We start from the raw sequence: 55,795 nt of genomic DNA on the forward strand, positions 1-55,795 counted from the left end.
ACGACACCCCCATGAAGCTCCTCGGCTACAAAACGCCCAACGAGGTATGGGACGAGGAGATGGCCAAGCTACAATCAAAACAAACCGACCCGAAACCAGCCGTTGCACTTACAAGTTGAATCCGGGGGCGATGCGACGTCGCATCTGCGTATGATAGGGACATGGCTGATTTTTCACATATCCTTGCAACGCGCCCCGACTTCGACGACGAGGACCGCGAGTGGCTGCATCATCTTGTCGCCGATTGGCAGGTGATCGCCGATTTGAGCTTCGCCGATCTGCTGCTGCTGGTACAGAATGGCGATGGTAAATACGTGGTGGCCGAGCAATGCCGTCCATCCACCGTGATGACGCTGCGGGCGGAAGACGTGGTGGGAAACGTCATGCCGGACGACATGGTCGGCGAATTGGACGCCGCCATGCTCTCCAGCGTGGTGTTCCGCTCCACGGTATTGAGAACCGTGGGCAAGGCGACTGTCTGCAACGTGTACGCGCCGGTTCGGCACAATGGCAAGACCTTGGGCTTGGTCGTGCGTGAGACCAATATGGCCACACGAGAATCCAACGGCCGATATGAGTCGGAAAGCATCAATGCCGGCAAGCAGCTGTACGAGATGATTCCGCGAGGCCAATTCCCCTACAAGGATTCGGTGATGAGCCAACGCCATATCGCTCGCGTGGCGGACGGCTTCATCATCCTGACCATGGACGGCGTGGTTCGATACGCAGCCCCGAACGCCATCAGCTGCTTTAGGCGTCTCGGTCTGCTGACCACCATGCCTGGCCATTACCTCAGCGAACTTGGCACACAGCTGCTGAAGGAGAACGACCCCGTTCCGGAAACCCTGCCGTTGGTGCTGACCGGCAAGGCCGCGGTGGACTCCGAACTTGACGCCAACCGTTCCGCCGTTTCGATGCGCTCGCTGCCCTTGTATGACAACAACGGCCGTATCGGAGCGATTCTGCTATGCCGTGACGTCACCGAGCTGCGCCGCCGAGAGCAGGAGCTGCAGACCAAGGACGCCACGATTTCCGAGATTCACCATCGTGTCAAGAACAACCTGCAGGCCGTCTCTGCGCTACTGAGGCTTCAGGCTCGTAAGACCAAGTCGGATGAGGTCAAGAAGGAATTGCAGGAGGCGCAACGCCGCGTGCAGACCATCGCCATGGTGCATGAGGGATTGAGCCAGACCGCTGACGAAGTCGTCGACTTCGACAAGGTAATCGCCAACCTGCTGCGCATGGCCGTGGACTTGGCCACGATGAAAGACCAGCATATCGATATCAACTACATGGGCAAGTTCGGCATGATGCCCGCTCAGGATGCCACGCCGCTGTCCCTCGTGCTGACCGAGCTCATCACCAATTCGGTGGAGCATGGGTTCGAAGGCCGCAAGGATGGCCATATCACGATTTCCGTGGGCCGCTCCGGCCCGAACCTCAATGTGGTGGTTGAAGATGACGGTTCCGGTCTCGGCTCCGAAGAGCAGGGTGGATTGGCTCGTTCTTCCGGTTCCGGTTTGGGCACGCAGATCATCAACACCTTCGTGACCAATGATTTCGGTGGTTCCGTGCATTGGGAGCCGCGCCGCGAAGGCGGCACCCGTGTGGTGCTCGATATGAAGCTCAGGGCTGCTCAGGACGAGTGACGAGAAGCCCGAAATGATGAAACCCTCCCGAGTGGGAGGGTTTCCTAGTATAACGAAGAAATAATCAAAACATCAGATTTGCATCTGCATGGCCTGAGAACGGCGGGCGCGCATGGCGCGGCGCTTCAGCGCACGACGCTCGTCTTCGCTCAAGCCGCCCCACACGCCGTAATCCTGATTGGTGTCCAGTGCGCACTTCAGGCATGCGTCAATCACCTTGCAGGTGCGGCACACGGCCTTGGCCTCCTCAATCTGCTGATAAGCTGCACCGGTGTTGCCCACCGGGAAGAAGAGTTCCGGATCCTTGTCGCGACATGCGGCCTTGGCTCGCCAATCAAAAGCGCTGCTCATTGCTTGCCTCCCTTAAAAGCCACGTGACTGGTGTTGTTCCTTAAGTCCAGTACCAAGGTAACCACGAACCGTGGTGATTTTCAAGAGGTTTCGCCGAGAAAAAACCGAAGTTCTCACGAAGCGCACTGCACCAGACATGCCGATGTGCCCTCGATGAGCACGGCCCGGCCCGCGTTGTCGGCATCGACAAGACTCATTGTATCCAATAGGCGAGCGGGGATTCCAGCCATAAGATCGGATGTTCTCTCCCCGCACGGGAACACGATTCTGGTATTGCAATGCTCCGGTATGCGTATCGGTCGAATCGTGCTGACGGCGAATACCACGCTGACGGACTCATCAGCCAACGCATGCGTGAAAGACAGCGCCTGTTCGTCGGTGCGGAATGGATCGAACAACTCATCGGCATCGTCGACAAACCACACGATATGCGGAGACGGTGGTGCATCCGAGCTGGCATACGGCATGCGACGGCCGCTATGAAGCCATTGCGAGCTCCATACCCGGCGATGCGGGGAACTGACACGTACCGCCAAGCCATCGGCCATGCTGGCGTGTCGAGCCAATGTTTCCAGCAACGTGGTTTTGCCACGCCCCTGCGGGCCGATGACGCCGATATTGCCGCCGATGAGGGATACTGTCGCCCCTCGCAGATTGATGCCATCGTCGGCAAGTCCAAATCGAATGCGTTGCGGTGCGTGATCGGCCACAGTCCGGTCTTTTACGTGCCGGGGGAGTGGCGCGGTAAACAGGGGCGGCTGCGGCGGGCTTGCGATAAACCGCGATGCGAACGCGATCTGGCGGCACACCGCATCGATATCGCGTGCCGTTGCACAGCGGAATGCCGTCACCTGTTCGGAATCGTTGCAGAACGCCGCACCGGGCATTGCCGGACTGAGGTCGGCGGCACGACCATCGCCAAGCAGCTCGCATGATTGCAGACGGTCCCGAACCCGTAAGCAAATACTGACGGACATATTCGCCTTCATATCGGCGCTGACCTGGCCCATGGGATTCTGCGTACAGGCGATCAGGCACATGCCCAGCGACCTGCCGAGCGAGGCAATACGCACCAGACGATTCACATAATCCGGGAGCTGGTCCTTCAGAGCATGGAATTCGTCAATGACCACGATCAGGCGCGGTGGCGGATTGACCATATCGCGGATATCGGAAGCACGGATAGCGGCGGACAGCTGCTCGCGGCGTGTCAGTTCGGCTTCCAACGCACGCAACGCGCGTACGGCATGCGCCAGATCCAGATCGCATACGCTGCCCACGGTATGAGGCAGCCGTTCGAGTTTGCGGAACGCGGAACCGCCTTTGAAGTCCAAAAACACGAAATTCAGATGTTCGGGCCCGTTCATCGAGGCGAGCGCCAGACACCAGCTTTGCAGCAACACGGATTTGCCGGAACCGGTGGTGCCGGCCACCAAGGCATGTGGTCCCTGACGGTTCAGGTCGAGCATCAGCGGCTCGCTTCCGGTCATGCCAATCGGCACCGCAAGGTCAAGGGGCTCAAGCCAGTGGCCCACAATGGTGCGCCATGGCAGGCGTGCGAAGTGCAGCAGCGATTCTATTGACTGCGACGGCGCATGACGGAGGTCTGCGGCGCGGTCATCGGCGTCGTCCGCGATACCGACATCGATCGTTGCCTGTTGCGGGGCGGGAGCCTTCTCCGGACCCGGAGACGAGGGGAGCGTCAGCAGCAGGGACACGAGACAGGCGAATATGCCTGGCGTGATCATGGCGGCGAACAGCCATTGCCCGTGCAACAGCAGTATGACCATCATCAGTGCCTGCGCGATCATCGGGCACGCCGCGGCAAGCATGGTCAGGCGGGCGCGCAATGGCGGCGCGCCCAAACGGTGCTTCGCCCGGGATACGGCGGATGCCGTATGGGCGGAATGTCGCTTCGAATCGTTCTGCTGTGATGTCATGCTTCCAGCGTGGGGGAGCGCATGCCGAAAGCGCAAGTCGAATCAAGGTATGTGGTTCCAGCTTGCCGAGTTATCCACATGACATCTTGCCCGTGCATGATTGGCTGCGTGGGCAACGGCGGCGATCATGCGCCGACGATGAAGCCGATGGGCTCCGGGAAAGCGTCGGTCAGCCTTCCGCCAGATTGCCCACGGCGCCGGCCTTATGCGTGCCGTCGGCAAGCTGATTGAACAGTTCGGTGTTCCTGGCGTCATCGAGCAGCACCGAGGAGCCAACGCCATCAACGTAATAATCTGGGTCGGACCAGTACACGCTGCCGGAGATGCCATTCGAGCCGGTGGCGCTTTTGAACGCCAACGCCATGGTGAGCAACGTGTAAGGGTTGGTCTTCTCGTCCACGGTGAGTGCGCTCATCGCGGCATTGGACACTGCCACGACTTTGGACGGATTGGTCAGGGTCCCACTGCTGGAAGCCTTCTTGACGATGGCCGAGATGACCTGCCGCTGGCGTTCGTTGCGCCCGAAGTCTCCTCGCGCGTCGGCGTATCGCATACGAGAGAAGGACAATGCGGTGGAACCATCCGCCGTATGGCATCCCGTCTTCCAGTTCAGTCCGGAATAGGAATCCTGAACATCCTCGTCATAGCACAGTTCGATACCGCCCAAGGCGTTCACCACGTTCTGCAGACCGCCGAACTTGATCTGCGCCACATGATCGATTTTCTGGCCGGTGATTTGCTCGACGTTGCTTATCAAAGCCTTCTTGCCCGCAATCTGCGCCACCGCATTGATTTTCATGTACTGGTTATCGACGTTCATGAGCGAATCGCGGGGAATGGAAATCAGCGAACTCGGCCCGCTTTTGGGCTTGATCAGCACCAGAATCGTATCGGTCCTGAAGCCAGAGATATCGTCCACGCCGCCGTAATCGGTGGAACCGTCACGCTCATCGGAGCCAAGAATCAGCCAGGTCGAGGCCGGCGTGTTGGGGGTGTCGGTCAGCCAGTCGCTCCGATTCAGTTTGCTGTCCACCCATTGCCAGGCGCCGAAAACGGAAAGAATCAACGCCGCCACCAGCACCGCAATCGCGCATAAGATGATGCGCAAGGCGCGCGGCCGGTGTGCCGTTACCGTTTTCGCCGTTGCCGCCGCCGGCCGGCCAATATGGCTGAACTTCGTGGACACGTTTGCTGCTGGCGATGAGGGCCGGGAAACCGGCATATCCGACGGATTGCGCACGGCGTTGCGGGATGAGCCGGAAGACATCCGCGCTCGCGACGGCGGAATACTGCGCGGTGCGGCGGCATCCGGAGCCGCGCTGCGAGTGGCACGTCCGGTTTTCGGAGAAAAACTGGGCGGAGTCCGCCTGCCGTTGTCCGCGGCATTGGTGCTTGCCTTGGCATTGGCGTTCGGTTGGGGCCCTTCGACGTTATTTCCCATGACAGGCAGACGGTCCGATGGAGCCTGCCCTGACTGACGTGAGGCGCGGGCAGGGGCGAAGGAGCGTGGCACCTGCCCGGAAGGCCGGGGGCGTCGATTTCCCGCAGGAATGAAGCTTGGCGGGTTGATATGCGGATCTGCCCCACCTGATTCCTGCGTCATAACCCCTCCTGAAACTGTCGATTGTCTGAATGACACTTTGACACAGCATCCGCCGGGTGTTCCTGCGCTATGGTGTTCCTGCGCAGGAACGGCACAATATCATGTGCAACGGCGTCAGGGCATCGCGTTCACGCCATAGCACACAGTTCCATAAAAATGATGTAATGACACGAGAAAGAATTTGACAAAACCGAAATTGCATGTGTGTAATTTAGTCCGTATGAAAAGCTCAATAGGCAAGGAGAATCGCATGTGGGGTGTGGTCGACGATTCAGCCGAAGAGCCATGGCATGAATTGTGGGGACTATTCCGACCTGATGGCGATGTATCTTGGCAGCACAAGGCGTTGTGCGCGCAAACCGATCCGGAGGCGTTCTTCCCGGAAAAGGGAGGCTCGACCCGTGATGCCAAACGTGTGTGCGCAAAATGCGAAGTGCGTGAGCAATGCCTGAAATGGGCCATCGATCATGATGAGCGGTTCGGTATTTGGGGTGGCATGAGCGAGCGCGAACGTCGCCGATATAAGCGAGAGCACCGAGAGCAGGCGTAGTTCCACACACCCCCTTCAAGTCTGGTGCGTACACTGGGAATTTATGAGTCCGACAGGTAATAGCGATATTCATGAGGCGTTGGCTGACGCCATGTCTTCTCGACCGTATACGCATAGGCAGGATGTGGATACCGGCATTACGGCTGTGATCACCGTTGAGGAGGATATGCGTTTCCTCCGGTCTACATTGCGTTCGGTATTGACGCAGAATGTTCTCCCGGGAGTTGTCATCATCGCCGACGCGGCCGGACGCACCAGTTCGAGGATAACCACCTCGTTCGAGGTCATCCCCTCGCCGTCGGGGCCGGTGATGGAGGTGCCGCAGTCCAAGCATGTGACCATTCACATCGTCTCGGCCAAGGGTGCACGCTCCTTCGGTGATGCGGTCAGCCGGGCATTGGATCGTGCCGATCTGGATGATGCTCCCCGCGCATTGTGGCTGCTCCATGATGATTCCCGCCCCTCGGATGCCTCATGCCTTGAACGATTGCTTGAGGCATGGCGCAATACGCCGGGTGCCAGTGTGCTTGGATGCAAGCAGTGCGATTGGGAAGGCTCCCATCTGCATGATGTCGGTATGTATGCGGGTCTCCACGCCGTGCACTCCCTGGTGGTCGATGGAGAACCCGATCAGGAGCAGTATGACGGGCGGCAGGATGTGTTTGCGGTGTCGCTGGCGGGCGCGCTGGTGTCCATGTCGCAATTCACGCGACTGCGGGGCATCAATGCCTGGCTGACCACCTACAGCGAATCGGTTGATTTCTGCCGCCGCGTCTGCCTGAGCGGCGGACGCGTGGTGGTTGTCCCGCAAGCGGAGATATCACATCGTCGTGCACGGTATGAAGGCATTCGTACGCGAGGCGGGGAGCCGCTTAAAGACGATCATACGGTCAATCATGCAATGACGGTGCATCGTTCCCAACAGCGGTATCTGTACACGGATCTGGCCATGTCGTCCTGGTTTATCGTCTGGCTGTGGAGGCTGCTCCGCAGTTTTGGCATGGCCATAGCCATGATGTTCGGCAAGAAGCCGTATGAAGCATGGGTGCAATTGTGCCTGCCATGGCTGGCTTTGGCCGATATCGCGGGAAACATGAAATCACGCAGGCTGGTGGCCAGACAGTCGAAGGTCACCGCGTCGTCCCTGCAGGTCTTGTTCGCCGACAGTCGGCAGATCAAGCAGTTCCACGATCGTCGGGACGCATTCCAATCCCAGCAGGACAGAGTGCTGCTCAGTCCGCTGGAACGTGCCCATCTGCGGATACGCACCATATATCGCTGGAGTGCGGCCGTGGTGATGGCGCTGGTGTGCTTTGCGGCCATCGCGGTGATGTATTGGCCGGTGTTCCGTTCGATATTCTCCGGCGGATCGTTGTATTCCGATGTGCTGCTTCCCACCGGTGCCAGCTTCACGCAACTGGTGCAGTCCGCCACCACGCCGTGGGTGTTTGGCAGCGGCACCGGCATTCCTGCGCCGCCCATGCCGTGGCTGCTGGTGCTGATGCTGGCCTCGCTGGTCACGCTCGGCCATGTGACCGCCGCTTTGGCGATGATACTGTTTGTGGCCGCGCCGCTGAGCGCATTGTCGTTCTGGGCGCTGGCGGGCGTATTCACCCGCTCGGACGTGGTTCGTGTGCTGGGAGGACTGCTGTGGGCATCCACCGGCATTATGTTCGGCTGGTATGCGCAGGCCAATATGCCGATGCTCACCGTAATGGTGTTCCTGCCGGCCGCGTTCGCATTCGTGTTCCGTGCCGTGGGCATGTACCATACCGAAGACCCGCTCAAACCGCGCACATCCGTTCAGGCCGCGGCCATCGCCGCACTGTGCTTCATCCCTGTGGTGGCCGCCGAACCGCAGCTGCTGTTCGCGCTGATCGTCGTGTTCCTGATGTTCCTGCTATTCGTGCGTCGCAAGCGCGCCATGCTGTTGCTTATTCCGGTTCCTGCCGCCTTTGCGGTGGCTCCTACGCTCGTCAATGCGGTGCGTTACGCCGATTTGGGCATGTGGCGTCAACTGTTCGGCGACGTCACGGTGCCAACGTCATCCGCCAACGGGTCGCCGGCGTCGCTGAGTCTGCTTGAGGCCGTACAGCGTGCGCTGGGATGGCGAATGAGGTCGACCGATTATGCCGATTTGGCGGTCACTGTGCTGTTTGGCGTCATCACGCTGCTTGCTCTTGCTTCGCTGGTGCTGCCGTTCGCGTTGCGGACCTCGCGACTGATGTGGGTGGTAATCGTCTGCGGAGGCGCGCTCGCCCTGGTCTCCAGCCGTGTGGCCATAACCGTGGATGCCGATGGTGTCGTGGCCGGTTCCGCGCAGCCGGGCATCGCGATGATGATATTGGGCTTCCTTGCCTGCGTGTGTCTCGTCGCCGGTGGGGCGGTGAAGCGATTCCAACCGTTGCATGCGTCTGGCAGTGATCCCGCACCGAAAAGGGACCGTCTGCATGTGCTCATCGTGTCTGGCCGTGTGGTGCTTGCTCTGATACTGGTGTGCTGCATTGGCATCCAATGCATGTATGGCATCGAACGTCATAAGGATGCGGGACTGGGCGTGTCCGAAAACGGCCTGCCCATGGTCACCACCGATTATCTGGAGGCCAGTGCCGATCATCGTGTGCTTGCCGTGAGCGCGGAGACCCGCAACATCGTCAACTATGCGGTGATGCGCACCTCGCGCGGCGATCTGATCGACAGCTCTCCGGTCCAGCGGGCGCGCCTGCTGTCCGGCAAGCATGATGCGGTTGACGAACAACTGGCCCAGGCCTGTGCCTCGCTGCTGTCCAATCCCGACGAAGAGGCCATCGCGGCCATCAGCGCGCTTGGATTCGGCGGCATCTACGTGGTTCCCGAGACCGGCGATTCCTCGAACGACATGCCGTATGAACAGTTGAGCGCGAATATCGCCGCATCGAACGGCACCCAGTCCCTGGTCTCCACGGATAGCGGCAGCTACTATCGTCTGACGCTGCGCAGCAGCGCCTCACAGCAGGTGGATACCTCATGGCAGCAACGTGCACAGCATAGTGTCTGGAGGCACGCCTGGCTGATATGCCTAGGTGTGATCACGGCGTTGTACTGCTTGGTCGCCATGCCTCGCAGACGACTGTCCTACGGATTGGAGGAGCAGGCATGAGAAACACAACTTCTGGTTTCAAACGTGCGATCGGCATCGTGCTCGGTGTGATCACCATGCTGGTGTTGATTGCGCTGTTTGTCGTTCTCGTCATGGCCCCCATCCCCAATATCTGGGTGGATAAGGTGGCCGCTTCCGATAATGCCATCGACCAGACCGTTAGTCCGACCCAGTCCGAAACCTACTGCCCGGCACCTATGGGATTGGCCGATACCGGCACGTACGGCGACAGCGCCTTCCAGGCCACTGTCGGCAATCTGAGCACACAGGCGCGCTATGCGGCGTTCGGCTCCGTCTACAGCGCCACTGTCTCGGCGATCGGACAAAAGTCCAGTTCAGATGACATAACTTTGAAAGACGCCGATCCGACCGACGATTCCTCGGTGAAAACCGGTGCTCAGAAGATCAATCAGGGAGCTCGCCTGATCAATACCCGTATGCTGCAGGCCGCAGCCGGCACCGGCGCCGTCGGCACCATCGCATCATGGGCCGATGACGGCGATGTGAGAGGCGTATCGGCGGCATCCTGCGTATCGACCTCGCTCAGCCAGTCGTTCCTGCTCTCCGGCGGCACGACCGGTACCACACAGCAGCTCATCGTCTCGAATCCCTCCACCAAGCCGACCACCGTCGACATTGCCGTCTGGGGTTCCGAGACAGCCGGGAAAATGGCATTGTCCACCCAATCCACGCTGTCTGTGCCAGCCGAGGGGGAGTCATCGATGGAACTGTCCGCCGCGGTCGATGGGCAGCATGGTCTGTTCGTGACCGTTTCCAGCAAGGAGACTCCTATCGCGTCCGTGGTACGTACGGTGACCATGGATGGTCTGACACCGAAGGGTTCTGATTTCGCGCTGCCGCTGCCGACCGCATCCAATGCATCGGTGGCGCCGTCCATCACTGCCGGCGATGCGGTCACCGCTTATCTGTTCGCCAAGGCAGACACCAGCACCGGGCTGTCATGGATTACCGACAAAGGCTTGGTTCCCGCCAAAGATGCCACCGTCACTGCCGATAAGGTGACGGCGATCGACTTGGGAGAGGCTCCTGATGGGGCGTTGGGCGTGATGTCCACCGCAGAGGATGCCGTGTCGTTCTCCGTCAAGGCCACACGCTCCGGTGACTCCGGCCAAGCCGATTTCGCATTGGTCAATGCCGGCGAGCCATCCGAATTCTCGGGGTTGGCCCTTCCCGACGGAGTAAAGGCCTCCATCACGCTGGCCAATACGTCCAACGCGCGCAGGACGGTCACCTTGCACGCCTACGATGATGCCGGTGCTTCGGTAACCTCCAAGGAAATCACACTGGATGCGAACGCAGCGCAAACGATTGAGACCGGCAAACTTTCCGGCGATCATGGCACCGCGGTCGTGCTGATGTTGGAGGACTCATCCAAGAAAGTGAGCTGGGGAGCGCGGTTCAGTCACGATTCGTTGCAAGACAAGGACATCGCCGGATTGTCCGTCATCGACGCTTCAACGCTGATGCCCGCCACGGTTCATGTCTGGGCTCGGAATGATTCCTCCATCGTCAAGTAGAAGGGTCTGCTCGCCGAAGCGTCAGTCTGATGATGTTTCGGCGGCGATATAGCTGCGGGCCGTGCCGCTATCTTATTTACAAGTGACACGGCCCGCAGTGTTGTCACAGGCCCCAGTCAGGGTCGATTTCCTCCGGCCTGCGCCCATACAATTCCGCTATGCGGGCCACCAGCTCATCCCTGACGGCCAATTGCAATTCGAGCTTGGAAGGTGCCTCGGTCTGCAACGGCATACGGTAGAGCACGACTCGTGCGGGAATGCCGTGGCTGGCGGGGAAGCACTGGGACGTCATATTCGGCTCGGTCTGCCAAGGCGTCGGATCCGAAGGCGGCACATCCTCCACCGCGAACTGGATCGGACGTATCAGTTCCGGCCACGCTTGGCCGAGCCTGCGAACCTGGGCCGCCACCATATCGTCGAACATGCCGGTTCGGGTGCGGTAACGGGGCAGACGGGTGCCGAACATCGGGGTTCGTGTGCCGCGACCGTGGCGGTTACGGTAGATTCGTGCGTTCCAAGGTGGCTGAAGCATGGTTCCCACCATAGGGCATGGCGGAGGCAACATGCGTTAGGATTGGTTCATTGGTTGTGAACATTCGTCAACGAGGGAGGCGCGACAGATGGTGGTACGTTCGTGGTCCGAACTTGATTTCGATAATGTCTGCTCCAACGCCAAGGTGTTCGGTTTCGATTTGGACAACACGCTGGCCAGCTCAAAACAGCCGATGAAGCCCGCGATGATCGAACGGTTCTGTGCGTTGCTCGACCATACGGTGGTGGCCCTGATCTCAGGGGGCGGCATGGCGGTGGTCACCTCGCAGGTGCTGGATGTGCTCACCCCGAATGCCAGGCGCGGCAATCTGCATGTCATGCCTACCTCCGGCTCCCGGTATTACCGGTGGGATGGCACGCAATGGGCCTTGGTGTATGCGCATGATCTGTCCGAAGCCACCGTGGCTGCTATCTCGGAAAGTCTTGAGCGACATGCCCGGGAACTGGGATTGTGGGAACAGCAGGTATGGGGGCCTCGAATCGAGAACAGGGGCAGCCAGATCACCTTCTCCGCTCTTGGACAGTTCGCATCCGTAGCGGCCAAGCAGGCATGGGATCGCGATAACACGAAGAAACAGGCGCTGGTCGAAGCGGTCAAGGCCGATCTGCCGCATATGCGGGTCAGGGCCGGCGGATACACCAGTGTGGATGTCAGCGAATGCGGCATCGATAAGGCCTATGCCGTGCGCAAGCTGACGCAGACACTTGGCATACGGGCCGATGAAATGGTGTTCGTGGGTGATCGCATGACGCCTACTGGTAATGACTATCCCGCGGTTGAGGCCGGTGCGATCGGTGTTCGTGTGGAGAATCCGCAAGATACGGTACAACTGCTGGATGCACTGCTTGCGCGATTCGATACTTCAGCTTGATGGTGACGCGTTATGGACGGGCCGAGCGTATACAAGTGGTGGCATGTGATGTGGGCGCAGGCCTGCAATCTGCTGTTTCCACGCGGCTGCGCTGGGTGTGACGCGCCGGATGAGGTATTGTGTGCGGCATGCTGGGCCCTGTTCGCGCAATGCCGGGAACGGGATGCAGACAGTGGTGGCGGAGCCCGTATATGGTCCGCGTCAATCTATCAGGGAGCGGCGCGTCGTGCCATTCTCGACTGGAAGGACCACGACGATACCGAGCTTGACGGCCCGTTCGGCCGCATCATGGTGTCGCTGCTGAACAAGACGCCAATACCATCATCATGCTTGGGTCATCGCGTATTGGTGGTTCCGGTGCCGTCATCGCGGGCGTCAATGCGCCGAAGAGGACGGGCTCACACGGCACCGTTGGCCAAATCGGTGGCAGGGGCATTGCGTGGGTACGGCGTCGATGCGCGACCATGCAATGCCCTGAGCTCCTCCACCAAGGCACGCTCCGTGCAGCAGGTCTCTTCGGCACAGCGTGCCCGCCGTATCACCGGTCATGTCACGGTGAAGCGTGATCTCATCGGCCATGGCGACGTGGTGCTTCTCATTGATGACATCGTCACCACAGGTGCCACCGTGCGGCAATGCGTTCAGACATTTCAGCAGGCCGGTACTAAAGTGGTGGGCGTGCTGGTATTGGCGGATGCCGTGGTGCGACGGTCCGATGACGATATCAGTGGGTGAATGACATCGGTTACGATGCCCCAGATAGCAGGCGAAGCGCCGTTGCTTGGCATGTAATCGGGGTATCGCGGATTCTCGGCGTGCAATATGGTGGTGCTGGCCCGTGAAACCAGCCGCTTGATGGCGATTTCGTCATCCATGACAGCCGCAACCACATCTCCGGGGACTGGTGTTAACGAACGGTCGACAATCAGCAGATCGCCGTTATGAATACCCGCATTGATCATGGAATCGCCGGCCATCTGCATAACAAACAGCGTGGCCTCGTGCGGCATGGTTCGTGACTCGGATTGCTGTGTCATGCTGTGCCTCCCACCCTGTATTCGAACATTTGTTCGAATACAGTATACGGTAGGACGTCGGACAATATCAGCGTTCGGCGATGTGATATTTAGGCAGGATGATTTCGAAATCGGCCCCTCGCGTGTCATCGACCACTTTGACGGTGCCACCGTGCAATTGTGCCGCCCAGCGCGCGATGGACAGGCCAAGACCGGTGCCGCCTGACTCGGTGCCGGGACCTGTCTTGCCTTTGACAAAGCGCCGGAAGATGTCTGAACGGTCGGAAAGCGCAATCTGTGAGCCGAAATTCACCACATTGGTCACGATGGTGCCTTGGTTTTCGTCTTCGTGGGCATCGATCAGCACGGTGGTGCCGTCGGCCGAATGTTTCAGCGCGTTGGCGATGATGTTGGTGAATAGCTGGCGCAGGCGGTCCTGATCGCCTTCCATCGAGATGTCGGCCGGCACGGTGACATGGATGTCGTGGGCGTGACCGCCATCGGCGATTTCCAACGGCTCGATGGTTTCGTCAAGAAAGTCGGCGAAATTGAACTTCTCGATATTCAAACTCGCCGCACCGGCCTCCATACGGCTCAGGTCCAGTAGGAAGGCGATGAGATCGGAGAGACGCTGCGTTTGGGTGAGGATGCTCTCCAGATTGGCGGGAGTGGGCTCGGTGACGCCGTCGGCCATGTTCTCGACCATCGCCTGCAAAGCGGAAACGGGCGTACGTAGCTCATGGCTCACATTGGCGATCATATCGCGGCGCATTTTATCGGCATGTTCGAGTTCGCCGGCCATCTCGTTGAACGAGCGAGCCAGCTGGCCGACCTCGTCATGACGATCCTGATCGATATCCACGCGGACCGTGTAATCGCCATCCGCCATGGCTTCGGCCACATCGCGCATCTGGCGTAGGGGAGCGGTGGTGCCGCGGGAGAAGAAATAGGTGATGCCCAATGCCAGTGCCAAGGTCAGCGGCATGGCGATCCAACCGGACCAGCCGAATTTCAGTAGGAACCAGCACATGGCAAATGCGACGGCCGTGGCGATAACGATCAGTGCGCTGAGTTCCAGCTTCAGAGAGGAGAACAAATCAACCGGCTTGACGCGATGTTTCATCGCATCAAGCCGGGATTGCTGTTGTTTTTTGGATGCCATCACGCGGTCGGCGGCTCGAAAGCGTAGCCCACGCCATGCACGGTGCGGATGGTATCGGCGCCGAGCTTATGGCGCAGCGCCTTGACATGGCTGTCGACGGTGCGGGTGCCGGATGCGTCGACCCAGTCCCAGACCTCTTCGAGCAGCTTTTCGCGGGTGAGCACCGACTTCGGGCGGCGGGCCAGTGTGGCCAGCAGATCGAACTCGGTGGGGGTCAGATGCACCTGCTCGCCGTTCACGGTGACGATGCGCTGGGCCGGGTCGATGACTATCGAACCAAAGTCGAGCAGCTTCTCGTTCTCCGAATTCTTGGCGATGACCTTCGCACGCTCCACGCGGCGCAGCAGCGCCTTGCAGCGGGCGATGAGCTCGCGCATGGAGAACGGTTTGGTCATGTAATCATCGGCGCCCGCTCCCAGACCGATGACCTTGTCGGCCTCATCATCACGCGCGGTGAGAATCAGCACCGGCACCGGACGTTCGGCGACGATGCGTTTGGTGGCCTCAAGACCATCCATGACCGGCAGCATGATGTCCATGATTACCAGATCGGGGCGTAGCTGGGACGCGGCCTGGACGGCGGAAGCGCCGTCCCCGGCCACGCGAGCGGTCCATCCTTCAGCGGTGATGCGCTGGGCAATGGCCGTGGCGAGCGTGGGCTCGTCCTCGACCACCAGCACCGTGCGCGGTGTCGTATTCTGACGCGCTGTGGTATTGAGCATAAATAAACCGGTTACCTTTCAGCCTGTTGACCAGTTCAGTCTTCCGGCTTCAAGAATACAACTCCCAGAGCCGGAACGGTGATCTTCGCCGAGAACGGACGCGAATGATATTCGCCCTCGACCGCTTCGAAGGTGCCGTTGTGGATGTCGGAGCCGCCGTACTTGGCGTCATCGGTGGTGAACACTTCGGTCCACTTGCCGCCGGTGGGCAGCGCCACCTGGTAATCGGACCAGGCTTCACCGGAGAAGTTGACCACCACGGCCAAGGTCTCGCCCTTGGTGCCGATGCGCAGGAAGCTCAGCGTGTTGTGGTCGGCATCGTCGCTGGTCAGCCACTGGAAGCCGGCCGGATCGAAGTCCTGGCTCCAAAGTGCCGGATGCGCCTTGTAGAAGGCGTTAAGGTCGGCGACCATGGTCTGGACCTGACGGTGCTCCTGCCAGTTCAGGCAATCCCAATCGATGGAGGCGTCATGATCCCACTCGCCCCACTGGGCCAGCTCGTTGCCCATGAAGGAGAGCTTCTTGCCCGGGTGAGCCCACTGATAGGCGAACATCGAACGCACGCCGGCTAGCTTCTGCCAGCCATCGCCCGGCATCTTGCCGTACAGGGAGCCCTTGCCGTACACGACTTCATCGTGGCTGATGGGCAATACGTAGTGTTCGGAGTAGGCGTACACCATGGAGAAGGTGATTTCGTTGTGGTGCCACTTGCGGTTGATGGGCTCCTCGTGCAGATACTCGAGGGTGTCGTGCATCCAGCCCATGTTCCACTTCATGCCGAAGCCGATGCCTCCGGCGGAGGTGGGGGCGGTGATGCCCGGCCATGCGGTGGACTCTTCGGCGATCATCATGACGCCGGGGTTGTTCTTGTACGCGGTGGCGGTGGCTTCCTTGAGGAAGTCGATGGCCTCCAGGTTTTCGCGTCCGCCGTAGATGTTCGGACGCCACTGGCCGGGTTCGCGGCTGTAGTCAAGGTAGAGCATGGAGCTGACGGCATCCACGCGCAGTGCGTCGACGTGCAGGTCCTCGAGCCAGAACAGGGCGTTGGCCACCAGGAAGTTGCGTACTTCGCGGCGTCCGAAGTTGAACACATAGGTGCCCCACTCGGGGTGTTCGCCGCGCAGCGGGTCCGGGTCCTCGTACAGCGGGGTGCCGTCGAAGCGGCCGAGCGCGAAGGCATCCTTCGGGAAGTGGGCGGGCACCCAGTCCATGATCACGCCGATGCCGGCCTGATGGAACTGGTCGACCAGGTAACGGAAGTCGTCGGGGGAACCGAGACGGGAGTCCACCGCATAGTAGCCGGTGACCTGATAGCCCCAGGAGCCGGAGAACGGATGCTGGGCCAGTGGCATGAACTCCACGTGGGTGAAGCCTTCCTGCCTGACGTAGTCCACGAGCTGCTTGGCCAGGTCACGGTAGGTCAGTCCCTGCTTCCAGCTGCCGGCGTGCACCTCATAGATGGAGACCGGGCCATCATGCGGGTTGGTGGTGCGGCGGTGCTGCATCCAGGCGTCATCGTTCCACTCGTAGGTGGATTCGGTGACGATGGAGGCGGTGTTCGGCGGAACCTCGTGCTGACGCTCCATCGGGTCAGCCTTCATCTCCCACGTGTAATTGGCGTTCAGGATCTGGAACTTGTAGGTCTCGCCCGCGCCGATTCCGGGGATGAAGATTTCCCACACGCCGGAGGAGCCGAGCTCGCGCATGGCATGACGACGACCATCCCAGGCGTTGAAGTTACCGACCACGCGCACGGCATGGGCGTTCGGGGCCCACACGGAGAACGCGGTGCCTACCACCTGTTCGCCAGGCGTGCCGTCTACGCCGCCCATCGGATCGTCATAGCGCAGCACATGCGCGCCAAGCGCCTCCCAGAGCTTCTCGTGACGGCCCTCGCCGAACAGATAGGTGTCCATGTCGCCGACTGTGGGCATATAACGGTATGGGTCGTCCTCAATGAGCACTGCGCCGCTTTCCCACTCGGTCCTGACGCGGTAGTCGGGAATCGTGGGCTGCTTCTTGGTGCCGGAAGCCGGCACGGTAGTCACGAACACGCCGTTGTATTCGTGGGTCATCGGGTATTCGCCATCCTGGGTGAGGATGGTCACGGACTTGGCAAGCGGACGCAGCACACGGATTGTGGCGGTGTCGGCATGCTTGCCGATGCCGAGATGCCCGCCGAGAACTCCGTGGGGGTTGTAGAATTCAGCATTGCTCACCGCATCGAGGTCGCCTTGGGCGACAGGCACGGTGACGGTATCTTCCTTGATCTTCGTTTCTTTAGCCATGACCCAAAGTCTACGTGCGTTGGAGTCGGAAACGCTACATTGGCGCGTCGAAAATGGCGAATTCTTGCCCTTTTCGGTGTGTCTTCGTGGTTGTGAGCGCTCTCATAGGGGCGGTCCAGGCCGCATGGCATAATTATTCGAGTTTTTGTGTGTAAGCCGTCAGTTCTCGGAGGGTACATGTCTTACAAAGTCGGCGATATGGTCGTCTATCCGCGTCATGGTGCAGCGAAGGTGGAGGCCATTACCGAGCGGACGGTCAAGGGAGTGACGCGCGAATATCTGCAGTTGTCCGTACTTTCTTCCGATGGTTTGGTCATCAACGTTCCCGTGGACAATGCCAAGAAGGTCGGCGTGCGTGACATCGTCTCCGCATCCGAAGTGGCCAAGGTATTCGGCATCCTGCGGACCCCGATCATCGAGAAAGAGATGAACTGGTCTCGCCGTTACAAGCTGAACGTCGAAAAGATCGCCACCGGCGATGTCAACAAGATCGCCGAAGTGGTTCGCGATCTCGCCCAGCGCGATGTCGACGAGCACGGCCTGTCCGCGGGCGAGAAGCGTATGCTCACCAAGGCCCGCGCCATTCTGACTTCTGAGATCGCCTTGTCCGAGAAGATCGACGAGGCGGAAGCCCAGCGTCTGCTCGACGTGAATCTGGGCTACGAGCCCGCTCAGCCCGGTGACGACAAGCATCACACCGCCGAGCCCGAAGAGGCCGCGGCCGATACTTTGGCTCGTGTCGAAGCCGAGAAGAAGTCCAAGAAGAAGTGATTTGATTGTTTTGAGGCCTCGGTCGTGTCCTTATGCGATGCGCCGGGGCTTCGTGATTCATAATCGTTTGCTGCCGTTCATCTGGGCAATGCCATCGAAGGGAACTGCATGGGGTCTGCAGGAGTGCTGATAGGGCAAGGTTTTGACGCTCACCGTTTTGCGCCTGCCGGTTCAGGCCGTGAACTGTGGATTGCCGGGCTCTACTGGCCGGTGCCTGATTCATGCAGCGAGGCCGATGCCGCCAAATACGAGGGTATCGAAGGCGATTCCGATGGCGATGTGGCCGCGCACGCCCTGATTGACGCGTTGCTTGCCGCCGCCCGATTGGGAGACATTGGTTCACTGTTCGGTGTCGGTGCGGACGCGCATGGTGCCGGAAGGCATGGCATCGATATGCTGCAAGAAGTTGTGGCGCATCTGGCATCCAACGGGTATACGCCGGCATCGGCCTCAGTGGCGATCATCGGCAACCGCCCGAAAATCGGCACACGCCGTGCTGAAGCCGAAGCCGCCCTGTCTGCGGCGGTTGGTTGCCCGGTATCGGTTACCGCCACCACCACCGACCATATGGGATTCACTGGCCGCGGCGAAGGCATCGCCGCCATCGCCAATGCCTTGGTGGAGAAGATATAACAAAGCCCCCGCTATGAATTTGCCAGCGGGGGCAAGAAAAATGAATGAGATTACTTCCGCACTGTCTCCACGGCCTTGGCGATAGCCCAGAACAGGGTGGAAAGCGTCACGATAATGAAGCTCGGGGGGGCGGGGAACATCGCCGACAGCACGAGTCCGGCCCAAATCGACACCAGGCACAGCACGCTGGCGATCACCATCGCCTTGAATGGGGAGCCGGCCAGAATATTGGCGGTGGCCGCAGGCGTGATCACCAGCGCGAAAATCAGCAAGGTGCCCACTGCCGGCACGGCAATGGTGATTACACCGGCCATAATCGCCATAAACGCCACGTTCATCAGCCCGATCGGCACACCCTTGGCCTGTGCCACCTGCTCATCCAACGAGCTGAACAGCAGCGGGCGGTAGATGATGGCCAACAATGCCAGCAGCAATACGTCGAACACGGCGAAGCCGATGATCTGGCCGGTGGTGATGGTCAGGATCGAGCCGAAGAGGATCGACTGCATCTGCTGGGAGGCGGAACTCGACAATCGCGCGAAGAACAGACCCAAGCCGGTGGCGAAGGCCAGTACGGTGCCGGTTGCGATTTCACGCTCGGAAACGCGCTTGCCCAAAGCACCGATCACCAGTGCGCCGCCCAGTGCGAACACGCCCATGCCCAGTGACACGGGCAGGCCGAGCAACACCGCGCCGGTCGCGCCCGGCAGACCGATATGGGCCAGCGCATGGGCCGCGAAGGTGGAACGACGGGCGATGGTGAAGTATCCCATGACACCGGCGGCCAGGGCAATGCACAGGCCGGCGATGAAGGCGTTGGTCATGAATGGAGCGGACAGTGTGTCCAGCCATTCGGGATCATACGAAAAGTTGATGGTGCTCATGTCCCTGTATTTTCTCCATGCCTGAGCTGCAGCCCGTTGACAGGCTGTGGATCGGCTAGCTTGATGTTATCGATTCTCGGCGCTGTTGGCGGCACTGCCATTGGTGGCGTTGCCGTGCTCGTGATGGTGCAATTGCGCCACTTCGGCTGCCGTGTGCATATCCTGCGGCTGGTCCTGGGGCTCATCCGGCGTCGGGGTCACGAACATGTCACCCTGCGGAGTGGTGACCACCTGCACCTGTGTGCCGTAGAGGTGGGTGAGTAGGTCGGAGTCGAGCACTTTGTGCATATCGGCGTAGTGCGGGTGCCCATCGAGCAAGTAGACGGCACCGGTCAGAATCGGCAAGAGCATATTGAGATCGTGCGCAACCACCTGGATGGTCATGTTCAGTTCACGGTTCAGCTTGGCCAGCACGTGTACGGTGGCGCGTTGACTGGCCAGATCGAGGTTGGCCAACGGCTCGTCAAGCATCAGCAGTTGTGGATCGCACACCAACGCCTGGGCGATGGCCACACGCTGGCGCAAACCGCCGGACAGTTCGGACAGACGGTACTGCGCCTTGTCGGCGATGCCGGTGAACTCCATCGCCTCGAGCGCTTTGGCTTTCTGGGCCTTGGTGATGGGGTGGATGCCGAATCGGGTGCCGGTCAGGCCCAGCAACACGGATTGTTCGGCGGTGATATTGGAATCGACATTCGCCACATAGCTCTGCGGCACATATCCGATGCGTTTGTTCATCTCGCCTGCGGGCTTGCCCAGTACGGTCAGGCTGCCATGGCAAAGCGGCAAAAGTCCCAGCTCGGCCCTCATCATCGTGGTTTTGCCGGTGCCGTTGGTGCCGACGATGGCCGTGACCGAACCGGTGGGAATGGCAAAGGTGCCATGCTGCCAGATGATATGGTCACCACGCTTGATGGCGGCATCGCTGAACACGATGCAATCGGAAGTTTCACTCATAACGCCCGATTGTGGCAAACGATGCTGACAATCGTTCTCAATATCGTGTACGGATGGTGACAACCAAAGAAAAGGGTTGTGCGGCCATCTCGACAATGGTCGCACAACCCTTCTCGTGCAAGGCGTCTATCGGCATTGCATGAATCCGATGCCGGTGTCCTTTGCTTCTAACTATTTGCCGGAGTCGGTCTGGTCGTTGCCGGAGGCATCGCCGGAATCGCCATTGGAGGCATCGGCCTTTGCCGAATCCTGAGACGAGTCACTGGATGTGGCCGCCTTGCACTGACGGATGTACTTGGGCTCCGTGCTGGAACCGGTGCTGGCCTTGGAATCTTGCGCATTGGCATCATCCGTGGCGGCGCCGTCGGCGCTGGAATCATCGGAATTCGCGTTGCCGTCCGTGGCGTCTTCGCAGCCATAGCTCGGATCCACCGCGTCGATGATGGTGTTGATGAGCCGGTTGATCCAGGCGTTCAGCGTGTCGGTATCCTTGGGCATCTGTTCGGAGACGTCGACTACCGGCACATCGGCACGACCGGCAGCGCCAGTGATCATATTGGTCGCGTCACTGGCTTCCTGCGTGTTGTTAACCAGCACATCCACGCCCTTGTCTTCGATGAGTTTCTGGAAAGACTGCAGGTCCGCGGGGGCCGGTTCGCCGCCGGAAGCTGTCGATTGCGTATACCCCTTGGGCGTCTGATTCTTGAACCCGAGATCGGCCATCAGATAATAGACCACGGGTTCGGTGGCTGCATAGGTGAGGCCGGGGTGGGATCTGGTGAACTCGGACGCCCATGTTTCCAGCGATTTCTCATCCGCCTGCCATGCCTTGAGCCGCTTCTGGAAGGCCTTCTTCTTGCTGGGGAGTGCCTTTACATATGCATCGGTGATGGCCGTGGCCATGCTGGATCGAGCGTCTTTGGAGAACCACAGATGCGGGTTATCGCCTTCCATGGCACCCATGACGGAAGCGGCGGATACGATATTCGTGGTCTTGGTCATCGATTTGGTGGCCCAGGAATCGTAGCCCGCACCGTTGGCCACGATGATTTGTGCCTTGGACAGCTTGGCGACGTCCGAGGTCTTTGGCTCGAAATCGTGGGCATCCACATTGGTGGAGTTCACGATGGACGTGACTTCCACATCATCGCCGCCCAGCTCGGCGGCCAGCGGGCCCCATTGATTGAGGGAGGCGACCACATTGATCGGCCCGGTCGTTGCGGGAACACTGGTCTTGTTGTCCGGCTCGGTTTCAGCGGGGGAGGTGGCTGCGCATGCGGCGGTCGCGAACAACAGGACGGCGCTCAGGCCGGCTGCGGCGAGTCGCGTAAGTCGTGTGATTTGAGTCCCCATGGCACGCCTTCTTCGTGAGAGCGAACGATATATAATCCTGACTTGTTCCAACGATAGCCTATCGTTTCGATAGAATGCACCGAAACTACAGAGGAGGGCGTTGATGTCCACAAAAATCGACGGTAAGCAGATTGCGGCCGAAATCAAGACCAACCTTGCCGAGCGAGTGAACAAGCTCAAGGCGCAGGGCATCCAACCAGGGCTGGGCACGCTGCTGGTGGGCGAGGACCCCGGGTCGATGAAGTACGTGGCCGGCAAGCACGCCGATTGTCAGGAAGTGGGCATTACCTCAGTCAAGAAGGAACTGCCGGCGGACGCCAGCTTCGACGACATCGCCGCTGCCGTACGCGAACTCAACGAAGATCCGGCCTGCACCGGGTTCATCGTCCAGTTGCCGTTGCCCAAGGGCATCAACGAGAACGCGATCATCGACATGATCGACCCGGCCAAGGATGCCGACGGCATGCACCCGTACAACCTCGGCGAACTGGTGCTGCATGTGCGCGGCGACATTTCGACACCGCTGCCTTGCACTCCGCGCGGTGTGCTCGAGCTGCTCGACGCCTATGACATTGATCTGAACGGCAAGGAAGTGTGCGTGCTTGGCCGCGGCATCACCATTGGCCGCACGATTGGCCTGATGCTCACGCGCAACGCCGTCAACGCCACCGTCACCCTGTGCCACACCGGTACCCGGGATGTGGCCGACCACATGCGCCGCGCCGATGTGATCGTCGCCGCAATGGGTTCGGCCGGATTCGTGACGCCCGACAAGATCAAGGACGGCGCCGTGCTGGTCGACGTGGGCATCAGCCGCGTCTACGACGAAGAAGCCGGTCGCTACCGCATCAAGGGCGACGTGGACAAGGCCTGCTATGACAAGGCATCCGCCTACACCCCCAACCCCGGAGGCGTGGGCCCCATGACCCGGGCCATGCTCCTGGCCAACGTCGTGGAAATGGCCGAACGACACGCCTAGAGTTTCCTAGGAAATTTGGGCAGAGTTGCTTGTATTGTGAATATCCGTATGCCTGTAAGGGTGTGCGTATAACTGAATATCGAGAAATTATCCATCCACTATTAGAAACCATATATTTACATGGCAGAGAACAACACTGAAGTCGCCAAGGTCGCCATCAACGACATCGGCACCGAAGAGGACTTCATCAAGGCAGTCGATTCCACCATCAAGAACTTCGATGATGGTGATCTGGTTGAGGGCACTGTCGTCAAGATCGATCACGACGAAGTCCTCCTGGACATCGGCTACAAGACTGAGGGTGTCATCCCCTCCCGCGAGCTTTCCATCAAGAAGGACGTTGATCCTGACGAAGTCGTCGAGGTCGGCGACACCATCGAGGCCCTTGTCGTCACCAAGGAAGACAAGGAAGGCCGTCTGATTCTGTCCAAGAAGCGTGCCCAGTACGAGCGCGCCTGGGGCGACATCGAGAAGATCAAGGAAGCTGACGGCGTCGTTGAGGGCACCGTCATCGAAGCCGTCAAGGGCGGCCTCATCGTCGACATCGGTCTGCGTGGCTTCCTGCCTGCCTCCCTCGTCGAGATGCGTCGCGTCCGCGACCTCTCCCCGTACATCGGCCAGAAGATCAAGGCCAAGATCCTTGAGCTCGACAAGAACCGCAACAACGTGGTCCTGTCCCGCCGCCAGTACCTCGAGGAGACCCAGTCCGAGGTCCGCGAGACCTTCCTGTCCCAGCTCAAGAAGGGCCAGATTCGTGAGGGCGTGGTGTCCTCCATCGTCAACTTCGGCGCTTTCGTCGATCTGGGCGGTGTTGACGGCCTGATCCACGTTTCCGAGCTGTCTTGGAAGCACATCGACCACCCGTCTGAGGTCGTCAAGGTCGGCGACAAGGTCACCGTCGAGGTGCTCGACGTCGATCTCGACCGTGAGCGTATCTCCCTGTCCCTGAAGGCGACTCAGGAGGATCCGTGGCAGCGCTTCGCTCGCACCCACGTTCCCGGCCAGATCGTCAAGGGCAAGGTCACCAAGATCGTCCAGTTCGGTGTCTTCATCTCCGTCGAGGACGGCATCGAGGGCCTGGTGCACATCTCCGAGCTCGCCAACCGTCACGTCGAGAACCCGGAGACCGTGGTCAAGCCGGGCGAGGCCGTGTTCGTCAAGGTGATCGACGTCGACCTCGATCGTCGCCGCATCTCCCTGTCCCTCAAGCAGGCCAACGACTCCGTCGACCCGGCTTCCGAGGACTTCGATCCGGCCATCTACGGCATGCCGGCCGAGTACGACGAGCAGGGCAACTACAAGTACCCCGAAGGCTTCGACCCGAACACCAACGAGTGGATCGCTGGTTACGAGAAGCAGCGTGAGGAGTGGGAGTCCCAGTACGCCGCCGCCCACGAGCTGTGGGAGGAGCACAAGGAGTTCGTGGCCAAGGAGCTGGAGAACGCCGCCGAATCCGCAGCCGCCGACGGCCAGGGCCCGAAGGAAGAGAAGCCGGTCGAGGAGACCTCCAACTACTCTTCCGCTGCTCCGGCTACCGGTACCCTCGCCGACTCCGATCAGCTCGCCGCCCTGCGCGACCAGCTGCTCGGCAAGTGAGTTCGCCATCGGGCGACTGACGCCTGACGTATAGTCAAAACCCGGTCTCGCTTCGGCGGGCCGGGTTTTGCCGTTGTGTGCATGAACCTCGAAACATGGCATGATGGGGGGGAGCATGATTCGAATAGGATTGACCGGTGGTATTGCGGCGGGCAAAAGCACGGTGTCCACAAGACTGCGGGAGCTCGGCGCGGCGCTTATCGACTATGACGAGCTCGCGCGCCGAGTGGTGGAACCGGGCGGCGTCGGTCTTCGTCGTATAGCGGAATGTTTCGGCCCCGACGCGCTGACCGATCAGGGGCGGCTCAACCGGCGATGGATCGCCGAGCACGTGTTCGCCGGGCCCGACTCGGAACGGATGCGGAGGAAACTGGACGATATCGAGCATCCGTTGATCTATGATCTTGCGCTGTCGCGGGAGCGGCAGGCGGTCGCGGACAATCCGGATGCCATGGTCGTGCATGATGTTCCGCTGTTGGCGGAAGTCTTGGACGCCATGCCCATGCGATTCGACCATATCGTCACCGTCGAAGCGCCCGAACAAGTGCGGGTCGACAGAATGGTGTCGACCCGCGGCATGACGCGAGATGATGCGCTTGCGCGCATTCGCCACCAGTCCAGCCCGGAACAACGCCGTGTCATAGCCGACGCGGTGATCGATTCCACGCAGCCGATGGGTCGAATGCTTGAAGCCGTTGATGCGCTGTACGAACAGTGGCTGGCGGAATCATAATGCGATGATGCGGTCGGCGAGAGCCGCGGTCTCCTCGTTGTGCGTCGTGTAGATCACGATCGCTCCGTTGTCGGCGAAATCACGCAGGTGACGCATGACCATGGCGCGGTTGTCGGCATCGAGGGCCGCTGTTGGCTCGTCCGCCAGTATGACGCGCAGCGATTGACGGATGAGAAGCCTCGCGATTGCGACTCGTTGTTGTTCGCCTCCACTGAGTGTGTAGATAGGTCTATTGCCGTAGCCCGTCAGATTCACGGCCCGCAATGCGCGTCTGATGAGCCGGCTTCTATCTGCCGATGGTATTCCGACGCTGCGCAGAGCCAGAATCAGATTTCTGTTCACCGTCCATTGCTCCACCAGGGCGTAATTCTGGAACATGAATCCCATGACGTTGCGGTGCATGAGCCGTCGGCCCTTTCTGGAGGCAATTGTTTGCCCATCATAGGTAATTGTTCCTGAACTTGGCTCTTCCAAAAGACCTAGGACATTCAACAAAGTGGTTTTGCCACATCCGCTTTCTCCGGTCAGGGCAACCATGTCACCGGGACTGAATGTCAGGTTCAGTCCTTCCCATAAGGTGCGGTCGTCGATTCGATATGTCAGATTATGCGTGATCAATAAGGCGCTCATGCTTGATGTTCCTTACGTGGTAAGTGATTGCTGATACAGGTTTGTAGATGGCGATCAGGGATGTTTGATACTGTCGGCGCGCAGCCGCGAATCGTAAAGCACTGTGGTTGCCAGCGAAACGACGATGAATAGTAAGGAAACCGAGGTCGTGGAAACGGCGTTGTAACCTCCTATGAGCAACTGGATCGGAAGAGATGCACTGCATAACGCCGCTGCTAGGAACAGTATCGATTGAAAACGGAGATATGACGGCGCTCCATGCATATATTCCACGAACATAATTTGACGTCGGAGTGTGCATAGTGTCAAAGCCACCATGATTGCGCCGCCCAGCAGACATGTTATGGATATGCAAGCTGTGATGGAAAAATAGTTCATTTCCTGAGTTGTTCGTGCCAAACGAGTTTGTATCTCGTCGTGCCGATTGACGACCGAAGCCACCAAAGAGTCCACGCCCTTTTCCCGTAGGATTTCGAGCAGCTGATGGCGGGAGCTGTAATCGAAGGTCATGCCGCCGGTGGACACCATCGATGTAGTGGTATCGCCAGAGAGCAGTGACGGGTCAATGACAACAACAGGAACAGAGGAAAGGCCATCGGTGTTGGAAGGGGTGTCAAATGCCGATAAGACAGCATCTCTTGGTCTGGATTCAATGGAGATGCTCGTGCGATTGATGGCGGGCAGACTCTTTCCCTCTTCTGCCGCCAAACTTTGCTCGAATGAGTATGCGCGAAGCACATTGTTCGTAATGGATTCGCTGTTCCATTGTTCATTCTCGGGCATAATCACACTGATTCGTGCAAGTGTCGTGTTGTTTCGTATAAGATGATGAAGCCTTGCCGTACGGGAATCCATGAGGATGCAGGGCTGTGGGTCTTGCGAGCTATCCACCCACGTGCATCCTAGCCGGAATGAGGCGAATCGCGTATGTTCTGATTGGGAAGTTTGTTCGACGAAGTCGTTCCATGAGGGCATGGAACGAGCTCGGTTTTGATCGCTGCTATACCACAGTTGCAATTGGAATCCGTCGTTGGATGACAATTGATGCTCCAATGTTGTTTTCAGTGTTTGGGATTGCCGCCATTTGAAGTTCGTAACGTTCAAACTGGCAGAGCTGAGAGCGAGAACGATGATTGCCATGATGCAGCCGGAAGCCATGAGAAAACGTAAAGGGCGCTTTCCTTGGATTAATTTGAGTGCGTTCGGCACCAGAACCCTTACTAGAGCAATCGACAATGACAAGGCAACCAATGCCATGCACGTTGTGGCGATGATGATGGAGAGGAATACCTGACCGGCGAATCCTAAGGGAGAAGCGAAAGGCCAGAAGATCGCACCAATGGAAATCCAAGTCATCCATCCGATGCAGACGCAGATGATGAAAAAGAACGCATGCCGCAGGAATTGCCTCATAATAATGCCGGTTGTTCTCATGCCATGCAAGGCTTGTATCGCGCAAACGCGTGAAGCTGTCGACACGGAAAGCGCGCCGGACACAAATACTACAGCAAGTCCGGCGAATATGACTTGGGCGATGGAATTGGAGAAGAATTGTTTGGTGATTTGTGTGATGCCGATGGGGGTTGCTCTGTTAAGTTCGAATCCTTGGCGCCGTATGGATTTGGCTACTGAAGCGGTATCCCGTGGTGATCCATAGAGAAGCCATCTTCCCAATGGGTCGGTGAATCTGTCTCCGCGTTGCACACGTGTGCGCGGCCCGAACCCATAATCCGGGTATGGCGAATTCGCATGCATGCCGTTGCCGTCTAATGCGCCGAAAATAGAAATTACGCGTCTGTTGGTACCGTGACCGTCCGGCTCATAGGAGACTCTCGCGAGTACGACATGATGGGTCGCTGCGAGACCGGTCAATGTCGATAGAGGCTGCCCGTGCGCGTCGGAAATTCCAATATCGTAGCTAGGGCCGGAGGGATAGGTTTCTTCGTTATTTTGCGCATAGAATCCTGCTGCGAGAGTGATGAGAGCCACGGCCAATATACTGGCGATTTTATAAGTCCAGTGCATGATACACCTTATTCCCGGTAACAATGTGTTTGTGCGGCGGACGATAGGAAGTTCGCTCGCCGCACATTCAATAAATGGTGTGGATGCTGCGAAATTATTCAGCATCAAATCCATAGAAAGCTTGATCCACTTTGCCGCATACCGCGTAAGTACTTGCGGAGGCCCAGATTCCCGCTTCCTTGACGCCGCTGTATGCGTATACATTATCGGCGTTCAAAACCGAGGAATGATGCCGACGGGAATTGTGGAGGAAATTGGAGTAGACATCTCCACATCCGCCCCACAAGGTGGTTCCATATTGCCATGTTCCTCCATGGGGATATGAAACATCAACGGTGCTGATGCCAGCATCCCTATCTGTGGGAACGCTGCAGGAGACTTTTACTGAAGTACCGACTTCATTGGCGTTTGCGGGAATGATAAGTGTTCCGCTTGCGCCGAGAGCAAGCGTTGCCGCCAGTAGGCCTCCGGTGATTTTCTTTGCGATCATGAGTGCTCCTTGTTGTTCTTCATTGCGCGGCTGCTTTGCCGCATATAACACGGTAAGACGCCAATGAGGAGCGAACGAAGTCTGTGTGACGGGAATCGTCACAGTGCTACGATTGCGTTTGACGGAGGCGATTTGGGGAGGGGGTACTTATGAAGAACGGGCGCCCGATTCGGCTTGCCTTGGTGGACAACGATCGTTGCTCTGCGGAGATGATGGCTTTGCTTATTGGCAGGACGATTCCCGAGGCGCATATGCTATGGGTTACGGATAATCCCAGTCTTGCCTTGGAACGTTGTCTGTTCGATCCGCGGAAGCCGGACATCCTTATTTGCGATCTCATGATGGACGGGCTGAACGGAGTGCGGCTGACGGAACGTATTCGACAGCGGAACGTGCAGGTTGGCGTCATCGTAGTCACTTCGTATGACCTGGTAACCTATGGTGAGGATATCGCGTGTTGCGGAGCCCAAGCGTTGATTTCGAAAAGAGATTTCGCAGCGACCATACGCGAGGCGGTCAAATCGGTGTTTGACGGGGGAACATACCCTCATGGTTGGGGTTTGCATAGCCTTGAAGAGACATTGCATACGGTGGATGCCGCACAGCCGGAAGCGGATGGTGCCAGGCTCTTCTCCGATCGAGAGCTGGCGGTGTTGCGTCTCTATGCACATCGTGTACCGACCGTTGAAATTGCGCGCCGCTTGGGAATCGGTGTCGAAACTGTGTACAGCTATGTGAAACGAGCCATGCGCAAGGTCGGGGTGACGAGGCGCGGCGAACTCCTTGATTACTGTGAGCGATACCATGTTCTGTGACGGCAGCCGTTTTCTTAGACGTCGCTTCCGTGATCTCGGGAAGTCTTGGCATGGCGAAAAGATCGCGGCGCTAGCCTGCGCCTTGTGCATAGCCGCTGATACGGTCATCGAATCGTGTATCAATCCGGTTTGGGATGCGTGGGCCCTGTGGGTGGGTCTGTTGTTCGTCATCCTGTCGTTGCTCTGCGTGGCATTCCCGTTCGGCGGCAATATCGTGTTGGCGATCTCATGGTGCGTGGTGTTTCCCTTGCCGGTGGATCTGTCCATGTCGGTGAGCGTGGTGATAGCCGAGCCATTAATCGTCCTCTCCTATCAACGCATATGGTGCGGCGTGGTGTTGGCGGTGGCTGTGACCGTATCTCGCGTGGCGCAGCTGATATGGCAGTATGGGTTGCCGATGGGTTGGGATGCCGGGGCGTTGGTGTCCGTTGTGCCTTGGACCGTCATGCCGGCGTTGGCGTGCGTTGGAATCGGTCTGCTGCTGAATTGGCATCATCGTGAGGGGGAGAGGGAGTCGGAAGCGCGTGGCAGGGCCGAATCGTTGGATTTGGCGGCAAGGCTGCATGATGCGACGACCAATGATCTCTCATATCTCATCATGAGCATCGACAGGATCATGTCGGAACACCCTTCGCAAGGAGAGTCGATGGACTTGCCACTGTTGCGCGAAGTGGCTCAACGGGCGCTCGATCAGACGCATGATGTCATAGCGGTTCTCGCAAAGCACAATGTCGGTACTGCGCGAATCCTGCGATGCCATGCGCGTCGCTCCGGAGAAGCCATTGTTCCGATCGGTGCAGGTCGATTCGAGGCCGAGATCGAACGGCACCGGCGGGAACTCGCAGCGCTTGGTTTCCGAGGCGAGGTGGTTGTGTCCGATCCCTTCGATCTCCTGAGTCGGTTTGACGAGAAGACTATCCAGTTGACGCGGTCGTTGCTGGAAGAGACGTTTGCCAATATCGCCAAGCACGCGGATCGCGAACAAGGGTATGTACTCGCCATACAAGTGCGGCAAGACGGACTGTACGTATCGGTGGCTGACGTTCCCGCCAAGATGGCGGATGGAGCATTGGCGGAATCTCCGAGAACATTGGGCATGGGATTTGGAATGTCTCATCTGCGTCAATCAATTACGCGGAGCGGTGGTTGGCTGCGCGTCCAAGAGGAAGACGGGTATTGGAGTTGCCTAGCGTATATTCCGATATATCATCGGGATACAGCGTGAATCGGAAGGAAACAGCGCATGGGATTCAACATCGAACGTGTGGACAAGCCGTTTGTGGTCAAATCGCCGTACCGACCATCCGGAGACCAGCCGAAGGCCATCGAGGAACTGGCCACACGCATCGAGAACGGCGAGAACGACGTGGTGCTCATGGGCGCCACCGGCACCGGCAAAACCGCCACCACCGCATGGCTGATCGAACGGCTGCAACGTCCCACGCTCATCATCGAGCCGAACAAGACGCTCGCCGCGCAGCTGTGCGCCGAATTCCGCGAGCTCATGCCCGACAACGCGGTGAGCTATTTCGTTTCCTACTACGACTACTATCAGCCGGAGGCCTACATACCGCAGACCGACACCTATATCGAGAAAGACTCCAACATCAACGACGATGTGGAACGTTTGCGCCATCAGGCCACGGCCAACCTGCTGACCAGACGCGACTGCGTGGTCGTGGCCACCGTCTCCTGCATCTACGGCCTGGGCACTCCTGAGGAATACGCCGGGCGTATGCTGTTTCTCAAGGAAGGCCAGCAGATCAATCGCGACGATCTGCTGCGCCGGTTCGTGGCCATGCAGTACAAGCGCAACGACATCGCCTTCACCCGCGGCACGTTCCGCGTGCGGGGCGATACGGTCGAAATCATCCCCGTATACGAGGAACTGGCCATCCGCATCGAATTCTTCGGCGACGAGATCGACCGCATCTCCACCCTGCATCCGCTGACCGGCGATGTGATCGCCCATGAACCGCAGGTCCATATCTTCCCGGCTTCCCACTATGTGGCCGGGCCGGAGCGTATGGAACGCGCGCTCAAAACCATCCGCGAGGAGCTTGACGGACGGTTGTCCGAACTGCGCAAACAGGGCAAGGAACTTGAGGCGCAGCGTCTCGACATGCGCACCACCTATGACCTGGAGATGCTCACCCAGGTGGGCGTGTGCTCGGGGGTCGAAAACTATTCGCGTCATCTCGACGGCCGCGCGGCCGGCACGCCGCCGCATACGCTACTCGACTTCTTTCCGGATGATTTCCTGCTGGTCATCGATGAGTCGCATGTTACCGTGCCGCAGATCGGCGCGATGTACGAGGGGGACGCCTCCCGCAAGCGCACGTTGGTCGAACACGGGTTCCGCCTGCCCTCCGCGATGGATAACCGACCGCTCAAATGGCCGGAGTTCCTGCAGCGCGTCGGCCAGACCGTGTATCTGTCCGCCACGCCCGGCGACTACGAGTTGGGCTTGTCCGACGGGGTGGTCGAACAGATCATCCGTCCGACCGGCCTGCTCGATCCGAAGATCGACGTGCGCCCGGTCAAGGGGCAGATCGACGATCTGCTCGCCGAGATCAAGGCCCGTGTGGCCAGGAACGAGCGCGCGCTGGTCACCACCCTGACCAAGAAGATGGCCGAGGATTTGACCGACTATCTGCTGGAACGCGGGATCAAGGTCGAATACCTGCATTCCGATGTGGATACGTTGCGGCGTGTCGAACTGCTGCGCATGTTGCGCGAAGGCAAGATCGATGTGATTGTCGGTATCAACCTGCTGCGCGAGGGCCTCGATTTGCCGGAAGTATCGCTGGTGGCGATTCTTGACGCCGACAAGGAAGGATTCCTGCGGTCCTACCGTTCGCTCATCCAGACCATCGGCCGTGCCGCGCGAAACGTGTCCGGCACGGTGATCATGTACGCCGACGAGACCACCGAAGCCATGCGGCAAGCCATCGACGAGACCGACCGCCGCCGCGCCAAGCAGATTGCCTACAACCGGGAACACGGCATCGATCCCAAGCCCCTGATCAAGAAGATCAGCGACGTCAACGACATGCTCGCCAAGGAGGATGTGGACACCCAGGCCTTGCTTGAAGGTGGCTACCGCAACGCGGGCAAGGCCGGCAACACACACCTGGGCGTGCCGGTACTCGATCCCAACGAGGCAGACAAACGCCACGAGGAGATCCTGAAGGCCGGCCTGCCCGCGCAGGACCTCGCCGACCTGATTCGCCAGCTGAGCGAACAGATGCACACCGCCGCCGAACAACTCCAGTTCGAGCTTGCGGCCCGTCTGCGCGACGAGATCCGTGATCTCAAGAAGGAGCTCCGGCAGATGACCGAGGCGGGGCGATGACCCGTCACATACATGGGTTAGTGTAGAGAATCATGGCAGAAACCCCACTCGCATTTGAAATCATCACCTTCGTGGTGCTCGCGCTGTTCTTCATCGTCGACCTGTTCGTCATCGGGCGCCGACCGCATGTGCCCTCCACCAAGGAATGCGTGCAGCATATCGCCTTCTTCGTGGTTATGGCGCTGATCTTCGGCGGATGCATCTGGTTCTTCGCCGGCTCCAAGCCCGCCATCGAGTTCTATTCCGGCTGGCTCACCGAATACTCGTTGTCCATCGACAACCTATTCGTGTTCGTCATTATCATGTCGAACTTCGCGGTGCCCAAGCAGGTTCAGAAGTATGTGCTGTCCGTCGGTATCACCATCGCTTTGATCTTCCGTGGCATTTTCATTCTGATCGGCGCGGCCCTGATCACCCGCTTCACGTGGGTGTTCTTCCTGTTCGGTGCCTTCCTGATCTACACCGCCGTCAAACTGGTGCTCGGCGGCGATGAAGATGAGGAATATCACGAGAACGGCATCATCCGTAATCTGCGCAAGATCATCAAGATCACCGACGACTACGACGGCGAGAAGCTGCGCACCACCAAGAACGGCGTGCGTTACTGGACCCCGATGCTCATCGTGTTCCTGACCATCGGCACCACCGACGTCATGTTCGCCTTCGACTCGATTCCCGCGATCTTCGGCCTGACCAAGGATCCGTTCCTGGTGTTCACCTCCAACGTGTTCGCCCTGCTCGGCCTGCAGCAGCTGTACTTCCTGCTGGGTGCTCTGCTCGACAAGCTCGTCTACCTGCCTGCCGGCCTGTCCGTGGTGCTGGGCTTCATCGGCGTCAAGCTCATCATGGAGGCCCTGCACGGCAATACCTTGCCGTTCATCAACGGCGGCGAAGGCATCCATTGGGTGCCGGAAGTGCCCACATGGCTGTCGCTGGCTGTGATTGTGGTCGCAATTGGCGGCGCATCCGTGGCTTCCGTGATCAAGATGAAGAGCATGGAAAGCGCCGAGAAGGCCTGAAATCGTTAGAGAATACAACCCTTAAACCCAGTCAACACAACAATGTGAGCGCTCACAACACACCGTGAAGAAAACTTGTCATGAGTCGGCTCGCGCTAGTAGACTGGGTTTCGGCAAATGGGGCAATCGTGCCTCGAACCAAATTGAACAAGAATAGGCAGGCATTCATGCGTAAAGCCAAGATCGTAGACACCATCGGTCCTTCCACCGAGGATTACGACAACCTCCTGAAGCTCGTTGAAGCCGGTATGGACGTTGCTCGTCTGAACCGCTCCCACGGCACTCCCGAGGATCACCTCAAGGTCTACAACAACGTGCGCAAGGCCAGCGAGGCCACTGGTCGCAACGTTGCCGCGCTCGTTGACCTGCAGGGCCCGAAGATCCGCTGCGGTTGGTTCAAGAAGAACGCCGACGGCGAAGACAAGGTCCAGCTGCAGCTCGGCCAGGAATTCGTCATCACCACTGATGACGTCGAGGGCGACGAGCACATCACCTCCACCACCTTCAAGGGCCTGCCGGGCGATTGCCACCCGGGCGACCCGATCCTGATCGATGACGGCAAGGTCCGTCTCGAGGTCACCAAGGTCGAGGGCAACAACGTGTACACCAAGGTCGTCGTGGCCGGTCCTGTGTCCTCCCACAAGGGCATCAACCTGCCGGGCGTCGCCGTCTCCCTGCCGGCCCTGACCGAGAAGGATGAGGCCGATCTGCGTTGGGCCATCCGCACCGGTGCCGACATCATCGCCATGTCCTTCGTGCGTTTCGCCACCGACATCGACCGCGCCCACGAGATCATGGACGAGGAGGGCCGTCGCATCCCGATCGTCGCCAAGATCGAGAAGCCGCAGGCTCTGGAGAACCTCGAAGAGATCGTCAAGACCTTCGACGGTGTCATGGCCGCCCGTGGCGACATGGCCGTTGAGTGCCCGCTGGAAGAGGTCCCGCTGGCCACCAAGCGCATCATCGAGCTGGCCCGCCAATACGCCAAGCCGGTCATCGTGGCCACCGAAGTCCTCGGCTCCATGGTGAACTCCCCGGTCCCGACCCGTGCAGAGGCTTCCGACTGCGCCAACGCCGTCCTCGACGGCTCCGACGCCACCATGACCTCCAACGAGACCGCCGTCGGCAAGTACCCGGATGTGACCGTGGCCACCATGTCGCGCATCTCCGGCTACGCCACCGACCACGGCTTCGACCGCATCCCCGAGCTCAAGAACCTCGACATGTCCTCCACCGGTGCCGTCTCCTCCGCCGCCGTGGACCTGGCCGACAAGCTCAACGCCAAGGCCATCGTCGCCTACACCCAGACCGGCGCCACCGTCCACCGCGTCTCCCGTGAGCGTCCGGCCGCCCCGATCTATGGTTTGACCAGCAACGAGCACACCTACCACTGGCTGGCTCTGTCCTGGGGCACCGAAGCCTTCCTGCTCAAGGAGGACTACCACGACAAGTCCCGCAAGGATCTGATGATCTACACGGACAAGATCCTCAAGGACGCCGGCAAGGTCGTCGACGGCGACAAGATCGTCATCCTGAGCTCCGCCCAGGGCGATCACCAGCCGGGCCGCACCGACTCCATCTACGTGCACACCGTTGGCGCCTGCGACTGATGTCGTGTAGCCGCTGACCGCTGATGTGCGGTACGTAAAGGCCCTCATCCCGCTGCGGGGTGGGGGCCTTCGCGTATCGGACGGCGATCATCGCCGGGTGCGGGATGCGCGATCCTCGCAACGGTCGATCGCACACGCCGCCTTCGGGACGTGGGCCATGGGCGCAAGCGTGGGCGACACGCGGGAGCGCGGCCCGTCCGAATGCCGCAGAACGCCCGTCAGGCGGGGATGCCGTGGCGGTGCGCGTGTCTTGTGTGGCGGGAGTCGAATCGGTATGCTACTCTCTTCAGAGTGCTTTGGCACGCCCTCGTATCCCAATTGGTAGAGGAAGCAGCCTCAAAATCTGCGCAGTGTGGGTTCGAGTCCCACCGAGGGCACCCAAAAGTCCGGGTCATACGGCATCACGATGGCGCGGGGCGAATTGTTCGCTCCGCGCTTTTTCGTATTCTCGGCATCGTCTGGCCTCACGATGTAGCGTGGACCGGCGGCACCGGCCAGCTCTTGGGATGGGATTGCATTATCAACTGCGTACTGAGTACGCAGCTGATAATGGTCTGATGGCATGGTGACATTGTTCGTCACGAGGTATGCAACGGAGACATTGAAGAATGCGGATAGATATGCGAGATCGTCGGCGTTCCATCGAACTTTCCCTCCCAGCTTCAGGTTTAGAGTGGATTGAGTGATGTGCATGGCATTAGCGATACTCGTCTGAGGAACGCGATGACGCTGCTTAAGGAAATATACGTTGTCGGTAATAATTTGACTTAAAACCTTAGGTAGGCCGTTGTCAGTGATTTCTGTCTCTTTGTTCATTGGTGAAGTACTCATAAAGCAATGATACCTTCTTCTTTATTGGTTTGTCCAATACCATGCTATGCTATAGGTATGCCCAATAGAACGATAGATAAACTGATGGCGGACAGGGTGGACCGTTTGCGTCGCCAGGCCAATATGACTCAGCAGAGGTATGCGGCAGAGGTATTGCATTGCTCGCAAGGCACCGCTTCGACGAAATTGGCTGGAAAGACTCGCATGAGTTCGTCAGATGTGTTGAACAGTGCGAAGGCCTTCAATGTCTCCACGGATTATATTTATGGACTTTCCGATAGTCCCGAGCCTGGATGTCAAGAAGGGGTGACGGCATGAGCGAGAGAGTGTTGTGGCTTCGGTTGTGCGTGACCGGACCGACTCCCGAGTGCGGGGAGATTGTCGGATTGCGCATCGTCGACAGGCAGGCGCATCGCACGGTGTTCGACGCGTTCTTCCACCCCGTCAGGGAAGACGGCTGGAAGAGCGTGCCGGCAGGAGGGGTGAACGTGAACCTGGCGAACCGTCTGCCGTTGAACATCTACGTGGATGGGATCGAATGGATCCTATCCGGTGCGACGCTGCTGCGCGGCGAGCATGTGGAACGCGACATCCGTTTCCTGCGCGCCGCCGGCGTCCGTATCGAGGACCAGGTCGTGGAGCGCAGCGTCACGGCCGAACATCATAAGAGACTTGCGTCGGGGATTGCCGTCCCCACGCGCACCGGGAACCGGGCTTGCCGGCCCATCCCGGTGGGATGAACAACCATCCCTTACCCGAAACAAACCCATCCACCACCCATCTGCAGCGAAAAGAGAGAACCAGGAATGCCAACCCTACAAGCGCGTGCGGCTCATGGCGGCCACAGCGGATCGACGCCCCTCGGCGACCGCGGAAGCGACGTCGTGGACGAACCCATACGCGTCGTCACAGGTCGCGGCGGCGAGCACGATGCCGGACGAGAGCCCTGCGTCGAACAGCTCGCCGTCCGTGATCCCCGTGGACAGCATCCAACGCAGCCCATCCATGACGGCGGGATCCGTGACATTACGGAACAGACCATCGGCGACGGCCATGCGATAGGCCAGCCAGGCCAGACGCGCCCGCCGCGCGAGCACCGTTTCGTCACGGGCCAGCGCCTCGTAACGCAGAGCCGCCCGGACCGTCATGATCGGGGAGACATGGAGACGCAGGGGCATCGATGCGCCTTGCAGGAACCCGGATATCCGGTCCACCGTCATGAGACGGCGGCGGAGGACGAGGGAGAAGCCCGCAGTGTTGTCTTCCATCATGACCGCCGATCGATTGTGCTTGGAGACGATATCCGTTCTACCGATACACATGCGTCCGGCATGATATCGGCCGCATGGGATGGTCCGTGAAAAAGAGAATGCCCGCACGCGAATTGCCGTTCGCGTGCGGGCGATGGTCCCATCCTTTACCCATTTGCATTGCCCCTTGCCGGACGAATCCGGCTCGGGCGAGGGAACCAGCAGAAGCCAACCCCACCAATCATCACATCAGAAGGAGCCGGCAAGACCGACCCCGACCAATCGTCGGACCAGAAGACCAATCGTCGGACCAGAAGACCAATCGTCGGACCAGAAGGAGCCAATCATGACCAATTCTTACATCAACCCCACCCAGCCGACCGCCATTGAACCCCGATATTCACAGGATGCCCCCGCATGGCAGGACGTGGAGATCGTCGACGTGCCCGCCGTGGAGGAGCCGGAGCCGGCCGAGGGCGCTCCCGAGCCGATCCGCATCATAGACGAGCCGGAACCGGGGGAGGCCACGGCAGGCGACGCGGTCATCGAATACACGCGCGACCACCTGCCCGTCAACATGGGCGTCGACACGGACCAGAGCGATTTCACGCGCGAGCAGGCCGAACAGCTCGTCGGCGACATCCAGGAACAGCTCTACGAGACCGCGAAAAGCCAGAAACGCCTTCACGACCTGATTGCCCAGGCGTACGACGGGCGCGCCTGGATCGCCCTCGGATACCCCGCGGGACTGATCGGCTGGAACCGGATGTGCCAGGACAGGTTCACCGCCGACGCGGTCCGTATGACCGTCCAGCAGCGCACCAACCTCATCCTCAGCTTCCAGGAAGACCCGATCAGCAACAGGTCCCTCGCGGCCGCGCTCGGAGTCAGCGAGGGCACGGTCAGGAAGGCCGTCAAAAAGGCGAAGGGTGCCGCCGCGAAGCCGAAACCGGTCGTGGGTGCGGACGGCAAACGCCACAGCGTGCCGGAGCTCACGCCGGCGGAACGCCTCGAACTCGACGCGAAGATCCATGACATGAACCTGCCCGTCGAGGAGGGCGGCCAGGGCATGACCCAGCAGGAGATCGCCGCGAAGCTCGACATGGCGCAATCCACGATCTGCGCGAGCATCAAACGCGAGACCATGCGGCGCATGAGCGAGGGACTCGAACCCGCGGCCCCCGCACCGGTCGACGAGACCGGCGCGATCGGCGTGCTGCCCGACAATACTGCAATCGACCTGGGAGGCGACCGTCTCGCCGCGGACGACATGAACTTCGTGGAAGCGTTCCGCACCGCCGCGGGAGACGCGAACGCCGGACTGACCCGCCTCGTGGAGCTGATGAGCTCCGAACGCTGGCAGCCAGGCAGCGAGACCGTCGACGAGATCGTCACCCGCGCCGGCCGCGACATCAAGGGCGTGCTGGCCAACGTGGGCCCGTTCATGCGCCTCGTCGACCACGACCTCGAGGACATGTGGCCCGCCGACGAGAACGACCGCAGCCGCGACCAGGACGAGGTCAACGGCCTGTTCGACCAGATCCTGACCGTCGCGTCGGAATGCGCCTGACCCGTTAGCAGAGAAGACCGGCCATGAGGGCCGGCCGGAGAGGAACCGGTATGAACGACAAGAAAACCAAGGAAGTGGACGGGCGGGAGAGCGTGAGCATGCTGCCCGGCGTGACGGTGGGCGTGATGATCGCGGTCATCGCGTTCGTGCTGAGCTTCGACGCGTTGAGGCTCGTGTTCGTGTCCAGCGGCATCAACCCGCTCCTGTCATGGGGAGGCCCCCTGTGCGTGGACGGCACGATCCTCCTGTGCACGTGGGCGACATGGGGATTCCGCAAAGGCCACATCCGCGGACGCTGGTACCCGTGGGCCGGACTCGTGCTGTTCAGCCTGTTCAGCGTGACGGGCAACGCGTTGCACGCATGGCTCAACGCCGGCGGCATGCTCCCCACGTGGGGTGCGCCCGCGATCATGAGCATCCCGCCCATCGCCCTGCTCTACTCTACCCACCTGATCGTGATCATCGCCGGCGACCGCCAGGACAAACTCGCCAGGACCACCGGCAAGGCCGCCGGCCCCGATGACGGGCACGCCGGACCCGCCGAAACCACGCCGGAAACGGCCGGCACGGAACCGGTCCGGACGGAAAACCCGCGGGCCATCCCCACGCCGACGGCCGGACCGGAGCCGGGCAAGGCCACGGAACCCGCGCCCGCCGACCCGCTGGACCGCTACCTGTTCGACCCGCCGGCACCGGCGGAAGCCGACGAGGGCAGGGAAAGGAAAGGGGATCCGGAGGATATCCCGTTCGACCAGGACCTCACATGGCCCTCCGTGACGTCCGCGACCACGACATCCGCAAGGGCCACGAAGCCCACGGTCCACATGGTCCGCATGGACCAGGCCCATGCGGACCAGGACCGCATGGGCCGGAAACCCGAGATGGATCCCAAGGGCCAGCCGGGCCCGGAGGCAGGGGACCATGAGGTCCACGCCGAACCTGAGCCCGCGGAATCCCACGAAGGGGCCATGTCCGGCCCGGACCGTTCCTCCGACACGGGATCGGCCCACGATGCCGGCCCAAAAGCCGGTGAGCCGGCGCGCAAGGCGACGGCCGGCTTCGACCCCGACGAATGGCTCGCATGGGCCGACCGGCTGAAGGCCAACGGCGAGACGGTCACCTCGACCCGGGCCGTGGCCGACGGTCTCGCCTCGTCCACCACCACGGCCAAACGACGCCTGCACACGCTGCGCCGCGAGCATCCCGGAAGGTTCTGACCATGAGGAAAAGCGATGAACCGTTGACGGACACGCTGGTCCGCTGCCTCGCCGACCCCATGGACCTGAAGGGCCTCGAACGGCTCGAGAACGACGGGGACCAAGCCGGGGCCAGGCTCATGCGCGCCCGCCTCGCCGACCAGGCCGCCGTCCGGCTCGACGCCGCGCTGGAGGACAACCGGGCGCGCGTGCGCCGGCAGCTGGGCCGCGACTGGGCATGGGCCACGGACGAGGTCATGAGCGACCTGACGATACGCACCATCCGTCGGCTCGACTACTGGCACCGCACCAACACGGACCGGGCCGAGGGAGGGGCGACGAGCCTGGCCGCGTTCGTCAACCAGCTCGCCGGCACCGTGGTCGGCGAATGGTTCAAAACCCAACGGCCCAAACACCGCACGGGCATGACCCAGACCCCGGAACGGCGCGCGGGAAGGCTGAAACCGCCCACGGACCCGGACGACCGGACGGCGTGGGAACGGTGGCGCCGGCACGAGCAGACCCTCGCCGACTCCGACGTGATCTGCGACGCATCCGACATCTTCGAGGGACGCGACGGCGACGGCGAGAGCCCCGGATCGCCCGCCGCGGGCGACCGGGAAAGCTACCGGCAATGGGACGGCGACACGGCGGACGCCCCATTGCCGGTCAGTGCCGGATACAAGACGGACATGGAGGCCCTCGCCCTCGCGGTCCAGGCCGAATGGGGACTCGCCGCATGGAAACGGATCCTGACCCGATGCATGACCTCGAACCGCGCCCGTCCCCTGCTCAGGGAGATCCGCCACTGGCTCGAAGCCCACCACAACGGGACCACCCCGAGACTGGACCGCTACCCCTACCTCAGGGCATGCGCCGGCACAGGCGCCCGTAATCGGCCGAAAACCGGCGATGGACGAGTGAAAGAACAAACGAAAGGACAACGGGAAGCCGGACGACGAGGCCCGCGAACCATAGAGGAACGAAAGGAACGACCATGACCACGATGATGCCGGCCCCGGCAGGGGCCGAACCCGACGCCGTCACCCTGCAGATACCCGCGATCCCCATGACATGGGAACAGGCGTCGATCATGCTCGACGCGACGTTCGACGCATGGAGGATGCTCTCCGGCGAGATCGACGCCGCCCGCGGCGACGACTGGCAATGGATCCAGGAGATCCTCGCCCTGCCCGCGCACACCCGGTACATCAAGGCCGCGGGCGACGAGGCCATGGTGTGCTCGGCGGCGATGCGCGAGGACTGGCCCGGCAGATGGCACACACGATTGCGCGCCCGCGTGCAGAACGTCATCGACGCGCTCGTCTCCCACGAACGGGAGATCCGCGCCATGGACCCCGGCATGTTCGCGCGCATGCCCTCGCCCGCCCTGTGCGACAGGGTGCGGAAACGCCACGACCCGACCCGGACGACATTGGGCATGACGGTGCAAGAGCTCGCCCGATGAGGCGACGGGAAAGGAACGGAAGACGATGCGGATCATCATCGACGGACACGGCAGGATCGACCGGCAGGCCATGGCCGTGGAACGCCTCAAGACCATCGACATGACGCCGGCCGGGGGCGGGGACGCCCAGGACTGGGTAGGCGCATGGCTCGACGGGTTCGACCAGGCGCTCGACCTGTGCCGCGCCCTCGAAACCGCCCTCGACGCCGACACGGGGAAGGAGCTGTCCGGCGATGCGCGATGACGGACACGAGGACAGGAACGAGGAAGCCATGGGCCGCGCCGCCGCATCGGCGGGAGCCCGGTACGGAAGCCTGGAACCCACCAGCAAGGCGTTCGACAGGCTCATGCAGGTACACAAGAAGGAACGCGAAACGAAAGGGGCAAGACCATGAGCTGGCAATGCACGTCATGGGCGCTCAGGGAGGCGCCCGCACCCACGGCCACGGCCAGACTCGTGCTCATCGCCCTGGCCGACCGCTGCCAGCCCGACGGGCGCAGCGCATGGCCCACCGTGGAGACCCTGATGGCCGAGGCGCACACGAGCGAATCCAGCGTCAAACGTGCCTTGAAGGCGCTCGAGGAGACGGGATGCATCCGCCGGGGCAACCAGAAGCTCGCCCAATGGGACGAGCACGGCAACTACGTGCCCGACCCGTACCGGTCCGTCGTCTGGGAATGCTGCATGAACGTGACCCTCGAGCACGTGTCCGAGAAACCCGGACGACAGGCCAGGGCGGAACGCGCCGAACGGGCCGAACGTGACGGCGACGGCAATGCCGAACAGGCCGGAAAAGCGGACAGATTTAGAGGTGTCAAAATGACACCTCTGGAAAACGGCGGAAACAAGCCAAAATCTAGGGGTGTCAAAATGACACCTCTAAACCCGGAAAGGGAAGCCAGGGGTGTCACTGGTGACACCTCCAGGGGTGTCACCAGTGACACCCCTATAGTAAGAACAAATACTTCTAAACAAATATCCCCTTTGCCTCCTACGGAGGCATCTCCCCGGACCGGGGAGAGCCGCGACGGGAAAAACCAAACCGCCCACATCATCGAAGCCGCATCCGCGCCGGACGAGGCGAACCGCCCTATGGGTGAGCCCGACGACGAACGCTGGCAAGACGCCGGCCCCGAACCGGAAGAGCGGGTCCCCGCCGGGATACGCGCCAGATGGATCCTCGACCGGCTCGAAAACCGCCGAGCCGCCATGGGCCTGACCCCGAAACCGGCAGGCCGGCGGGACACCGACGCCGTCACTCGGCTCGTCGAACGGCTCGACGCCGCCGGCGAACCCGACACGAGCGGGCTCATGGAACGGGTCCTCGACCACGCGCTCGACAACGGGTTCCAGGCCAAACGCGTCGACACGGGACGCCGCTTCGCCCGCCTGTTCGACGAACTGCGCGACGACCTGACCTGCGACCAGCGAACCCTCGAACGCCGACGCCGGGAGCATGCCGACGCCGGCCAAACCGCCGGAAGCGACACGGGGGAGAGCCGGCCGGTGGAACCGGAATCCTACGAGACCCGGGCGCGCCGCATGCTCGCCGACCGCATCGGCGCCGACATCGACGCGTCCACCGCCATCCGCGCCCTCGCCGACAGGCTGCGCCTCGACCCCGACCCGGACCCCGGCCAAGCCGCACGCTACGCCGAGCTCGCGCTCCGCGCCGGCCGCAAAACCCGGGCCGAACAAGCCCGCCGGGAGAGCGAACGATCGAGGGAACTCCACGACTACCGCGCCTCGCACGGCGGCAGCTGCTTCGCCGGCAACTGGCAACTGGAGCAGGCAGAATGACGGCTCAACCAAGACACCCGAACACGCGGACTCGTGCCCAATCCATGAGTCCATGCATGGCCGCTCGCCAGGGGAAGGACGAGGAATGAATCATCAGGAAGACAAGAACGCCGAAGCGCCAGGCATGGGGCCTGATGGAATGGCATCAGTCCATGACGTCGGCGCGTACGCCCCTCAAACGGCTGGTCGTGGCGATCCAATTCCCGTCACCGTCGCGGGTCTCCCACTTGACGGCGAAGTATTCCTCGCCGGATACTCCAGGAGAGGAAGCGACGGAAGGGCATTGTCCCGCCCTGACGGACATCCCGCCAGGTTTGGCGATTGGAAGGAATGCCCAGCAACTGTATCCTGCCTCCTGCCCACGTTCCAAAGCAAAGGGAAGGGAGCAGGGACCGCCGTCGGCATATACGACCTGAAGCATGAGAAGGACATCGGGCTCCAGGACGCGGTGGCCGGACTTCTCGTTGAGGCCACGCGCTGCCTCATTCGTGGGCACGGACAATACGAGACAAGCGCCGTGATCGGCGGCCCAGGCATCGATGTACCTTTTCAGGGCGAGTGCGACGCCCCTGCGCCTGTACTCGTCGACGACTGCGATCCCCTCGACTTCGGCGACCGTACGCCTGACAAGCTCCGCGCACTGATACGCTCCGGCCGACGCGGAGAAATACCCGAGGAACGACTGGGCTGCCTGTATTCCTGGCGTGACGAAGGCGGCGCCTATGAGGCCGTCCTTGGAGAACGCCCCTATAAAAAGAGGCCTCAACGTGCCGTCATCCTCGACCGGCCGCTTTGGGAATTCTATATCGGCAAGATGAGGGATCTGTTCGACAATCAGACGCTTGGCCCTCTTTATCTCCACCTTATTGACCACTGGTCTGATCCTGACGATTCCGACACCGTCGAAATGATCAACGGACTCGATGCCGGAACCCCCGCATTGATTGATTCCATCCTTCATGATCCCGATTATCCGCCATCAGCCCGATATCGGCAATAAAACAATGCCGACGGTCATCGGAATCGGACAATCATCGGCGGCTTCCCGTCGGGCCGCCGATGGTATCGAGCCATTGCTTGTTGGTCGGGGCATCCGCCTCGGCCTTTTCCGTGGAATTCAATGCTCGTCCGCTTTTAGATTCGTCCATATTCGTCATGCCTTCTTCTGCGGGAGGGGAAAATGAGCTTTGTTGTCATCGCCGTGTTGATTGTACTGACCGCTTTGGCCGTCGGATATGTGGGGTTGCTCTTGGAAGAACACGCGGAATGGAGGGAATGGCACGTACCACGGGGCACGGAATTCATATCCTATCCATTGGAATACGGGGAACATGACGGGCTGCTCCTGACGGACGTGGAATACGCCACCTGCAAGGACCTGCTCGAGGTGCGCTACACCGTGGAGAACCGGAACAAGGGACAGACACCGGTCCGCAACGACCTCATCCTGGCGTTCCAGAACGGCATCGGGCTCAGGACCGTGTCCCCGACGACCTGGACCGTGATGCTCGAGGGAGCCCATGCGCGAATGACCCAATCATTCCGGCTCAGGGACCGGAGCGCACCGCCCGTGATACAACCCGACCGGACCTGGTGACAGCCGATTCCCTTCCCGACGAATCCATCGGGGAACAGCCGCTTCCTCCTTGTAAAAAATAAACCCCGCGCCGTGCGGCCGCGGGGCTCTCGCATCGTTTCCTATTCCATCGCTTTCGGACGTCCGGGTCTGAGCTCGCGGGTCTGCGCCCATGCGCGAACCGCATCCTCGGAATAGAGGGGGCCCTGTGAGGTCTCTATCACCGGCTTGGGAAAGGATTCGATCCTGGGAAACGCGTACGCCCTCTGTCTGGTGACGCCGGTCATGCGCGCGATCTCGGCGTAGCCCACCACCGGCGGGTATAGGGGTTCGCGGTTTCGCGCCACGGCGTCGGCCCATTCCCTCGCTTCGAGTCCCGTCACCGATGCGCCGGGCATGTTCTCTTCGAGGAGCGTGCGCGCCTTGGCCAGCGCCGTCTCCCCGTCCGGGGCATCGACGGCGAGGGTCAGTCCGCCGCCCGTGTGCCCGGGGTCGACCGCCACCGAGGCCCCGTATCTTCCGAGGGCTTCCATGAGGTCGAACGCCGCGTCCTCGTCGAGTCTCGCCTTGAAGTCAAGGGAAACCTGCCATTCTCGTGCTCTCGTCATGTTTCACCTATCCGATGTATTGCATGGCGTGCGCCGGGAGATGCCTCCATGGGCGCACGCCATCCAGCCGCCCTAGCGGTCGAAGGTTGATGGGGGAACAGAGGGTGTGCTAATCTTGCGGTGACAAGCCTAGGAAACTTCGTCTCCGCAAGATTAGCGACCGCTCACTCTTGGAACCCGCCGCGTCTCAGGTATTTCAAGCAATTCTCATACCATCTGGCATCCGAAGGTGTCTTGTGTATGGGAACGCCCGGCTTCGACTTGTCGGGTGGGTAGCACATCCAGCCTTTCTTCTTGGCTTCGATGCGCCATCCCTGTTCCTTGAGCTTCTCAAGGAGCGGCTCTGTTCTTTTATCCTTTATCTGCGATAATCCTTCGACTATCAGCCGTCAGCAATATTTTTGCTGACGGTGACAACAATAACGTTGTTTATTGTCATTGTCAACATTTTGTTTTGGGGCTGCGGACACGAAGAAAGATCGGTCTTGCGCGGCGGAGGAATCCCCCGATATAGAAGGGGCCACGGGTGGCATGGGCGAAGGGGCCACAAGGCAGGGCCCCAGAGAGGCAAGGAGCCGCACATGCAGGACCACAGGACGGAAAGACCGGCCGGACGAGTGTCCGGAATCCCGGGAGGGACCGCACCGGAGGCGGGGACGCCATGGGCATGACGGGTTTCTCGGACGCCGAGATGGCATTGCTGTCCGGACTGGACGCCGTGGCATGGGTCACCCGCACGCGCATCACCTACACGGACTCGTTCAAACGCGAGGCCATCGAACGCTACCGGCGGGGCGAAAGCCCCGTCAGGATCTTCCGCGAGGCAGGGCTCGACCCGCGCCTCATCGGCAACAAACGCATCGAACGGTGCATCGCCCGGTGGAAACGCGAACCGCCGGACGCCGGGACGACGCGCCCGCACGCCCCGGCCGCCGACGCCGGCAGGGAGGGAAGACCCGCGCCGATGAGCGTGGTGCTCGCCCAGACCATGCGCATCAACGCACTCGAGGAACGGCTGCGACGGCTCGAACTGGGCCTGGCGGACGGGACCACCCGATGAGCGCGGGCCCGAATCCCGTCGACCGGCTCGAACAGGCAGCCACGCAGTTCAAGGACAGCGGCGTGATCCAGCTCGCGGTCCAGGGACTCCTGCTCGAAGGCGTCGCCCGCGACCTGCGCCGGTGCGACACGGCCACCGTCGGCTGCGTCGAACTGTCCGCCTGGCTGAACCGGGGGATACGCGAGCTCGAACGGCGCAAAAGGATCGTGGACGCGCAGATCACGCTCATCGGCCCCCAACACGGGGAATACACGAGATACACGAAGTACGGAAGGAACCTATGAACAACGACACCGGCGGCGACCGCCCCATGCCGGGCACCCGCATGCGCAGGCTGTTCGACGAGAACCTGTCCATGATCGAGACCATGACGAGGATCGAGATCAGACGTCTGGGCCGCATGCCCCGCGGCACGCACCTCGGCCAGGACGACGGGAACCCCGTCACGGACCTCCTGCCCGACCGGTACCTCGACCGGTACGACCGCGAATTCCTCTACCGCATGCTCGGCTCCACGATACGCCTGCGCGCCCGCCTCGCCGACCCGAAGACTGACCATGCGGCACACAGCGTCATCGAGGAGATCCTCATCAGCAGGGCCGTCAGGCTCGTCGCCGACGACGACAACGAGGACGGCAGCGGACTCGAGGCATGGCTCGAGGACTGGCTCGGCGACCTCGACGTCGACCGGCTGTACGACCCGGCGGCCGACGAGGCCACACTCGCCTCGGACCCCGCCACCGGATCGGGCGACATGCGCTTCGACCACTGGTTCGAGGACCAATACTGGGCCGACGAGACGGACGGAGGGGAGTGATGGACGACGAACGCCGCAAGGCCATCCTCCTCGCCCTCGCATGCCTCGCCATCCTCATCCTCCTGATCATCGAATGCGCGATCATGCCGCGAATGGGATGGCTGTGGATCATCACCGCCGCCCTCGACCTCGTCCTGCTCGCCATGTGCGTCAGACACATCATCCGCGGAGACCGCAAGTGAACCCCGTCACCGGGGCCGTGCCGCCCCTCATCAGGGGACACGGCATCCGCTTCGAGATCGACCGATGGACATGGAGGCGACTGGATGCGGCGAGGTTCGACGGGGAACGCCGCCACCTGCTCGCCACACGCGGCAGACCCTGGCACGCCGACCCGGAACACGGCGGGGAGACGGACGCGCTCGAGACCTGGCGCCTGCTCGCCGGCCGCCACCAGGGCGGCGGCATGGGACTGACCGTCACCGGACCCGGCGGGAAGCTGGACGTCTCCTGGGAGCCCGACGGGGCCATCCCGCCGGACGGCAGGTTCTACCCGAACCCCGACCCGCCGGCCGCATACCCGCTGCTCGAACTCGAACGCGCCGGCATCATCCGCCCGGTCGAACCCGCCATCACCGTCTACGGGCCCTACGGGCGGCCGACCCGCCTCATGGAAATCACCGAACCATATCTCAACCCCATGCTGCGCGCGCTGCGGAGGAGATGAGAATGGGGCGAGGACGCCGCCTCAGGAAAGAGCGGGACCCCCGTCACGCCACATGGGAACGGCGGAAGACTGGTCGGGCTCAGGCATCGGCCGCCCGAAACCCGGCGAGCCATACGGCGACGCCCATGCGGGCCCGGAGGGATCATACAGCCCGGTGACCGCCTGCGAGGCGTACGCGCGCCAGGAGGGGGATTCGACGGTGGAGACGAGCATTCGGGCCGGCAGGAACCTTCGCATCTCGTCCAGAAAGGCGTCCGAAGACAACACCGACGGGATCTCACGCAGGCGGCCGGCGCGCGCCTCCCATTCTCCGACCTCCCCGTATTCCCCAGCCTTGAGCGTGGCCATCCGGAACGCCCGGGACGCATCCACGTCGACCCTGGACGACAGCCAGCACATGTCCCACAGGTCACGGCGGCGGATATGGGAGGAGCATGCAAACGACAGAAGCTTGTCCGCGAGTATCTCGGTGGGGCTTTCCACCGCCAGGATGATGTCCCCGGCGATCGCCGACACGGAGGGATAATTGACCCTGACCGGCCTCGTCTGCGGCTCATGCGCCGGCACCGATGCGACCTCCAGCTTGATCGACTGGCTCGGCAGATCACGACGTTGCGCCGCCGTACGGATGGATATGCGCCATCTCCTCACCAAGCCCTCGTCCCGGATCGGTTCGCGAACCTTCACCTGCACGTCCGGGGACATGCCGGCGAGGGAGGACCTGACGCATTCGCCCAACCCCCGAAGGTCATCGACGCCGAAACCCGTGCCGCCGGCGAAGTCGAGGTCCTCGCTGTAACGGGGGGACCCGTGGCACAGACGCAGGCTCGTGCCTCCTTGGAACACGATCGGGCCGAAGAAGCCGCCGTCCTGCATGGCGGAAAGTATCCGGTAATGCAGCAGTTCCTTCTCCACCACGGGAAGCAGCGCGCCCATGCCTTCCGAACGCGCGATGCCCGCCGCGACCGCCTTGTAGTCGAACGCCATGTCACTCCCATCCATCGTCGTTCTCCAATTCATCCATGTCCACGAGATCCAGGTTACGGCCTGTGGCCTGCAGGTCCCGATACGCCCAACGTTTCGACGCGAGCGGCGTCATCCCACCGTCACGCGGCACGAGGTTGGGGAGTATCCTCGACCAGTCGAGCGCGCAGTGCGTGAACTCGATCGTCCCATATGGGGTCACGGCCAGGCCCTCACGGCCGGTGGTCATGAACGTGACGCGATCCACCGGGATCTGGCTGATCACGCCCCAACGGCTCAGCGCGCTCTCCAGGCTCTCCCACACCAGCTGTCGGGGGCGCAGCCGGCGTGCGACGGTATGCAGCGTCGCCTCCCCGAGATGCGCCGACCAGGCGAACGCATACACGCCGCGCGCGGCGCGGACCAGCACGTTCACCGCTACCAGGCTCGACAAGGTGCGGTCGAGCCTTTGTCCCGTTTCCCCGAGAACCAGCGCCAGATCCGGCTTGCGATACACGTGCACGCCGAAACCCGTGTCCATATCCCTCAGGCGGTTCATCGCCAACTCCCTACGCATGAACATAAGTATACGTGAATCATCGGAAAAACGCATATTCACGTATACCAATGATGTGGATCCGATTATCGCGGCCGGCGCGGGTGACCCGTGCGAACAGCGCCGGCCGACAGGAAAGGAACCATCATGACAGACACCGAAGGCGCGGAGACGAGACGATCCGACGGTGAGGAGACCCAGTTCATCCAACCCATCCGCGACTACGGGCGTGCCGAGGCGAAACCGCTCGACCTGCCCAGGGCCACGATCGGCGGATACCGGGCCGACGCCGTGGAGCGACGCGTGGCGGAACTCGAACGACGCCGCACGCTCGACCAGGCCGAGATCATCCGGCTCAAACGCGAGAACCACGGACGGCAGACCGAGAACGGGGAGCTCAACCAGCGTCTGACCATGCTGCAGGAGCAGAACAAGAAGCTCGAATACCAGGCGTCGAACCCCTACGAGCACATCGGCGTCGACATGCAGAACATGGTCAACGGCGCCAAGGCCGAACGCAAGGCCATCCTAGACAAGGCCGAAACCGAAGCCAAGACCATCCTCGGCAAGGCGCACGCCAAAGCCGAAGCCATGACCGGCGAGGCGAAGAAAAAAGCGGACGAGCAGGTCGAACAGGCCACGCGGTGCAAACAGGAGATCGACCAGGAAGCCGACAGGAGAATCGGCGAAAGCCGCGAACGGGCGCAGAAGCTCCTGTCCGACGCCAACACGGAAGCCGACAAAATCCTCAAAGCGGCCGAGGCGAAGGCCGCGCGCCTCGACGCGGAAACCAAGACACGGGTCGCGGACGCCGACCGACGCGAACGCGAGGCCGCCCGCACCGTGGACCAGGCCCGCCGGCTGCTCGCCGACGCGGCCGCCAGGCTCGCCCGCCCCGTGCCGGAACTCCCCGCCACGAACCCCCGCGAATAGAATCCGCCGGCCGGCGCGAGAGTCAGAGACCGTCCGCATAGCCGATCACATCCCGCTCCACCGCATGGACCACATCGGCGCCGATCCGGGCCACGGGGATGCTCCACATCGTGTCCGACCGCGCGTTGTACAGGCCCAGACGCCGCACACGGAGATACTCGGGATGTGTGGAATGCAGGCCGAGCCGCCAATAGACGAGCAGCTGCAGCGTGTACGTCGGGTTCGGCGGCCAACGGCTCACCTTCAGATCCCACAGGCCGTCAACGGTGAGCAGGTCCCCGTCTCCGGACGTGACCCGGTCCGTGTAGCCGCCGTCGAACGTGAACCCCTCCCACACGACCGGCCCCACCCGGTCCATGAACCTCAACGTGCGCGCCACCATGCGCCGCACGTTATACACCGTGGCCGGCCCCGGATCGATGACCCTGCCCGCCCGCCACCTCGCCGGGCCCCGACGCGACGCCGCGTCGAACCCGCACAGCAGGCACGCGGCCCGCACCGAACGGTCGGAGAACCCGTCCACCATGGCGAGCAGCCGTTCCGCATCCGCAGACCGGCCCACCAGACGCGCCCCCGCCAACGGCACCCGGAACGCATCCCGCGCCGGCACGCCCCGCGCCACACGGGACAGGTAATCCACCGCGAGGCCCGTCACGTCCGCCGGGACGTCCTCGAACGCATACAACGGCACCGGATCGGCCAGACGAACCTCGTCGAACAGGGACAACGGCAGATACCCATCCGGCGGCTGCGCCACCCGACGGATACGCGACGTGACCGCCATACGAGGCGCATGCGCCGCCTCATCCGCCTCACGCCGCGCGTCATCCGCCTCCATCTCCGAAGGCGAACGCATGTCGAAACCACAACCGTCCGGACCGATCACCATGCCACCCCGCTTCCGCACCATACACCCGGGAATGCGCGCGGGGATGGCGATAGCCGGGAATGACACCCCAGCATAAGGCGATGAATATGCTATACTTGAGGGTATCAAACTTATGGGTGAAAAGAAGGGAAGCGGAATGGTCGGGAACGGGGATTACATGCTGGCCGCGCTGAAGCGCTATTTCGGGTTCGACTCGTTCCGCCCGGGCCAGGAGGAGGCCGTCGGGGCGGTCATCTCGGGCCGCGACGTCATGGCCGTGATGCCCACCGGCGGCGGCAAGTCCGTGTGCTACCAGCTCCCCGCCGCCAGGCCCGGCACGTTCACCCTCGTCGTCACACCATTGAGGGCGCTCATGCGCGACCAGGTGCGGCACCTGCGATCACGCGGCATACCCGCCGCGCTCATCGACTCCGGCCTGGACGAGAAGGAACGCGCCGAGGTGTACGGGCGCGCCCTGTCCGGCGAACTGCGCATCCTCTACGTCGCACCCGAACGCCTGCACGCGCCCGACTTCGCCGACTTCAGCCACCGCATCCGCATCAGCCTGCTCGCCGTCGACGAGGCGCACTGCGTGCTGCACTGGGGATCGGACTTCCGACCCAGCTACATGCGCATCGGCGAATTCATCGACTCCCTGTCCCCGCGCCCCGTGACCATGGCGCTGACCGCCACCGCAAGCCGGACGCAGGCCGGGGAGATCCGCGAACTCCTGCACCTGGCCGACCCCGTGACGGTCACGACCGACGCGGACCGGCCGAACCTGCGCCTCACGGTGGTCCGCGCCAGGCCCGGCGAACGCCTCGAGGCCATGATCGCCTGGGCGAAACGGCACAAGGGCAGCGGCATCATCTACAAGGAGAACCGGAAAGGCTGCGAACGGCTCGCCGAGACACTGCGCTCCGAAGGCATCGACGCCATGGCGTTCCACGCCGAAATGAGGGACGCGGACAAGAAACGGGTGCAGGACGGGTTCCTCGCCGGCCATCCGCGCGTCATCTGCGCCACCAGCGCGTTCGGCATGGGCGTCGACAAGCCCGACGTCAGATGGGTCCTCAACGACGGGCCGTGCAAAAGCCTCGAAGCCTACTGGCAGGAGGCCGGCCGAGCCGGCCGGGACGGCAAGCCTGCCGACGCGGTCCTCTACTGGAGCCCCGGCGACTGGCGATGGCTGCGCCACGCCGCATGGGAGGCGAAAAGCCGCGCCGAGGAATCCGGCGACCCCTCACGCATCAGGGCCGCGCAGCTCATGGACTCCCGACTCGACGCCATGAGCGCATACTGCGAGACCCGCCGATGCCTGCGCCGGACCATCCTCGCCATGTTCGACCCGCCCGGCACCAGACGCGACGACTGCTCCAACTGCTCCAACTGCCAGGCTGACGGTAGGGAGATCGTGAAAAAACCGGCGTCGAACCCGTACCGCCGGCGGCGGACGGCACCGGAAACGGGGGAGGGACAGGGCGAGCCCATGGGCCGCGAATCGATCCGCATCGCATGCCGGTACATCGCGAACATCCAACGCGAGCTCGGCCACGGCGTCAGACCGAGCGTGCTCGCCGCCGCCCTGCACGGATCCACCCGCCGCAGCGTCACCGAACAGGGACTCGAACTCATCGACGGGCACGGCGCGTTCTCCGCCCGAAGCAGACCCGCCGTACGGAACATGATCGGCACCCTCGAGGCCATCCAGGCCATCGACACCGGCACCGGCCTCGTCGAACCCGGGCCCCTGTTCGACATCTACCTAGGAGGCGACAGATGAGCGGCAGCGGCAGGACCATCCCCATCGGCGCGGCGGAACTGCGCGCGATCAGGGAACGGGAAAGCGTCCTCGAACAGACCCTCGCACGGCTCACCGGCGTTGACACAGCGACCGTCGAACGGATCGAGAACGGCGAAACCCCGCTGTCCACGCTCGAACCCGACCAGATCCGGCAATGGGCGAAGACCCTCGGCGTCAACCCCGCCCGGCTCACGGGCGAGACGCCCCAAGAGGGGGAGGGCGCGACCACCGTGATCCGGAGGATGCGCACGGAACGGGGATGGAGCTGCCCGCAGCTCGCCGCACACGCGAACGTGCCATACCGGAGCCTGCGCCAATACGATTCCGGGGAACGCGACACCGCGAACATGGCGGCCGGGATCCTCGCCCGCGTCGCCATCGCGCTCGACACCAGCATGGAAAAGCTAGCCGGCCGGCCCGAACCGGACCATGCCACGGACAATCCGCCCGCCGGATGGGACGGCACCCGCCTCGCCTGGCACCGGACGCGACAAGGTCTCAGCCAGGCCGAACTCGCCATCCGGGCCGGACAGACCACGCAGACCATCGGAGGCATCGAGACCCGCCGATGGGCCACCGGCAGCAAACGCAGCCGCATCATCCTCGACCTCGCCGCCGGCCTCGGCGTCCGGGCGCTCGACCTCATGGACCAAACACCGGAAGGGAAACCACGCATGGACGAACCCCGGCCCGCGAAAACGGAACATTCGGACGCGGCCGACGACCTCGTCTACCGCAACCACGTGAACGCGGCCATCGACCAGCTCAGACTCGCCCTCCGGACCGCCGACACCGGCGAACGGATCCGACTGCTCACCGGGGCCCTGGCCAACACCGGCAACGCCATCGGACAGCTCGCCCAATTCGACTCGGACGGCAGAGCGCGCCCGCCAAGGAAATGAACGGCGGGCCGACGAAAACGATTCGAGAGAAAACAAGGAGGCGGGGAGAACCGTCCACGGCCCTCCCCGCCTCCCTCTTCTACGGGCATCCCGTTCACGCCGAACGGAGAGGGATGAACATCCTGCCCGACCGTTCGATGTGGCGGAACCCGTAATGCTCGTAGAAGCGCGTGGCCCTGTCCGAGGCCGGCTCCACGAGCAACGCCTTGGCTCCGACTATCTCCGCCGCACCCATCGCCCGCATGGCGGCGTCCCTGAGCAGCTGTGCCCCCACGTGCATGGTCTGGTAGCGCATGGCCACGCCGAGCATGCCCAGAAGGATCGCCGGGATCGGATCCGGGCTGTTCCTCCTGAGCCAGCCATTGGCCTCGGCATGGCCGATGCTGTACGCGCCCAACGTGTAGAAACCGGCCGGCGCGCCGTCGCAGAACGTGGCATAGGCGACCGCCGTATGCTGCTTGCCGGCATTTCTCAACTGGTTCCGCAGCCAGTCATTGACAACCGGCAGGCCGCAGTCGAAACCGTCGGCGTCGTCCTCGGCGGTCAGACGCCGCGGCGGGGTGAAATCGGTCATTTCCAGATCGGCTCGCTCTCGAGCAGCCGGACCATCTCCTCCGGCATGGGCTCGTCCAGGGCCCGTACGAACGAATCCCACGCCTCGTCATCCAAATGGAGGACATGAGACTCCCGGATGTCCCGGTCGGCGGCGACGAGCAGGTTGGTCAACGCCCATTGAGAGGTGCTGAGTCCCCTGAACTCGGCCGCCCGGTCGAGGCGTTCCTTCTGTGATGGCGTGAGCCGCATCTCGAAGCGGCTGGCCTTGCTGGTGATTTCCGTCATGCCATAACCGTACGGCGTTTGTACGTAAGAGTCAATGAGGATCTGTTGTCGGACGCGGACGGCCGCGACGGCGGATGTCGGATGGGCCGTTCGTGTCCTACGCCTCGGGCTCCGCGTATGCGATCGCTGCCAAGGCTTCGGGCGTACGTCGGCAAGGACTCAGGGGCTGACCAGTTCCACCGCTGAAACGCGATGGGGGATGCTGTCCGTCCTCATTCGTTTATATACGGACTGACGGCGAATGCTCTTGGGGTAGAACACGTTGCCGTTGCAAAGGCCCGACCGCATCCGGTTCCCGTTCCAATCGGAATCCAATCCCAGGCACCACGCCTCGCCGCCGAGGTAATACACCACTTCGGCCTTGTCGGAGTCGACCACCACATCCACGTTGCCTTCAAGGTCCAACGCGTTCGAAAGCACCTCGGCCTTGCCTCTTGTCCGTGGATAATCGGAGTAATGTATGGCCGAGGAGGGAAGGCGTCCCTTGATCACCTGGTCGAAGAAATAATTGGCCTCTATGGTCTTTCCGGCATGGACCACCTGCGGCGGCCTGTCGCACCATACGCCGCACAGATGCTCGAAGTTGCGCTTCTCCCATAGGATGTCGATGACGAGGCCATCCTCGCAGGTGATAAGGGAATGCCGGCCGATCAGCGGCCTGTACTTCTTGGCCGCCGCGCGATACATGGGAATGAGTTTCTTTTTCCGGGAGCGGTCGAGTTCCGACCCCCTATGCGACGCGGCGGTCATGAAGCCCCTCTCCGAAAGACGATAAAAACCCGGGAACGTCAAGACCGGTAACGTTCCCGGGTTGTGGAGGACTGTTGTTTCGGTCTTCTGCATGACTACCCAA

56 protein-coding genes, 1 tRNA gene and 1 pseudogene are annotated in these 55,795 nt (G+C 61.5%); 35 read left to right on the plus strand and 23 right to left on the minus strand.

The window, feature by feature from the left end:
- Together FYJ31_RS10940 and FYJ31_RS10945 are read left to right on the plus strand one after the other, a co-directional pair.
- Positions 1-119 (plus strand): annotated as a pseudogene (locus FYJ31_RS10940) (IS30 family transposase); the annotation flags it as partial.
- A gap of 42 nt (positions 120-161) precedes the next feature.
- Entirely contained in the window at positions 162-1,649 is a 1,488-nt protein-coding gene (locus tag FYJ31_RS10945) for a sensor histidine kinase (RefSeq protein ID WP_032744375.1), read from the plus strand.
- 72 nt (positions 1,650-1,721) lie between these two features.
- On the opposite strand, the gene FYJ31_RS10950 is transcribed toward FYJ31_RS10945, so the two are convergent.
- The 3 genes from FYJ31_RS10950 to FYJ31_RS13350 form a co-directional block, all read right to left on the minus strand.
- Positions 1,722-2,000, minus strand: a complete 279-nt coding sequence (locus FYJ31_RS10950) for a WhiB family transcriptional regulator (RefSeq protein ID WP_003835265.1) — start codon at positions 1,998-2,000, stop codon at positions 1,722-1,724.
- A 113-nt stretch (positions 2,001-2,113) separates the two neighbouring features.
- Positions 2,114-3,940, minus strand: coding sequence for an FtsK/SpoIIIE domain-containing protein (locus FYJ31_RS10955; RefSeq protein ID WP_195839499.1), 1,827 nt, complete (start codon positions 3,938-3,940; stop codon positions 2,114-2,116).
- Positions 3,941-4,109: 169 nt separating this feature from the next.
- Positions 4,110-5,543, minus strand: a complete 1,434-nt coding sequence (locus tag FYJ31_RS13350) for an LCP family protein (protein ID WP_154536673.1) — start codon at positions 5,541-5,543, stop codon at positions 4,110-4,112.
- Positions 5,544-5,793: 250 nt separating this feature from the next.
- Here FYJ31_RS13350 and FYJ31_RS10965 point away from each other — a divergent pair, with 250 nt between their 5' ends.
- The 3 genes from FYJ31_RS10965 to FYJ31_RS10975 are packed head-to-tail and all read left to right on the plus strand — an operon-like array spanning position 5,794 to position 10,770.
- Positions 5,794-6,093 carry a WhiB family transcriptional regulator gene (locus FYJ31_RS10965; RefSeq protein ID WP_012578068.1) on the plus strand — a complete coding sequence of 100 codons (300 nt, stop codon included), beginning with the start codon at positions 5,794-5,796 and terminating at the stop codon, positions 6,091-6,093.
- A gap of 43 nt (positions 6,094-6,136) precedes the next feature.
- Positions 6,137-9,232: a glycosyltransferase family 2 protein gene (locus FYJ31_RS10970; RefSeq protein ID WP_154536674.1), complete on the plus strand. Its 3,096-nt coding sequence runs from the start codon at positions 6,137-6,139 to the stop codon at positions 9,230-9,232.
- Entirely contained in the window at positions 9,229-10,770 is a 1,542-nt protein-coding gene (locus FYJ31_RS10975; RefSeq protein ID WP_154536675.1) for a DUF5719 family protein, read from the plus strand. The genes FYJ31_RS10970 and FYJ31_RS10975 overlap by 4 nt, the downstream gene beginning before the upstream one ends.
- Positions 10,771-10,873: 103 nt before the next feature.
- On the opposite strand, the gene FYJ31_RS10980 is transcribed toward FYJ31_RS10975, so the two are convergent.
- Positions 10,874-11,236, minus strand: a complete 363-nt coding sequence (locus FYJ31_RS10980) for a metallopeptidase family protein (protein WP_014485022.1) — start codon at positions 11,234-11,236, stop codon at positions 10,874-10,876.
- A gap of 154 nt (positions 11,237-11,390) precedes the next feature.
- Between FYJ31_RS10980 and FYJ31_RS10985 the strand changes: the two genes are divergently transcribed.
- Both FYJ31_RS10985 and FYJ31_RS10990 read left to right on the plus strand, forming a co-directional pair.
- Positions 11,391-12,194 (plus strand): HAD-IIB family hydrolase, encoded by an 804-nt coding sequence (locus FYJ31_RS10985; RefSeq protein WP_154536676.1) that lies wholly within the window; start codon positions 11,391-11,393, stop codon positions 12,192-12,194.
- 12 nt (positions 12,195-12,206) lie between these two features.
- On the plus strand, positions 12,207-12,929 hold the full coding sequence (locus FYJ31_RS10990; RefSeq protein ID WP_014485021.1) for a ComF family protein: 723 nt from the start codon (positions 12,207-12,209) through the stop codon (positions 12,927-12,929).
- On the opposite strand, the gene FYJ31_RS10995 is transcribed toward FYJ31_RS10990, so the two are convergent.
- From FYJ31_RS10995 to glgB, 4 genes are all read right to left on the minus strand, one after another.
- Positions 12,845-13,231 (minus strand): LexA family protein, encoded by a 387-nt coding sequence (locus FYJ31_RS10995; RefSeq protein ID WP_012578062.1) that lies wholly within the window; start codon positions 13,229-13,231, stop codon positions 12,845-12,847. The two genes, FYJ31_RS10990 and FYJ31_RS10995, sit on opposite strands and share 85 nt — an antisense overlap.
- 67 nt (positions 13,232-13,298) lie before the next feature.
- On the minus strand, positions 13,299-14,372 hold the full coding sequence (locus tag FYJ31_RS11000) for a sensor histidine kinase (protein WP_154536677.1): 1,074 nt from the start codon (positions 14,370-14,372) through the stop codon (positions 13,299-13,301).
- Positions 14,372-15,094 carry a response regulator transcription factor gene (locus FYJ31_RS11005; RefSeq protein ID WP_012578060.1) on the minus strand — a complete coding sequence of 241 codons (723 nt, stop codon included), beginning with the start codon at positions 15,092-15,094 and terminating at the stop codon, positions 14,372-14,374. The genes FYJ31_RS11000 and FYJ31_RS11005 overlap by 1 nt, the downstream gene beginning before the upstream one ends.
- 35 nt (positions 15,095-15,129) lie before the next feature.
- Positions 15,130-17,382: a 1,4-alpha-glucan branching protein GlgB gene (gene glgB, locus FYJ31_RS11010; RefSeq protein WP_012578059.1), complete on the minus strand. Its 2,253-nt coding sequence runs from the start codon at positions 17,380-17,382 to the stop codon at positions 15,130-15,132.
- Positions 17,383-17,559: 177 nt separating this feature from the next.
- On the opposite strand from glgB, the gene FYJ31_RS11015 reads away from it, so the two are divergent.
- Entirely contained in the window at positions 17,560-18,153 is a 594-nt protein-coding gene (locus tag FYJ31_RS11015) for a CarD family transcriptional regulator (RefSeq protein ID WP_007053566.1), read from the plus strand.
- 108 nt (positions 18,154-18,261) lie between these two features.
- Positions 18,262-18,786 (plus strand): 2-C-methyl-D-erythritol 2,4-cyclodiphosphate synthase, encoded by a 525-nt coding sequence (gene ispF / locus FYJ31_RS11020; protein WP_032744366.1) that lies wholly within the window; start codon positions 18,262-18,264, stop codon positions 18,784-18,786.
- A 50-nt stretch (positions 18,787-18,836) separates the two neighbouring features.
- Here the strand turns inward: ispF and FYJ31_RS11025 are convergent, their stop codons facing one another.
- The 3 genes from FYJ31_RS11025 to FYJ31_RS11035 form a co-directional block, all read right to left on the minus strand.
- Positions 18,837-19,670, minus strand: coding sequence for a metal ABC transporter permease (locus FYJ31_RS11025; RefSeq protein ID WP_012578057.1), 834 nt, complete (start codon positions 19,668-19,670; stop codon positions 18,837-18,839).
- 66 nt (positions 19,671-19,736) lie between these two features.
- Positions 19,737-20,627 (minus strand): ABC transporter ATP-binding protein, encoded by an 891-nt coding sequence (locus FYJ31_RS11030; protein ID WP_195839500.1) that lies wholly within the window; start codon positions 20,625-20,627, stop codon positions 19,737-19,739.
- Positions 20,628-20,798: 171 nt separating this feature from the next.
- Positions 20,799-21,980, minus strand: a complete 1,182-nt coding sequence (locus FYJ31_RS11035) for a metal ABC transporter solute-binding protein, Zn/Mn family (RefSeq protein WP_154536679.1) — start codon at positions 21,978-21,980, stop codon at positions 20,799-20,801.
- Positions 21,981-22,083: 103 nt separating this feature from the next.
- On the opposite strand from FYJ31_RS11035, the gene FYJ31_RS11040 reads away from it, so the two are divergent.
- The 3 genes from FYJ31_RS11040 (at position 22,084) to coaE (ending at position 25,288) form a co-directional block, all read left to right on the plus strand.
- Positions 22,084-22,959 (plus strand): bifunctional methylenetetrahydrofolate dehydrogenase/methenyltetrahydrofolate cyclohydrolase, encoded by an 876-nt coding sequence (locus FYJ31_RS11040; RefSeq protein WP_032744363.1) that lies wholly within the window; start codon positions 22,084-22,086, stop codon positions 22,957-22,959.
- A gap of 120 nt (positions 22,960-23,079) precedes the next feature.
- Positions 23,080-24,555: a 30S ribosomal protein S1 gene (gene rpsA, locus FYJ31_RS11045; RefSeq protein WP_032744362.1), complete on the plus strand. Its 1,476-nt coding sequence runs from the start codon at positions 23,080-23,082 to the stop codon at positions 24,553-24,555.
- Between the two features lie 115 nt (positions 24,556-24,670).
- Entirely contained in the window at positions 24,671-25,288 is a 618-nt protein-coding gene (gene coaE, locus FYJ31_RS11050; protein ID WP_065473668.1) for a dephospho-CoA kinase, read from the plus strand.
- Here the strand turns inward: coaE and FYJ31_RS11055 are convergent.
- The 3 genes from FYJ31_RS11055 to FYJ31_RS11065 are packed head-to-tail and all read right to left on the minus strand — an operon-like array spanning position 25,283 to position 28,433.
- Positions 25,283-25,918 (minus strand): ATP-binding cassette domain-containing protein, encoded by a 636-nt coding sequence (locus tag FYJ31_RS11055; protein ID WP_065473665.1) that lies wholly within the window; start codon positions 25,916-25,918, stop codon positions 25,283-25,285. The genes coaE and FYJ31_RS11055 overlap by 6 nt on opposite strands.
- A 54-nt stretch (positions 25,919-25,972) precedes the next feature.
- A complete protein-coding gene (locus FYJ31_RS11060; protein ID WP_229774089.1) occupies positions 25,973-28,057 on the minus strand; it encodes a bacteriocin-associated integral membrane family protein in 2,085 nt (694 codons plus the stop codon).
- Positions 28,038-28,433 carry a lactococcin 972 family bacteriocin gene (locus tag FYJ31_RS11065; RefSeq protein ID WP_154536680.1) on the minus strand — a complete coding sequence of 132 codons (396 nt, stop codon included), beginning with the start codon at positions 28,431-28,433 and terminating at the stop codon, positions 28,038-28,040. Before FYJ31_RS11065 ends, FYJ31_RS11060 begins: the two co-directional genes overlap by 20 nt.
- 149 nt (positions 28,434-28,582) lie before the next feature.
- Between FYJ31_RS11065 and FYJ31_RS11070 the strand changes: the two genes are divergently transcribed.
- The 7 genes from FYJ31_RS11070 (at position 28,583) to FYJ31_RS11100 (ending at position 36,803) form a co-directional block, all read left to right on the plus strand.
- Entirely contained in the window at positions 28,583-29,248 is a 666-nt protein-coding gene (locus FYJ31_RS11070; RefSeq protein WP_143724776.1) for a response regulator transcription factor, read from the plus strand.
- On the plus strand, positions 29,226-30,473 hold the full coding sequence (locus FYJ31_RS11075; RefSeq protein ID WP_326831210.1) for a histidine kinase: 1,248 nt from the start codon (positions 29,226-29,228) through the stop codon (positions 30,471-30,473). The genes FYJ31_RS11070 and FYJ31_RS11075 overlap by 23 nt, the downstream gene beginning before the upstream one ends.
- Before the next feature lie 18 nt (positions 30,474-30,491).
- Positions 30,492-32,603, plus strand: a complete 2,112-nt coding sequence (gene uvrB, locus FYJ31_RS11080) for an excinuclease ABC subunit UvrB (RefSeq protein WP_154536681.1) — start codon at positions 30,492-30,494, stop codon at positions 32,601-32,603.
- Between the two features lie 32 nt (positions 32,604-32,635).
- Positions 32,636-33,622: a TerC family protein gene (locus FYJ31_RS11085; RefSeq protein WP_032744356.1), complete on the plus strand. Its 987-nt coding sequence runs from the start codon at positions 32,636-32,638 to the stop codon at positions 33,620-33,622.
- Between the two features lie 167 nt (positions 33,623-33,789).
- Entirely contained in the window at positions 33,790-35,232 is a 1,443-nt protein-coding gene (gene pyk / locus FYJ31_RS11090; RefSeq protein ID WP_012578044.1) for a pyruvate kinase, read from the plus strand.
- Between the two features lie 303 nt (positions 35,233-35,535).
- A tRNA-Leu gene (locus FYJ31_RS11095) sits at positions 35,536-35,609 on the plus strand.
- 768 nt (positions 35,610-36,377) lie between these two features.
- The gene (locus FYJ31_RS11100) at positions 36,378-36,803 is read left to right on the plus strand and encodes a hypothetical protein (RefSeq protein ID WP_154536682.1); all 426 of its coding nucleotides are present in this window, start codon (positions 36,378-36,380) and stop codon (positions 36,801-36,803) included.
- A 75-nt stretch (positions 36,804-36,878) separates the two neighbouring features.
- On the opposite strand, the gene FYJ31_RS11105 is transcribed toward FYJ31_RS11100, so the two are convergent.
- On the minus strand, positions 36,879-37,385 hold the full coding sequence (locus tag FYJ31_RS11105; protein ID WP_229774091.1) for a hypothetical protein: 507 nt from the start codon (positions 37,383-37,385) through the stop codon (positions 36,879-36,881).
- Positions 37,386-37,659: 274 nt separating this feature from the next.
- On the opposite strand from FYJ31_RS11105, the gene FYJ31_RS11110 reads away from it, so the two are divergent.
- Genes FYJ31_RS11110 through FYJ31_RS11135 form a run of 7 tightly spaced genes read left to right on the plus strand, consistent with a single transcriptional unit; the run spans position 37,660 to position 43,348 of the window.
- Positions 37,660-38,883, plus strand: coding sequence for a hypothetical protein (locus FYJ31_RS11110; RefSeq protein ID WP_154536684.1), 1,224 nt, complete (start codon positions 37,660-37,662; stop codon positions 38,881-38,883).
- A 50-nt stretch (positions 38,884-38,933) separates the two neighbouring features.
- On the plus strand, positions 38,934-40,100 hold the full coding sequence (locus FYJ31_RS13120; protein WP_154536685.1) for a DUF2637 domain-containing protein: 1,167 nt from the start codon (positions 38,934-38,936) through the stop codon (positions 40,098-40,100).
- 2 nt (positions 40,101-40,102) lie between these two features.
- Complete coding sequence (locus FYJ31_RS11120; RefSeq protein ID WP_154536686.1) at positions 40,103-41,080, plus strand: hypothetical protein; 978 nt, start codon at positions 40,103-40,105, stop codon at positions 41,078-41,080.
- A complete protein-coding gene (locus FYJ31_RS11125) occupies positions 41,077-41,547 on the plus strand; it encodes a hypothetical protein (protein ID WP_154536687.1) in 471 nt (156 codons plus the stop codon). Before FYJ31_RS11120 ends, FYJ31_RS11125 begins: the two co-directional genes overlap by 4 nt.
- Positions 41,548-41,572: 25 nt before the next feature.
- Complete coding sequence (locus FYJ31_RS11130) at positions 41,573-41,791, plus strand: hypothetical protein (protein WP_007057039.1); 219 nt, start codon at positions 41,573-41,575, stop codon at positions 41,789-41,791.
- Positions 41,781-41,942, plus strand: coding sequence for a hypothetical protein (locus FYJ31_RS12540; protein ID WP_195839501.1), 162 nt, complete (start codon positions 41,781-41,783; stop codon positions 41,940-41,942). Before FYJ31_RS11130 ends, FYJ31_RS12540 begins: the two co-directional genes overlap by 11 nt.
- Positions 41,939-43,348, plus strand: coding sequence for a helix-turn-helix domain-containing protein (locus tag FYJ31_RS11135; RefSeq protein ID WP_154536688.1), 1,410 nt, complete (start codon positions 41,939-41,941; stop codon positions 43,346-43,348). Before FYJ31_RS12540 ends, FYJ31_RS11135 begins: the two co-directional genes overlap by 4 nt.
- A gap of 145 nt (positions 43,349-43,493) precedes the next feature.
- Here the strand turns inward: FYJ31_RS11135 and FYJ31_RS11140 are convergent, their stop codons facing one another.
- Positions 43,494-44,309: a GNAT family N-acetyltransferase gene (locus FYJ31_RS11140; RefSeq protein ID WP_007051933.1), complete on the minus strand. Its 816-nt coding sequence runs from the start codon at positions 44,307-44,309 to the stop codon at positions 43,494-43,496.
- A gap of 219 nt (positions 44,310-44,528) precedes the next feature.
- On the opposite strand from FYJ31_RS11140, the gene FYJ31_RS11145 reads away from it, so the two are divergent.
- Complete coding sequence (locus tag FYJ31_RS11145) at positions 44,529-44,945, plus strand: hypothetical protein (protein ID WP_154536689.1); 417 nt, start codon at positions 44,529-44,531, stop codon at positions 44,943-44,945.
- A gap of 101 nt (positions 44,946-45,046) precedes the next feature.
- On the opposite strand, the gene FYJ31_RS11150 is transcribed toward FYJ31_RS11145, so the two are convergent.
- The gene (locus tag FYJ31_RS11150; RefSeq protein ID WP_032684594.1) at positions 45,047-45,532 is read right to left on the minus strand and encodes a hypothetical protein; all 486 of its coding nucleotides are present in this window, start codon (positions 45,530-45,532) and stop codon (positions 45,047-45,049) included.
- A gap of 667 nt (positions 45,533-46,199) precedes the next feature.
- Here FYJ31_RS11150 and FYJ31_RS11155 point away from each other — a divergent pair.
- From FYJ31_RS11155 to FYJ31_RS11175, 5 genes are read left to right on the plus strand one after another with little or no spacing between them, the layout of a single operon-like run.
- Positions 46,200-46,592, plus strand: a complete 393-nt coding sequence (locus tag FYJ31_RS11155) for a hypothetical protein (protein ID WP_442778616.1) — start codon at positions 46,200-46,202, stop codon at positions 46,590-46,592.
- Positions 46,589-46,876: a hypothetical protein gene (locus FYJ31_RS11160; protein WP_154536691.1), complete on the plus strand. Its 288-nt coding sequence runs from the start codon at positions 46,589-46,591 to the stop codon at positions 46,874-46,876. Before FYJ31_RS11155 ends, FYJ31_RS11160 begins: the two co-directional genes overlap by 4 nt.
- 26 nt (positions 46,877-46,902) lie before the next feature.
- Positions 46,903-47,409: a hypothetical protein gene (locus FYJ31_RS11165; protein ID WP_229774092.1), complete on the plus strand. Its 507-nt coding sequence runs from the start codon at positions 46,903-46,905 to the stop codon at positions 47,407-47,409.
- Positions 47,409-47,591, plus strand: a complete 183-nt coding sequence (locus tag FYJ31_RS11170) for a hypothetical protein (RefSeq protein ID WP_154536692.1) — start codon at positions 47,409-47,411, stop codon at positions 47,589-47,591. Before FYJ31_RS11165 ends, FYJ31_RS11170 begins: the two co-directional genes overlap by 1 nt.
- 17 nt (positions 47,592-47,608) lie before the next feature.
- Positions 47,609-48,076, plus strand: a complete 468-nt coding sequence (locus FYJ31_RS11175) for a hypothetical protein (RefSeq protein ID WP_195839502.1) — start codon at positions 47,609-47,611, stop codon at positions 48,074-48,076.
- Positions 48,077-48,097: 21 nt separating this feature from the next.
- Here the strand turns inward: FYJ31_RS11175 and FYJ31_RS11180 are convergent, their stop codons facing one another.
- Positions 48,098-49,078 (minus strand): nucleotidyl transferase AbiEii/AbiGii toxin family protein, encoded by a 981-nt coding sequence (locus FYJ31_RS11180; protein ID WP_229774093.1) that lies wholly within the window; start codon positions 49,076-49,078, stop codon positions 48,098-48,100.
- The gene (abiEi, locus tag FYJ31_RS11185) at positions 49,065-49,616 is read right to left on the minus strand and encodes a type IV toxin-antitoxin system AbiEi family antitoxin (protein WP_195839503.1); all 552 of its coding nucleotides are present in this window, start codon (positions 49,614-49,616) and stop codon (positions 49,065-49,067) included. Before abiEi ends, FYJ31_RS11180 begins: the two co-directional genes overlap by 14 nt.
- A 126-nt stretch (positions 49,617-49,742) precedes the next feature.
- Between abiEi and FYJ31_RS11190 the strand changes: the two genes are divergently transcribed.
- Complete coding sequence (locus tag FYJ31_RS11190; RefSeq protein ID WP_140515012.1) at positions 49,743-50,528, plus strand: ATP synthase F0 subunit B; 786 nt, start codon at positions 49,743-49,745, stop codon at positions 50,526-50,528.
- A gap of 22 nt (positions 50,529-50,550) precedes the next feature.
- Here the strand turns inward: FYJ31_RS11190 and FYJ31_RS11195 are convergent, their stop codons facing one another.
- On the minus strand, positions 50,551-51,417 hold the full coding sequence (locus tag FYJ31_RS11195; protein WP_229774094.1) for a hypothetical protein: 867 nt from the start codon (positions 51,415-51,417) through the stop codon (positions 50,551-50,553).
- A 136-nt stretch (positions 51,418-51,553) separates the two neighbouring features.
- Between FYJ31_RS11195 and FYJ31_RS11200 the strand changes: the two genes are divergently transcribed.
- The gene (locus FYJ31_RS11200; protein WP_065445196.1) at positions 51,554-53,179 is read left to right on the plus strand and encodes a RecQ family ATP-dependent DNA helicase; all 1,626 of its coding nucleotides are present in this window, start codon (positions 51,554-51,556) and stop codon (positions 53,177-53,179) included.
- Positions 53,176-54,102 (plus strand): helix-turn-helix transcriptional regulator, encoded by a 927-nt coding sequence (locus FYJ31_RS11205; RefSeq protein ID WP_065445199.1) that lies wholly within the window; start codon positions 53,176-53,178, stop codon positions 54,100-54,102. The genes FYJ31_RS11200 and FYJ31_RS11205 overlap by 4 nt, the downstream gene beginning before the upstream one ends.
- Before the next feature lie 94 nt (positions 54,103-54,196).
- Here the strand turns inward: FYJ31_RS11205 and FYJ31_RS11210 are convergent, their stop codons facing one another.
- From FYJ31_RS11210 to FYJ31_RS11220, 3 genes are all read right to left on the minus strand, one after another.
- Positions 54,197-54,676 (minus strand): GNAT family N-acetyltransferase, encoded by a 480-nt coding sequence (locus FYJ31_RS11210; RefSeq protein ID WP_077384640.1) that lies wholly within the window; start codon positions 54,674-54,676, stop codon positions 54,197-54,199.
- Positions 54,673-54,942: a type II toxin-antitoxin system TacA family antitoxin gene (locus tag FYJ31_RS11215; protein WP_007051948.1), complete on the minus strand. Its 270-nt coding sequence runs from the start codon at positions 54,940-54,942 to the stop codon at positions 54,673-54,675. The genes FYJ31_RS11210 and FYJ31_RS11215 overlap by 4 nt, the downstream gene beginning before the upstream one ends.
- A 159-nt stretch (positions 54,943-55,101) precedes the next feature.
- Positions 55,102-55,692, minus strand: a complete 591-nt coding sequence (locus FYJ31_RS11220) for a PBECR4 domain-containing protein (RefSeq protein ID WP_154536695.1) — start codon at positions 55,690-55,692, stop codon at positions 55,102-55,104.
- Between the last annotated feature and the right edge of the window lie 103 nt (positions 55,693-55,795).

It is taken from the genome of Bifidobacterium sp. WCA-178-WT-4B (assembly GCF_009696495.1).
GTDB classification, from domain to species: domain Bacteria; phylum Actinomycetota; class Actinomycetes; order Actinomycetales; family Bifidobacteriaceae; genus Bifidobacterium; species Bifidobacterium infantis.

Coding starts and splice junctions, on each gene's coding strand:
- FYJ31_RS11030 (WP_195839500.1), bottom strand. CDS start 20,627: ATGAGTGAAACTTCCGATTGCATCGTGTTCAGCGATGCCGCCATCAAG.
- FYJ31_RS11160 (WP_154536691.1), top strand. CDS start 46,589: ATGAGCGCGGGCCCGAATCCCGTCGACCGGCTCGAACAGGCAGCCACG.
- FYJ31_RS11155 (WP_442778616.1), top strand. CDS start 46,200: ATGACGGGTTTCTCGGACGCCGAGATGGCATTGCTGTCCGGACTGGAC.
- FYJ31_RS11220 (WP_154536695.1), bottom strand. CDS start 55,692: ATGACCGCCGCGTCGCATAGGGGGTCGGAACTCGACCGCTCCCGGAAA.
- FYJ31_RS10990 (WP_014485021.1), top strand. CDS start 12,207: ATGGACGGGCCGAGCGTATACAAGTGGTGGCATGTGATGTGGGCGCAG.
- FYJ31_RS11005 (WP_012578060.1), bottom strand. CDS start 15,094: ATGCTCAATACCACAGCGCGTCAGAATACGACACCGCGCACGGTGCTG.
- FYJ31_RS13350 (WP_154536673.1), bottom strand. CDS start 5,543: ATGACGCAGGAATCAGGTGGGGCAGATCCGCATATCAACCCGCCAAGC.
- FYJ31_RS11215 (WP_007051948.1), bottom strand. CDS start 54,942: ATGACGGAAATCACCAGCAAGGCCAGCCGCTTCGAGATGCGGCTCACG.
- rpsA (WP_032744362.1), top strand. CDS start 23,080: ATGGCAGAGAACAACACTGAAGTCGCCAAGGTCGCCATCAACGACATC.
- FYJ31_RS11190 (WP_140515012.1), top strand. CDS start 49,743: ATGACAGACACCGAAGGCGCGGAGACGAGACGATCCGACGGTGAGGAG.
- FYJ31_RS11025 (WP_012578057.1), bottom strand. CDS start 19,670: ATGAGCACCATCAACTTTTCGTATGATCCCGAATGGCTGGACACACTG.
- FYJ31_RS11110 (WP_154536684.1), top strand. CDS start 37,660: ATGACCAATTCTTACATCAACCCCACCCAGCCGACCGCCATTGAACCC.
- FYJ31_RS11200 (WP_065445196.1), top strand. CDS start 51,554: ATGGTCGGGAACGGGGATTACATGCTGGCCGCGCTGAAGCGCTATTTC.
- FYJ31_RS11210 (WP_077384640.1), bottom strand. CDS start 54,676: ATGACCGATTTCACCCCGCCGCGGCGTCTGACCGCCGAGGACGACGCC.
- FYJ31_RS11145 (WP_154536689.1), top strand. CDS start 44,529: ATGAGCTTTGTTGTCATCGCCGTGTTGATTGTACTGACCGCTTTGGCC.
- FYJ31_RS11125 (WP_154536687.1), top strand. CDS start 41,077: ATGACCACGATGATGCCGGCCCCGGCAGGGGCCGAACCCGACGCCGTC.
- FYJ31_RS12540 (WP_195839501.1), top strand. CDS start 41,781: ATGCGCGATGACGGACACGAGGACAGGAACGAGGAAGCCATGGGCCGC.
- FYJ31_RS10965 (WP_012578068.1), top strand. CDS start 5,794: ATGTGGGGTGTGGTCGACGATTCAGCCGAAGAGCCATGGCATGAATTG.
- FYJ31_RS11135 (WP_154536688.1), top strand. CDS start 41,939: ATGAGCTGGCAATGCACGTCATGGGCGCTCAGGGAGGCGCCCGCACCC.
- FYJ31_RS10955 (WP_195839499.1), bottom strand. CDS start 3,940: ATGACATCACAGCAGAACGATTCGAAGCGACATTCCGCCCATACGGCA.
- FYJ31_RS11085 (WP_032744356.1), top strand. CDS start 32,636: ATGGCAGAAACCCCACTCGCATTTGAAATCATCACCTTCGTGGTGCTC.
- FYJ31_RS11065 (WP_154536680.1), bottom strand. CDS start 28,433: ATGATCGCAAAGAAAATCACCGGAGGCCTACTGGCGGCAACGCTTGCT.
- FYJ31_RS11070 (WP_143724776.1), top strand. CDS start 28,583: ATGAAGAACGGGCGCCCGATTCGGCTTGCCTTGGTGGACAACGATCGT.
- FYJ31_RS10975 (WP_154536675.1), top strand. CDS start 9,229: ATGAGAAACACAACTTCTGGTTTCAAACGTGCGATCGGCATCGTGCTC.
- FYJ31_RS11040 (WP_032744363.1), top strand. CDS start 22,084: ATGTCCACAAAAATCGACGGTAAGCAGATTGCGGCCGAAATCAAGACC.
- FYJ31_RS10945 (WP_032744375.1), top strand. CDS start 162: ATGGCTGATTTTTCACATATCCTTGCAACGCGCCCCGACTTCGACGAC.
- uvrB (WP_154536681.1), top strand. CDS start 30,492: ATGGGATTCAACATCGAACGTGTGGACAAGCCGTTTGTGGTCAAATCG.
- FYJ31_RS11130 (WP_007057039.1), top strand. CDS start 41,573: ATGCGGATCATCATCGACGGACACGGCAGGATCGACCGGCAGGCCATG.
- FYJ31_RS11140 (WP_007051933.1), bottom strand. CDS start 44,309: ATGAAGGATGGAATCAATCAATGCGGGGGTTCCGGCATCGAGTCCGTT.
- abiEi (WP_195839503.1), bottom strand. CDS start 49,616: ATGCGTAGGGAGTTGGCGATGAACCGCCTGAGGGATATGGACACGGGT.
- FYJ31_RS11150 (WP_032684594.1), bottom strand. CDS start 45,532: ATGACGAGAGCACGAGAATGGCAGGTTTCCCTTGACTTCAAGGCGAGA.
- ispF (WP_032744366.1), top strand. CDS start 18,262: ATGGGGTCTGCAGGAGTGCTGATAGGGCAAGGTTTTGACGCTCACCGT.
- FYJ31_RS10985 (WP_154536676.1), top strand. CDS start 11,391: ATGGTGGTACGTTCGTGGTCCGAACTTGATTTCGATAATGTCTGCTCC.
- FYJ31_RS10970 (WP_154536674.1), top strand. CDS start 6,137: ATGAGTCCGACAGGTAATAGCGATATTCATGAGGCGTTGGCTGACGCC.
- FYJ31_RS11195 (WP_229774094.1), bottom strand. CDS start 51,417: ATGGTGATCGGTCCGGACGGTTGTGGTTTCGACATGCGTTCGCCTTCG.
- FYJ31_RS11100 (WP_154536682.1), top strand. CDS start 36,378: ATGAGCGAGAGAGTGTTGTGGCTTCGGTTGTGCGTGACCGGACCGACT.
- FYJ31_RS11055 (WP_065473665.1), bottom strand. CDS start 25,918: ATGAGCGCCTTATTGATCACGCATAATCTGACATATCGAATCGACGAC.
- FYJ31_RS11180 (WP_229774093.1), bottom strand. CDS start 49,078: ATGGATGGGAGTGACATGGCGTTCGACTACAAGGCGGTCGCGGCGGGC.
- FYJ31_RS11035 (WP_154536679.1), bottom strand. CDS start 21,980: ATGGGGACTCAAATCACACGACTTACGCGACTCGCCGCAGCCGGCCTG.
- pyk (WP_012578044.1), top strand. CDS start 33,790: ATGCGTAAAGCCAAGATCGTAGACACCATCGGTCCTTCCACCGAGGAT.
- FYJ31_RS11120 (WP_154536686.1), top strand. CDS start 40,103: ATGAGGAAAAGCGATGAACCGTTGACGGACACGCTGGTCCGCTGCCTC.
- FYJ31_RS11170 (WP_154536692.1), top strand. CDS start 47,409: ATGGACGACGAACGCCGCAAGGCCATCCTCCTCGCCCTCGCATGCCTC.
- FYJ31_RS10980 (WP_014485022.1), bottom strand. CDS start 11,236: ATGTTCGGCACCCGTCTGCCCCGTTACCGCACCCGAACCGGCATGTTC.
- coaE (WP_065473668.1), top strand. CDS start 24,671: ATGATTCGAATAGGATTGACCGGTGGTATTGCGGCGGGCAAAAGCACG.
- FYJ31_RS11205 (WP_065445199.1), top strand. CDS start 53,176: ATGAGCGGCAGCGGCAGGACCATCCCCATCGGCGCGGCGGAACTGCGC.
- FYJ31_RS11000 (WP_154536677.1), bottom strand. CDS start 14,372: ATGGCATCCAAAAAACAACAGCAATCCCGGCTTGATGCGATGAAACAT.
- FYJ31_RS10995 (WP_012578062.1), bottom strand. CDS start 13,231: ATGACACAGCAATCCGAGTCACGAACCATGCCGCACGAGGCCACGCTG.
- FYJ31_RS11015 (WP_007053566.1), top strand. CDS start 17,560: ATGTCTTACAAAGTCGGCGATATGGTCGTCTATCCGCGTCATGGTGCA.
- FYJ31_RS11060 (WP_229774089.1), bottom strand. CDS start 28,057: ATGGATTTGATGCTGAATAATTTCGCAGCATCCACACCATTTATTGAA.
- FYJ31_RS13120 (WP_154536685.1), top strand. CDS start 38,934: ATGAACGACAAGAAAACCAAGGAAGTGGACGGGCGGGAGAGCGTGAGC.
- FYJ31_RS11105 (WP_229774091.1), bottom strand. CDS start 37,385: ATGTGTATCGGTAGAACGGATATCGTCTCCAAGCACAATCGATCGGCG.
- glgB (WP_012578059.1), bottom strand. CDS start 17,382: ATGGCTAAAGAAACGAAGATCAAGGAAGATACCGTCACCGTGCCTGTC.
- FYJ31_RS11165 (WP_229774092.1), top strand. CDS start 46,903: ATGCCGGGCACCCGCATGCGCAGGCTGTTCGACGAGAACCTGTCCATG.
- FYJ31_RS10950 (WP_003835265.1), bottom strand. CDS start 2,000: ATGAGCAGCGCTTTTGATTGGCGAGCCAAGGCCGCATGTCGCGACAAG.